The 57,008-nt window shown below is 57.3% G+C and carries 52 protein-coding genes, 1 tRNA gene and 2 pseudogenes (2 of these 55 only partly in view); 29 read left to right on the top strand and 26 right to left on the bottom strand.

The window, feature by feature from the left end:
- Both ACSMXM_RS03535 and trkA read right to left on the bottom strand, forming a co-directional pair.
- Positions 1-144, bottom strand: partial view of a TrkH family potassium uptake protein gene (locus tag ACSMXM_RS03535; protein ID WP_460314003.1) — the 5' portion only. Its footprint begins 1,251 nt before the window's first position; the window shows 144 of its 1,395 coding nt (coding positions 1-144); its start codon is at positions 142-144; its stop codon lies beyond the left edge, outside the window.
- Between the two features lie 101 nt (positions 145-245).
- Entirely contained in the window at positions 246-1,628 is a 1,383-nt protein-coding gene (trkA, locus tag ACSMXM_RS03540) for a Trk system potassium transporter TrkA (RefSeq protein ID WP_460314004.1), read from the bottom strand.
- Between the two features lie 276 nt (positions 1,629-1,904).
- On the opposite strand from trkA, the gene ACSMXM_RS03545 reads away from it, so the two are divergent.
- Positions 1,905-2,912 carry a potassium channel family protein gene (locus ACSMXM_RS03545; protein ID WP_460314006.1) on the top strand — a complete coding sequence of 336 codons (1,008 nt, stop codon included), beginning with the start codon at positions 1,905-1,907 and terminating at the stop codon, positions 2,910-2,912.
- A gap of 22 nt (positions 2,913-2,934) precedes the next feature.
- Here the strand turns inward: ACSMXM_RS03545 and ACSMXM_RS03550 are convergent, their stop codons facing one another.
- Complete coding sequence (locus tag ACSMXM_RS03550) at positions 2,935-3,699, bottom strand: SDR family NAD(P)-dependent oxidoreductase (protein WP_460314008.1); 765 nt, start codon at positions 3,697-3,699, stop codon at positions 2,935-2,937.
- A 199-nt stretch (positions 3,700-3,898) separates the two neighbouring features.
- On the opposite strand from ACSMXM_RS03550, the gene ACSMXM_RS03555 reads away from it, so the two are divergent.
- Together ACSMXM_RS03555 and ACSMXM_RS03560 are read left to right on the top strand one after the other, a co-directional pair.
- Positions 3,899-3,975, top strand: a tRNA-Pro gene (locus tag ACSMXM_RS03555).
- A 140-nt stretch (positions 3,976-4,115) separates the two neighbouring features.
- Positions 4,116-5,270, top strand: a complete 1,155-nt coding sequence (locus ACSMXM_RS03560) for an aminotransferase (protein ID WP_460314010.1) — start codon at positions 4,116-4,118, stop codon at positions 5,268-5,270.
- Here the strand turns inward: ACSMXM_RS03560 and ACSMXM_RS03565 are convergent.
- The 3 genes from ACSMXM_RS03565 to ACSMXM_RS03575 all read right to left on the bottom strand — a co-directional run bounded on the left by ACSMXM_RS03565 (position 5,254) and on the right by ACSMXM_RS03575 (position 7,160).
- Complete coding sequence (locus ACSMXM_RS03565) at positions 5,254-6,111, bottom strand: Crp/Fnr family transcriptional regulator (protein WP_460314012.1); 858 nt, start codon at positions 6,109-6,111, stop codon at positions 5,254-5,256. The two genes, ACSMXM_RS03560 and ACSMXM_RS03565, sit on opposite strands and share 17 nt — an antisense overlap.
- A gap of 189 nt (positions 6,112-6,300) precedes the next feature.
- Entirely contained in the window at positions 6,301-6,555 is a 255-nt protein-coding gene (locus tag ACSMXM_RS03570) for a hypothetical protein (protein ID WP_460314014.1), read from the bottom strand.
- Positions 6,556-6,608: 53 nt separating this feature from the next.
- A complete protein-coding gene (locus ACSMXM_RS03575) occupies positions 6,609-7,160 on the bottom strand; it encodes a Crp/Fnr family transcriptional regulator (RefSeq protein WP_460316350.1) in 552 nt (183 codons plus the stop codon).
- Between ACSMXM_RS03575 and ACSMXM_RS03580 the strand changes: the two genes are divergently transcribed.
- From ACSMXM_RS03580 to ACSMXM_RS03590, 3 genes are all read left to right on the top strand, one after another.
- The gene (locus tag ACSMXM_RS03580) at positions 7,047-7,367 is read left to right on the top strand and encodes a hypothetical protein (protein WP_460316443.1); all 321 of its coding nucleotides are present in this window, start codon (positions 7,047-7,049) and stop codon (positions 7,365-7,367) included. The genes ACSMXM_RS03575 and ACSMXM_RS03580 overlap by 114 nt on opposite strands.
- Positions 7,368-7,817: 450 nt before the next feature.
- Positions 7,818-8,225 (top strand): Crp/Fnr family transcriptional regulator, encoded by a 408-nt coding sequence (locus ACSMXM_RS03585; RefSeq protein WP_460314016.1) that lies wholly within the window; start codon positions 7,818-7,820, stop codon positions 8,223-8,225.
- 199 nt (positions 8,226-8,424) lie between these two features.
- Positions 8,425-9,288 carry a winged helix DNA-binding protein gene (locus tag ACSMXM_RS03590; protein WP_460314018.1) on the top strand — a complete coding sequence of 288 codons (864 nt, stop codon included), beginning with the start codon at positions 8,425-8,427 and terminating at the stop codon, positions 9,286-9,288.
- On the opposite strand, the gene ACSMXM_RS03595 is transcribed toward ACSMXM_RS03590, so the two are convergent.
- Positions 9,285-9,917: a DUF1134 domain-containing protein gene (locus tag ACSMXM_RS03595; protein ID WP_460314019.1), complete on the bottom strand. Its 633-nt coding sequence runs from the start codon at positions 9,915-9,917 to the stop codon at positions 9,285-9,287. The genes ACSMXM_RS03590 and ACSMXM_RS03595 overlap by 4 nt on opposite strands.
- A gap of 167 nt (positions 9,918-10,084) precedes the next feature.
- Here ACSMXM_RS03595 and ACSMXM_RS03600 point away from each other — a divergent pair, with 167 nt between their 5' ends.
- The 5 genes and pseudogenes from ACSMXM_RS03600 (at position 10,085) to hflX (ending at position 16,299) form a co-directional block, all read left to right on the top strand.
- Positions 10,085-10,861: a LuxR C-terminal-related transcriptional regulator gene (locus ACSMXM_RS03600; RefSeq protein ID WP_460314020.1), complete on the top strand. Its 777-nt coding sequence runs from the start codon at positions 10,085-10,087 to the stop codon at positions 10,859-10,861.
- Positions 10,862-10,999: 138 nt separating this feature from the next.
- Complete coding sequence (locus ACSMXM_RS03605; RefSeq protein WP_460314022.1) at positions 11,000-13,240, top strand: sensor histidine kinase NtrY-like; 2,241 nt, start codon at positions 11,000-11,002, stop codon at positions 13,238-13,240.
- 6 nt (positions 13,241-13,246) lie between these two features.
- Positions 13,247-14,638 carry a nitrogen assimilation response regulator NtrX gene (gene ntrX, locus ACSMXM_RS03610; protein ID WP_460314024.1) on the top strand — a complete coding sequence of 464 codons (1,392 nt, stop codon included), beginning with the start codon at positions 13,247-13,249 and terminating at the stop codon, positions 14,636-14,638.
- Positions 14,639-14,725: 87 nt separating this feature from the next.
- Positions 14,726-14,947 (top strand): annotated as a pseudogene (gene hfq / locus ACSMXM_RS03615) (RNA chaperone Hfq); the annotation flags it as partial.
- Between the two features lie 134 nt (positions 14,948-15,081).
- Positions 15,082-16,299 carry a GTPase HflX gene (gene hflX, locus ACSMXM_RS03620; protein WP_460314026.1) on the top strand — a complete coding sequence of 406 codons (1,218 nt, stop codon included), beginning with the start codon at positions 15,082-15,084 and terminating at the stop codon, positions 16,297-16,299.
- A 25-nt stretch (positions 16,300-16,324) separates the two neighbouring features.
- Here the strand turns inward: hflX and mazG are convergent, their stop codons facing one another.
- Positions 16,325-17,113, bottom strand: coding sequence for a nucleoside triphosphate pyrophosphohydrolase (gene mazG / locus ACSMXM_RS03625; RefSeq protein WP_460314028.1), 789 nt, complete (start codon positions 17,111-17,113; stop codon positions 16,325-16,327).
- 136 nt (positions 17,114-17,249) lie between these two features.
- On the opposite strand from mazG, the gene acs reads away from it, so the two are divergent.
- Positions 17,250-19,187: an acetate--CoA ligase gene (acs, locus tag ACSMXM_RS03630; protein WP_460314030.1), complete on the top strand. Its 1,938-nt coding sequence runs from the start codon at positions 17,250-17,252 to the stop codon at positions 19,185-19,187.
- Between the two features lie 34 nt (positions 19,188-19,221).
- Here the strand turns inward: acs and ACSMXM_RS03635 are convergent, their stop codons facing one another.
- Complete coding sequence (locus ACSMXM_RS03635) at positions 19,222-19,704, bottom strand: histidine kinase (protein ID WP_460314031.1); 483 nt, start codon at positions 19,702-19,704, stop codon at positions 19,222-19,224.
- A gap of 14 nt (positions 19,705-19,718) precedes the next feature.
- A complete protein-coding gene (locus ACSMXM_RS03640) occupies positions 19,719-20,237 on the bottom strand; it encodes a squalene/phytoene synthase family protein (protein WP_460314033.1) in 519 nt (172 codons plus the stop codon).
- 118 nt (positions 20,238-20,355) lie between these two features.
- On the opposite strand from ACSMXM_RS03640, the gene ACSMXM_RS03645 reads away from it, so the two are divergent.
- The 3 genes from ACSMXM_RS03645 to ACSMXM_RS03655 are packed head-to-tail and all read left to right on the top strand — an operon-like array spanning position 20,356 to position 23,671.
- A complete protein-coding gene (locus ACSMXM_RS03645) occupies positions 20,356-22,206 on the top strand; it encodes a pilus assembly protein TadG-related protein (RefSeq protein WP_460314035.1) in 1,851 nt (616 codons plus the stop codon).
- Complete coding sequence (locus tag ACSMXM_RS03650; RefSeq protein WP_460314036.1) at positions 22,203-22,874, top strand: TadE/TadG family type IV pilus assembly protein; 672 nt, start codon at positions 22,203-22,205, stop codon at positions 22,872-22,874. The genes ACSMXM_RS03645 and ACSMXM_RS03650 overlap by 4 nt, the downstream gene beginning before the upstream one ends.
- Positions 22,856-23,671 (top strand): TadE/TadG family type IV pilus assembly protein, encoded by an 816-nt coding sequence (locus tag ACSMXM_RS03655; RefSeq protein ID WP_460314038.1) that lies wholly within the window; start codon positions 22,856-22,858, stop codon positions 23,669-23,671. Before ACSMXM_RS03650 ends, ACSMXM_RS03655 begins: the two co-directional genes overlap by 19 nt.
- An 18-nt stretch (positions 23,672-23,689) precedes the next feature.
- Here the strand turns inward: ACSMXM_RS03655 and ettA are convergent, their stop codons facing one another.
- A complete protein-coding gene (gene ettA, locus ACSMXM_RS03660) occupies positions 23,690-25,372 on the bottom strand; it encodes an energy-dependent translational throttle protein EttA (RefSeq protein WP_460314040.1) in 1,683 nt (560 codons plus the stop codon).
- Positions 25,373-25,714: 342 nt separating this feature from the next.
- Between ettA and ACSMXM_RS03665 the strand changes: the two genes are divergently transcribed.
- Positions 25,715-26,029 (top strand): hypothetical protein, encoded by a 315-nt coding sequence (locus tag ACSMXM_RS03665; RefSeq protein WP_460314042.1) that lies wholly within the window; start codon positions 25,715-25,717, stop codon positions 26,027-26,029.
- A gap of 162 nt (positions 26,030-26,191) precedes the next feature.
- Here the strand turns inward: ACSMXM_RS03665 and ACSMXM_RS03670 are convergent, their stop codons facing one another.
- The 3 genes from ACSMXM_RS03670 to gspK all read right to left on the bottom strand — a co-directional run bounded on the left by ACSMXM_RS03670 (position 26,192) and on the right by gspK (position 29,584).
- On the bottom strand, positions 26,192-26,794 hold the full coding sequence (locus tag ACSMXM_RS03670; protein ID WP_460314044.1) for a PEP-CTERM sorting domain-containing protein: 603 nt from the start codon (positions 26,792-26,794) through the stop codon (positions 26,192-26,194).
- A gap of 97 nt (positions 26,795-26,891) precedes the next feature.
- Positions 26,892-28,415: a PhoX family protein gene (locus tag ACSMXM_RS03675; protein ID WP_460314046.1), complete on the bottom strand. Its 1,524-nt coding sequence runs from the start codon at positions 28,413-28,415 to the stop codon at positions 26,892-26,894.
- Between the two features lie 155 nt (positions 28,416-28,570).
- Positions 28,571-29,584, bottom strand: coding sequence for a type II secretion system minor pseudopilin GspK (gene gspK, locus ACSMXM_RS03680; RefSeq protein ID WP_460314047.1), 1,014 nt, complete (start codon positions 29,582-29,584; stop codon positions 28,571-28,573).
- Between the two features lie 150 nt (positions 29,585-29,734).
- Between gspK and ACSMXM_RS03685 the strand changes: the two genes are divergently transcribed.
- From ACSMXM_RS03685 to ACSMXM_RS03710, 6 genes are all read left to right on the top strand, one after another.
- The gene (locus tag ACSMXM_RS03685; RefSeq protein WP_460314049.1) at positions 29,735-30,499 is read left to right on the top strand and encodes a hypothetical protein; all 765 of its coding nucleotides are present in this window, start codon (positions 29,735-29,737) and stop codon (positions 30,497-30,499) included.
- Between the two features lie 138 nt (positions 30,500-30,637).
- Positions 30,638-32,290, top strand: coding sequence for a DUF6538 domain-containing protein (locus ACSMXM_RS03690; protein ID WP_460314051.1), 1,653 nt, complete (start codon positions 30,638-30,640; stop codon positions 32,288-32,290).
- A 575-nt stretch (positions 32,291-32,865) separates the two neighbouring features.
- Entirely contained in the window at positions 32,866-34,593 is a 1,728-nt protein-coding gene (locus tag ACSMXM_RS03695; protein WP_460314053.1) for a hypothetical protein, read from the top strand.
- Positions 34,590-36,299 carry a hypothetical protein gene (locus ACSMXM_RS03700; protein WP_460314055.1) on the top strand — a complete coding sequence of 570 codons (1,710 nt, stop codon included), beginning with the start codon at positions 34,590-34,592 and terminating at the stop codon, positions 36,297-36,299. The genes ACSMXM_RS03695 and ACSMXM_RS03700 overlap by 4 nt, the downstream gene beginning before the upstream one ends.
- A gap of 498 nt (positions 36,300-36,797) precedes the next feature.
- Positions 36,798-40,469 carry a YobI family P-loop NTPase gene (locus ACSMXM_RS03705; RefSeq protein ID WP_460314057.1) on the top strand — a complete coding sequence of 1,224 codons (3,672 nt, stop codon included), beginning with the start codon at positions 36,798-36,800 and terminating at the stop codon, positions 40,467-40,469.
- 1,488 nt (positions 40,470-41,957) lie between these two features.
- Positions 41,958-42,539 (top strand): hypothetical protein, encoded by a 582-nt coding sequence (locus ACSMXM_RS03710; RefSeq protein WP_460314059.1) that lies wholly within the window; start codon positions 41,958-41,960, stop codon positions 42,537-42,539.
- A 158-nt stretch (positions 42,540-42,697) separates the two neighbouring features.
- Here the strand turns inward: ACSMXM_RS03710 and ACSMXM_RS03715 are convergent, their stop codons facing one another.
- The 5 genes from ACSMXM_RS03715 to ACSMXM_RS03735 form a co-directional block, all read right to left on the bottom strand.
- Positions 42,698-42,925 carry a hypothetical protein gene (locus tag ACSMXM_RS03715; protein ID WP_460314061.1) on the bottom strand — a complete coding sequence of 76 codons (228 nt, stop codon included), beginning with the start codon at positions 42,923-42,925 and terminating at the stop codon, positions 42,698-42,700.
- A gap of 397 nt (positions 42,926-43,322) precedes the next feature.
- Positions 43,323-43,901 carry an SOS response-associated peptidase gene (locus tag ACSMXM_RS03720; protein ID WP_460314062.1) on the bottom strand — a complete coding sequence of 193 codons (579 nt, stop codon included), beginning with the start codon at positions 43,899-43,901 and terminating at the stop codon, positions 43,323-43,325.
- Between the two features lie 43 nt (positions 43,902-43,944).
- Positions 43,945-44,127 carry a hypothetical protein gene (locus tag ACSMXM_RS03725; protein ID WP_460314064.1) on the bottom strand — a complete coding sequence of 61 codons (183 nt, stop codon included), beginning with the start codon at positions 44,125-44,127 and terminating at the stop codon, positions 43,945-43,947.
- Positions 44,127-44,321: a DUF6961 family protein gene (locus tag ACSMXM_RS03730; RefSeq protein WP_460314066.1), complete on the bottom strand. Its 195-nt coding sequence runs from the start codon at positions 44,319-44,321 to the stop codon at positions 44,127-44,129. The genes ACSMXM_RS03725 and ACSMXM_RS03730 overlap by 1 nt, the downstream gene beginning before the upstream one ends.
- A gap of 227 nt (positions 44,322-44,548) precedes the next feature.
- Positions 44,549-45,769 carry a cytochrome P450 gene (locus ACSMXM_RS03735; protein ID WP_460314068.1) on the bottom strand — a complete coding sequence of 407 codons (1,221 nt, stop codon included), beginning with the start codon at positions 45,767-45,769 and terminating at the stop codon, positions 44,549-44,551.
- A gap of 67 nt (positions 45,770-45,836) precedes the next feature.
- Here ACSMXM_RS03735 and ACSMXM_RS03740 point away from each other — a divergent pair, with 67 nt between their 5' ends.
- Positions 45,837-46,130 carry a class II aldolase/adducin family protein gene (locus tag ACSMXM_RS03740; RefSeq protein ID WP_460314069.1) on the top strand — a complete coding sequence of 98 codons (294 nt, stop codon included), beginning with the start codon at positions 45,837-45,839 and terminating at the stop codon, positions 46,128-46,130.
- A 365-nt stretch (positions 46,131-46,495) separates the two neighbouring features.
- On the top strand, positions 46,496-46,918 hold the full coding sequence (locus ACSMXM_RS03745; RefSeq protein WP_460314071.1) for a cupin domain-containing protein: 423 nt from the start codon (positions 46,496-46,498) through the stop codon (positions 46,916-46,918).
- A 523-nt stretch (positions 46,919-47,441) separates the two neighbouring features.
- Here the strand turns inward: ACSMXM_RS03745 and ACSMXM_RS03750 are convergent.
- The 4 genes and pseudogenes from ACSMXM_RS03750 to ACSMXM_RS03765 all read right to left on the bottom strand — a co-directional run.
- The gene (locus ACSMXM_RS03750) at positions 47,442-47,873 is read right to left on the bottom strand and encodes a PaaI family thioesterase (protein WP_460314072.1); all 432 of its coding nucleotides are present in this window, start codon (positions 47,871-47,873) and stop codon (positions 47,442-47,444) included.
- Positions 47,874-48,312: 439 nt separating this feature from the next.
- Complete coding sequence (locus ACSMXM_RS03755; RefSeq protein ID WP_460314074.1) at positions 48,313-48,780, bottom strand: DUF411 domain-containing protein; 468 nt, start codon at positions 48,778-48,780, stop codon at positions 48,313-48,315.
- A 357-nt stretch (positions 48,781-49,137) separates the two neighbouring features.
- A complete protein-coding gene (locus ACSMXM_RS03760; RefSeq protein ID WP_460314076.1) occupies positions 49,138-49,320 on the bottom strand; it encodes a hypothetical protein in 183 nt (60 codons plus the stop codon).
- Positions 49,321-49,779: 459 nt separating this feature from the next.
- Positions 49,780-50,019: pseudogene (locus tag ACSMXM_RS03765) on the bottom strand (IS630 family transposase); the annotation flags it as partial.
- A gap of 511 nt (positions 50,020-50,530) precedes the next feature.
- Between ACSMXM_RS03765 and ACSMXM_RS03770 the strand changes: the two are divergent.
- Positions 50,531-51,274: a PEP-CTERM sorting domain-containing protein gene (locus ACSMXM_RS03770; RefSeq protein ID WP_460314077.1), complete on the top strand. Its 744-nt coding sequence runs from the start codon at positions 50,531-50,533 to the stop codon at positions 51,272-51,274.
- Between the two features lie 74 nt (positions 51,275-51,348).
- Here ACSMXM_RS03770 and dmeF read toward each other — a convergent pair whose 3' ends face one another.
- Entirely contained in the window at positions 51,349-52,314 is a 966-nt protein-coding gene (dmeF, locus tag ACSMXM_RS03775; protein WP_460314079.1) for a CDF family Co(II)/Ni(II) efflux transporter DmeF, read from the bottom strand.
- Between the two features lie 214 nt (positions 52,315-52,528).
- Here dmeF and ACSMXM_RS03780 point away from each other — a divergent pair, with 214 nt between their 5' ends.
- On the top strand, positions 52,529-53,227 hold the full coding sequence (locus ACSMXM_RS03780) for a PEP-CTERM sorting domain-containing protein (RefSeq protein ID WP_460314081.1): 699 nt from the start codon (positions 52,529-52,531) through the stop codon (positions 53,225-53,227).
- Between the two features lie 444 nt (positions 53,228-53,671).
- Here the strand turns inward: ACSMXM_RS03780 and ACSMXM_RS03785 are convergent, their stop codons facing one another.
- Together ACSMXM_RS03785 and ACSMXM_RS03790 are read right to left on the bottom strand one after the other, a co-directional pair.
- The gene (locus ACSMXM_RS03785; RefSeq protein WP_460314083.1) at positions 53,672-54,295 is read right to left on the bottom strand and encodes a cation diffusion facilitator family transporter; all 624 of its coding nucleotides are present in this window, start codon (positions 54,293-54,295) and stop codon (positions 53,672-53,674) included.
- A 362-nt stretch (positions 54,296-54,657) separates the two neighbouring features.
- A complete protein-coding gene (locus ACSMXM_RS03790) occupies positions 54,658-54,978 on the bottom strand; it encodes a TFIIB-type zinc ribbon-containing protein (protein WP_460314085.1) in 321 nt (106 codons plus the stop codon).
- Positions 54,979-55,597: 619 nt separating this feature from the next.
- On the opposite strand from ACSMXM_RS03790, the gene ACSMXM_RS03795 reads away from it, so the two are divergent.
- The 3 genes from ACSMXM_RS03795 to ACSMXM_RS03805 all read left to right on the top strand — a co-directional run.
- Complete coding sequence (locus ACSMXM_RS03795; RefSeq protein WP_460316351.1) at positions 55,598-55,870, top strand: 2OG-Fe(II) oxygenase; 273 nt, start codon at positions 55,598-55,600, stop codon at positions 55,868-55,870.
- A 103-nt stretch (positions 55,871-55,973) separates the two neighbouring features.
- Positions 55,974-56,753: an undecaprenyl-diphosphate phosphatase gene (locus ACSMXM_RS03800; RefSeq protein WP_460316353.1), complete on the top strand. Its 780-nt coding sequence runs from the start codon at positions 55,974-55,976 to the stop codon at positions 56,751-56,753.
- A 232-nt stretch (positions 56,754-56,985) separates the two neighbouring features.
- Positions 56,986-57,008, top strand: partial view of a CDP-alcohol phosphatidyltransferase family protein gene (locus ACSMXM_RS03805; protein ID WP_460314087.1) — the 5' end (the start) only. 682 nt of this gene lie beyond the right edge of the window; 23 of the gene's 705 nt are visible here — the first part of the coding sequence; the start codon lies at positions 56,986-56,988; the stop codon falls past the right edge of the window.

The following is a 57,008-nucleotide window of genomic DNA, read 5'->3' on the forward strand; positions in this document are numbered from 1 at the left end:
TCGGACACTCATGCCACGTGCAAGGTCCTCAGGGGATGCCCGGCGGAAAAGCAGACCGATGAAAATGCAAAGGGGGCTGCTGAGTGCAAATGCGACCCAATCATTGTTTCCGGCGAAGATATCCACAAGGAGTGGCAGCGTCATGAGGCTCCCCACCGCAATCATTAAGAGACCGATGAGGTGAAGGACCGGCGAAACGTCGAACGTCCTCCGTTCGCCGGAATCCAGCAATGAACTGAGCGCCGTCACCCAAGAAGCCCCTTGCGCCCGGCGAACAGGGTTTCCGCGCGCTTCAGTGCATAATATTCTACGACTGCCACGACACGATCACCGGCAGCCAGCTGCGTTTCCGGCCGGGGAATGATCAGTTCATCGTCCCGCAAAACGGGCCCTAGGAGTATGCCCGCTGGGATGTTGACGTCGCGCAGAATACGTTGGGCAAGGGGCGATTTCTCGCCGAGCGTCACTTCCACTACCTCGCCGAAGTCGCCGCGTAGTGTATGAAGCGCGTGTACCGCCTCCGACCTCACATGACGAAGGACCGTGGAAATCGTCGTCGCGCTGGGACTGACCACCGTGTAGAGGCCGAGCGCGGGCAGTAGCGGCTCGTAAGACCGCTTGTTCACCAGCGTTATTGCGCGCGGACACCCCAGTCTTCTTGCGAGCACCGAGACAAAAATGTTGGTTTCGTCATCATCGGTAACCGCGATGATGGTTTCCGCTGCACCAACCTGGGCGTCCTCAAGAACCTCGCTCTCCAGGGCGTCGCCATGCAGGACAATCGTGGCATCGCCAAGCTCTCGCGCGATATATTCTGCTCTTTCCTTTCCGAATTCGATCATGCGGACGGCCACTTCGGGGGCGTCACGTGCCAATTGCCGGGCGAGGTGCAGACCAACATTTCCGCCGCCCACGATGGTCAGTTTTCGGGCGGCATGCTCCCGATGGCCAAAGCAATGCAGCACTTCTTTCGTCCGATCGGAGGGAACAACGACGTAGACGTCATCATCGGCACGAACCGTCTCCTGCATTGTCGGGAACTGAGCGACCCCGTCGCGAAAGAGCACGAGGAAGGCCGCACCGTCAAAAGGCGATCTCTTGTAGAGCTCGAGATAACGCTCGCCGATGATCTCCGCACCCTCGTCGCAATGCACGCCGATCAGTTGCAACCGTCCGTCGCCCAGGGTCTGCATATCGAAGGAGCCAGGCGTTTTCAGCCGACGAAAGATGGATTCGGCGATCTCAAGCTCGGGCGCGATGATCACGTCAATGGGCAGATGCTCTGCCGCGTAAAGTCCCTCGCGAACGGGCGTGATATAGCCGGTATGCCGAAGGCGCGCGATCCGCCGCTTCACGTTGAACAGCGAATAGGCGACCTGGCAGGAAACCATGTTCACCTCGTCCGAGCGGGTGACGGCGATCAGCAGATCGGCATCGTCGGCGCCTGCCCGTTCCAGGATGCGGGGATGGGAAGCGTGGCCAAGGATGCCGCGAACCTCGTAGCTTTCGTCGACTCGCCTCACCTGATCCGGATCGGCGTCGATGACCGTCACATGCATTCCTTCGCGAGCGAGTTGACGCGCGATGGTCGAGCCTACCTGTCCGGCTCCACAGATGACCACCTTCATAATTTATCCCCCCGCCAGCAGACCCAGCCGCCGCATCTCGTTTTACGTGCGGGCAGTAAATTTGAAACGCCCGATGCATTCATCCCAATTTCGTTATCGCATATGGCCAGTCTGGTGAACCTTTGGCTGGAAAAGGCCGTGGCCGGACTGGACACTTCCCCCCCAGACTGCGCTATGTGATCAATCATGGCTGCCACCCGGAAAAAGACATCCACTCTGCGGGCCGAGCCTGCCTCGTCCATTACCCTGCGGCGCCGATCTCCGCGGCCAGCCTGGATGACGGTTGGCTGGCGCGCCCTTGCCTTGGTGGCCCTGCTGCTTTCGATCATTACCATTCATTGGATAGAAAGGGATAAGTTCGTCGACGAATTGGACGGTGACGTCAGCTTCGTCGATGTGATCTATTTCACCATGATTAGCGCGACGACGACGGGTTATGGCGACATCGTTCCCGTCACAGACAGCTCAAGGCTGTTCGACGCCCTGGTGGTAACACCGATCCGAATTTTTATCGTGCTGCTGTTTGTGGGAACAGCGTATACTTTTGTAATCAGACGGACTTGGGACAGGTGGATTATGGCGCGCCTTCAAAAGCGACTATGCGATCATATCGTCATTGCCGGCTATGGGACCAGCGGTGCCGACGCAGTCGCGGAGCTGATTGCGCGGGGCACCCCGCCTGAACGCATCGTGGTCGTGGATTCCAATGACGACGCCCTTGTTCGGGCAGAGGGGCTGGGGTGCATTGTCGCGCAGGGGGATGCGACGCGCGACGAGACGCTGCGAGAGGTCCACGTTGCCGATGCCAAGGTAATGATCGTTTCCGCAGGCCGGGACGACACATCCATCCTTATCTGTCTTACAGCGCGGCATCTGGCACCGAATGTGCGGATCAGCGTTTCGGTTCGGGCGCAGGACAACGAATTGCTGGCGCGGCAAGCGGGCGCAACCACCGTGATCAACCCGGTCAGTTTCGCCGGATTATTGCTGGCGGGTTCGGCCCATGGCGCCGACACGTCCGATTATATGGCTGATCTCGCGTCAACCCATGGTCGTGTACGGCTGGTGCAAAGAGACGTGGAGCCGAATGAAGTCGGCGCGTCCCTGCGCGACATCACGTCCGGCCTGGGCGTACGCATCTATCGAGATGGCAAGCCGCTTGGGTTTTGGGAAATGGAGGTTCAGGAACTGAGAGCCGACGACAAAATCATCGAAATCGTGCCCTGCGTTGCCACCGAAGCCGAATTCCGACCGCAGGCACCGGCAGTGCCGGCAAAGGGCTGATCGGCTTTACCCGGTCGACCACTTATATTGCTGGATAGCCACCATTCACGGCAAGAGTGGCGCCCGTGATCCAGCTGGCCTCCTGCGAAGCCAGAAATAGCGCGGCCGATGCCACGTCTTCGGGTGTGCCCAGCCGACCACAGGGGATCTGCCGCACGATTTCACTGGCATAGGGTTCGCCAATCGTATTCATGTGCCCCAGGCAGAGGGTATTGGCCGTCACCCCATATTCGGCGGTCTCCAGCGCGATGTGCCTCATGAAATGAGCTGCTCCCGCCTTAGCCGCGCCGTAGACCGAGACCCCCGGCACGGCCGCAATGCGTCCTGCATCAGAGGATATCGTAACAATCCTGCCCCAGCCCCGGTCGCGCATTCCCGGCAAGAGGGCATGCGTGCAGTTCAGGACGCCCCTCATATTGACTGAGAGAAAGGCATCCCAATCTTCAGGCCGCATGTCGGCGAAAGGGGTGGGCACAAACTGACTGCCTCCGGCATTTCCAGCATTGTTGACCAATATGTCGATGCCGCCATTATCCCGTGCCAGCTTTTCGCAACTGTCGCGTACCGCGGTAAGGGACGTTATGTCGAACGCAGCCGCGATTGCCTGGCCGTCTTCACGCAGGATGCTGGCAGCCGTCTCCTCAGCGCGCTCCGGTACGAGATCGTTGACGATAACCCGCGCGCCCTGCCGCGCCATCATCGATGCGATGCCTGCGCCCATGCCGGACCCCGCGCCGCTGATGAAGGCGACTTTGCCGTCTAGACGAAATATTGGTCCACCGCTCATCGAAACCCCCGTCCCATCTGAGGCCCGTCCCATCTGAGGAATGCCTCGCACCGCGCCCATAAGCGCTGAGCGTCGAAGGTCAATCAACCGAGCTGTAAGTGCGGCAAGGGCAGGGGAGCAGGGCGCACTGGCCACAAGGACCACGTATCTGCAAATGCACCTTGCTTGCGGCGCGGCACCTGCCTAGAGGCGCGGGTGTCGGGGAGTAGCGCAGCCTGGTAGCGCATCTGTTTTGGGAACAGAGGGTCGCAGGTTCGAATCCTGTCTCCCCGACCATTTTATTTTCGGCTCACGACGGAGATACTCCGTATTTCAGCGGGTCTCGCCAATCTGCTGCCGATTTCCTTTAGACTTTGCCTGCTGGGCAACTCGTTCTCTTCTGGCGTGTCGCCCCCACGATGTCGTAGGCTGGGCATATGAATTTACATCTGCCTGTCGAACAAACTACCATTTTTGAGGAAATGTCGCTTCTGGCGCGGCAGCATGATGCGATAAATTTGGGGCAGGGCTTTCCGGACAGGGATGGTCCGGCCGAAATTCGGCAGGCTGCGGCCGATGCGATCATGGCTGGTCCCAATCAGTATCCGCCCATGCGCGGCTTACCCCTGTTGAGGGAGGCGGTGGCGACGCATTACGCCCAACATCAGGGGCTTGGCATCACCGCTGAAAATGTTCTGATCACGTCGGGGGCTACGGAGGCGTTGGCGGCCTCGATATTGTCGCTGATCGAGCCTGGCGACAAGGTGGTCATGATCGAGCCGATGTACGACGCCTATTTGCCCTTGGTGCGGCAGGCGGGCGGTGTTCCGCATTTCATCACGCTGCGTCCACCCGAATGGCGTCTGGACGCCGAGACGCTGGATCGTGTCATCGACCCGACCACAAAGGCAATCGTCTTCAACAACCCGTTAAATCCCGCTGGGCGGGCGTTTACTCGTGAGGAGCTGTCGCTGCTGGCGGATGTCTGCATCCGTAACGATGTAATCGTTATTTCCGATGAGGTGTGGGAGCATATCGTCTTTGACGGACGCACCCACGTTCCGCTGCACGGCCTGCCGGGTATGGCGGAGCGCACGATCAAGATCGGATCGGCCGGCAAGATATTTTCCCTGACGGGATGGAAGGTGGGTTTCGCCATAGCGCCGCCGCCGCTTCTGGCCGCAATGACCAGGATGCACCAGTATCTGACGTTCAGCACGCCCCCGGCGCTGCAGATCGGCACGGCACATGGCCTGACCATGTCGCCGTCATATTTCACTGGAATGCGTGAAGGCTTTGCGCGGAGCCGCGATACCCTGGCGAAAAGCCTCGCGGCAGAGGGGCTGAGCGTTCTGCCAAGCGAGGGAACCTATTTCCTCTGCATCGATCTCAGCGCCTCCGGGATCGACATGGACGACAGATCCTTCTGTCTGAAGATGGTTCAGGAGGCTGGAGTGGCGATGATCCCCTTGTCGCCCTTCTATGCGTCTCAGAAAGAAGACCGTATTGTCAGGCTCTGCTTTGCCAAGGCCGATGAGCTGCTGATCGAGGCCGCTCTCCGCCTGGGCCAGAGCATTATGCGCCTAAGCTAGGGATCGCTGTTGTCGTAGAGCCGTCGCCATCCAGTGTTCGGATTTCATGCCGTTGCAGGTAAGATGGGTCGAACTCGGCAATATGACATAATTCGGGGAAGTCGCGGATAAGCAATGTTTTGTAGGAGGTTTCGATCAGACCTCTTTCACGCAATGCGGACACGGTTCGATTCGTATGGATCTGGGTGATTCCAATCGTATCCGCGATTTGAACCTGCGTCAGTGGCAGCTTAATTTCAACGACATCGTCGCCCTTTACTGCATTAAGGCGTATAGCGATTTCGCAGAATAGATGCGCTACGCGCTGCAGCGCTGGTTTCGCCCCCAAACACTTCAACCATTCAGATATGCGGGCATTTTCAACCAGCGAAAGCCAGAGGAATGTATTGGCGATGCCCGGCATCTGCATTTTCAACGCGCAAAGCCTGGCGCGGGGAAAGGAAATGATACTGCCATCGGTGATCATCTGAACGAAATCACCGGATTCCTGATCGATCAGTGCATCAAGGTTGATGACGTCGCCGGGAAGATAGAGGGTGGAAATTGGCTGCTTTCCGGACTCTGTTGTCGCCGCACGGCACGCCCAGCCTTTTACCAGCAGATGGACGTCGGATTCCTTGCTACGCGGAGTATGAAGCTCTGTGCCTGCTTCGACGGCTTTTTCGCCTTTTGCGATGTCGTTCAGCGCCTGCCATTCGGCCTCACTCACATAATTGGGATAAGCGATAAGGGAGTTTGATAGGGGGCTGAATTCCGGATGCGGCTCGCCATGCAATAACGACCTCACAGTACCGCTACCAAGCCGCTCAGGGTCCCCCTCTTGATTGTGCGGCAAGGGCATTCTGCTCTCCATCAATGCGGGCTTTAAGAAGGGCTGCAAGAAGGCTTATCAGCAAGCCAGCTAAGTTCTGACCTTGGTAAAAAACCGTACCATCGGTGAACTGCCGAGAAAAAACTAAACCAAAAGCATTCGATGTTCCGAAAGGGCACATTTCTCGCCGACGCGACAAAAAAAGTCACAGAATGGCGATCAATAGTCGCTTTCGCTGTCGAAACAGCCGGAGGCCCACGTCTTGACTTCGTCCAAGGACGTAAACAGCATCGGCCAATCAAATTCGACGCCGAATGTCTCCTCAACGTACCAAAGCCCCGTGAGATCCCCATGTGCTTCAGAATCCAGTCGTACGAGGACCGCCACGAGCCGGTTGTCGACGAAAACCAGTTGGCCAGTCTCGTCTTCGCTGCCGGTCGCGAGTAGAATCGGTTGATATGCGAGTCTAGCCATGAACCGCCTTAACGCGCTGTCCGTGTGCGGCGCGACGTAATAGGTTAGCTTTTTCAAGAATCGTGGGATTTCGCCTGATAATTGTCTGCGTAAAGATAGGCTGCATCAAAACCAGCCATGGTGCATAGCTGCTCCGCCTGAACAACTTGCAGCTTGCCATTCTGCAGAATGATGATGTTCTGCTGCCGTAACCGTTGAATGATGCGGTTGACGGTTACCGGCGTCAAACCGACCGTGTCTGCCAACTGTACCTGGCTGACAGGAAAAGACATCACGTCGCCATCAGCATTGCCGATTATCGCCATTCGCTTCCAAAGCTCGCAGAGCAAATGAGCCACCCGGCGTTCGGGCGAGCGGCGTCCCAGATTGGCGATCCATTCCTGCAGCGTTGCCCTTTCGACACACGCCGCCCACGCCAGCGCTATGGCAATCCTGGGGTGATCGCGTTCGGTTTCCAGCAGTGTTTGCTTGGATATTTGGCAGACCGTCGCATGTCCGATCGCTTCCATCTCGTGATCGAAGCCGCCAAACACATCCGTATCTCTTTCGGACATATCCCCGGGAAGCAAATATGCCAGGATCTGGCGGCCGCCATCGGGCAGGATTTTGTAACGCTGAGCCCACCCGTCGACCAACAGGTACACGTCGCCCGGTTTTCCAAGGTCGTTACCGAGGCCATCGCCGGACAGGCGCTGGACGCCATATTCCCCCAGCCGGGCGAGGGCGCGGCGCTCGGCAGTTGTGAAATCGCAAAAAGCCAGCAGCTTTCGCGTCAGGGGGTTGAGCATATTTCCGCTTTATACGCTCGATAAAAGCAGACGCCTTAAAGCGGTATAAGGCAGGCCTCATGGATCGGTCATAGCAATAGTCGTGGCTCCCCCGTCAATATAGTGGGGCTTCAGGAGCGGGCCGTACCGCCTCCTCGCTCTAAAACAGGGAATAAAATGACCAACCCATCGCAAGATTCGGTGCGGAATTATCTTCTGCGGCTGATGAGCCCCGATGATTTCTCGCTGATCTGCAGTAACCTCGTGCCGTTTAAAGCTGATCAAGGCACAATATTGTACAAAAATGACGGCCCCATCGAACAGGCTTACTTTTTCGAAGCGGGGGCGGGTTCCCTTATCACTATGTCCAGGGAAGGTTAGGCCGCAGAAAGCGGGCTATTCGGTCGCGATGGTTTTTGCCCGACCGCCCTCATCATGGGTTCCGACCGGTCCGCTTGTGACTGCGTCGTGCAGGTACCTGCCGAGGGACACCGGATGCCGGTTGATTTTCTTGTAGCTGCGGTGGAAAGCCGTGCGAGTTTACGCAATCTTCTGCTGCGCTATGTGCAGGCGCAGAACGTTCAGACGGCCCACACCGCATTGTCGAATGCCGTGCACCATGTGGACCAACGGCTGGCACGCTGGCTGCTTATGATTCACGACCGCATCGATGGACATGAACTGCAGGTCACACATGAATTTCTATCGCTGATGCTGGCGGTCAGAAGGCCCAGCGTTATGACGGCATTGCACACGCTTGAGGGAGAACTGCTCATCCGGTCAGAGCGCGGTTGCATCATTGTGCGCGACCGCCCGGCGCTGGAGGCTTACGCCCGCGGCGCTTATGGATCGCCCGAAGCCGAATATGAACGGCTGCTGATGCCGGTAAGGCGGCAAGACTAGGGGCATTTGTCTCTTGTCGCAGCCGTGCTGACCAGGCTGCTTTCGATCCGATTCTGATTCGGCCTGCGTCGGCAGGGAAAATACGCTTCACCCCCTTTCATCCGCTCGGCGCGCCGCGACCGCCTGCGCGCCCTAATGCTGGTTCCGATACATAACGGCTCTATAGAGGTATGATTTTCGTCCATATCGGATAAAGAATTTGACCAGCTATCAACAGCATCGGCCCCGTGTTCAACTGGCCTTATCGCAGCGGCTTACAGCGCAGATCGCAGCGCATTTGCAAGAATGGGAGGTGGTGTTCACCTCTAGTGACCCTGCATCCATCCTGAACGCCGATGGCCCGACGCGATTGATGGGAGCCAGCGCGCTGTTGGTGGAAATCAACGCCGCGAGTATTGCGGACAATTACACCCAGCTGCAGGATATTCTTGAAAAGCTGGCAGTTCGTCGCCGGGTTGTCGCCGTTATGGACCCAGCTTCATTGGACGAAATTGGCCCCCTTATGGATGTTCCGAACCTCGAATTCCTTGTCTGGCCGGGGAAGAAGGAAGAATTAATGGGGGTCCTGCAACCGATTGATCTGTCCAAGCGGGTGGCGGAGCATGTGAAGCGAGAAGGCCAGATCGATCTGGATAGTCTGCGCGGGGAAATCGAGCGGATTGCCCAGGCGCTAGGCGCCCTCGTCAGTGCAAGCGGCCAGCCGCGCGAAACTGCCTCAGCGAATGAGAGGACGCCGATCGAAAGTGCGCGGCTGATCCGTGGCATTATCGACAGCCGGCGTGCCCGAACGGATTTTTTCCCCCCCGATTTGTTTGCAGACCCCGCCTGGGACATACTTCTGGATCTGGCGGCAGCAAGGCACGAGGGGGTGCCGGTTTCCATCTCCAGCCTTTGTATTGCCGCCAATGTTCCAACCACCACCGGGTTGCGATGGATCAAGGGCCTGACCGATTCCGGTCTGCTGGTTCGGGAGGCTGACCCAGAGGATGGCCGGCGCAGCTTTGTGACCCTGTCCGATGACACGGCAGCCCTAATGGAACGCTATCTGGACGTGATCGCCTAGAACGGCAGGATTTGCCGCTCTTCCGAAAACTTCAGATAGCCTACATTCGCGCCGACCCGCCATCCCACGCCCAGCTTCACGGGGACGACGGCAATATTGTCGCGTTGCAGATAATTAGCCGTGAAACCGCCGACGACGTAAACCTTACCCTCGACTGCGGGATATCGCCGGTAGAGGTCTTCCGTATCATATAGGTCGTAGATCAGCGTAAAGACACGGTTGGCATCTCCGCCGACGTCGAAACCTATGGATGGCCCGGTCCAGTAGACGTCGCGTTTACCTTCCACCCGGTGGTAAAGCGTTCCCGCACCATAGCGGAGGCCTACGCCGATGGCGCCAGACCCCTCTCTTCCCACGATATAGGCATTTGGCCGGCCACGATCATTGACCACATCCTCAATCAGCTTGGCCAATCCCTCCGCGCCCTTGCCAAAGACGCCCTCTGCCGCAGCAACGAGTTCCGCCTCATCAAAGCCTTCTTCTGACGTGGGATTTTCGCTGGGTGCAGTTTCGACGGTGTCGGCGGTGGCGCCCGTTGGCGGCGGAACATCTCCGCCAGACGTCGCGCAGCCGCCGAGCATCAGGAGAGAGCTGATCGCCCCCAGGAATTTAAGCCTGCACTCCGACATATCATACATCCTCGCATACGCCGCCCGTTCCCTGCCGCCTAACGACACTTGGCAGAACGGATCAACCTTCATGAGCTTGTCGCTTGCTTTCGAGGCAGGTTCGTGATCAAACCTATGAAAAGAGCTATAAGCTTATGTAATTAAGTATATTGGGAGGATGGGCCAGCGTGCGTAGTCTGGACGAGATGATTCAGCGGGTCTCTATACGAAGTGCCGCCGACATTCTTCCTGCGGCGCAGGCACTGCATAAAGAGTGTAGTCGATGGCTGCCCGGCTGGTGGTTCGTTCCGACGCCGAACATCGCGTCAAAGGCGCCAATGGTGGATGGCGACGGGAATATTCTGGTTCTGAGCGTCTTCGGTTTCTCGGAGGAAACGGAGCAATCCTGGGAGGAAAGCCGCATCGCGCTTCATTCTCCGCTGCATCGTGCCTGCCGGTACGAAAGCGAGCCTTTCTGGGCGAACGAACAGGGCTTTCACACGGCGCAGCACAACCCGTATCTGGATGACATTGACACCAGCAACTTTGAGAAGCGGGCGCAGTGTCCAGCGGCCGTGGCAATTCCGATTCACCTGCCGTTCGGCGTTATCGGTGCGCTTTTCTTTGGACCGAAAGACCCGGAGAAACTCGACCTCTCTGCTGAGTTCGCCGAACATTCCGACGAATTATCGGTTTATGCCCACAGGCTGATCGCGGGTTATCAAAAGGTCATGCGGAAGCGCCAATGGTTGCCGGCCAATTGCCAGCTGACGAAGCGTGAGGTCGAATGCCTAAGGTGGGCTTCGATCGGCAAAACGGACAAGGAGATCAGCATTATCCTGTCCCGCAGCCACGCCACCGTACGTTTTCATATCCAGAATGCGGGTGAGAAGCTGGATGCCGTCAATCGCAGCCAAACCATCTTCAAGGCGGGGCAGCTTGGGTATCTGGGCTTAGCGGCCTGACGATACGAGCCACGAACACGACGGAGGAACGCCGCTTCATTTGCTTCCTGCGCAGATATCGTTAGATTCTGTCGCTGAATGGCAACACAGCTACATTTGAGCAACACGCGCAGGCACCCGGGCAATAGGCTGTCGCGCATGGCCCGCGTCCGCAAGCGGCTGAGCCGCATGTCCGGCCGCGTAGAATTTTATCCCCGCTTTGAAATTACGCTGGGTCTGTTGGCGCTCATTGCGGGTTTTGTCGGCTATCTGTCGTTGACCGGCGAAATCGAGACCGCTTCCCTTGGGCCGACCGGGCGTACGCTCCTGCTCGTCGGCGTCATGGTACCGCTGATGGGATTGTTCATATTGATCGCCCGCCGTCTGGCGCTGCTTTGGTTGGAGCGTCGCCGAGGTTTGCTCGGCGCGCGTATGCATGTGCGTCTTGTCGGCTTGTTTGCGGGCCTCGCTGCCGTGCCCACCATCCTAGTGGTCGTCTTTGCCTCAATCCTCTTTCAATCGGGAACGGCGTTCTGGTTCTCCGACAGGGCGCAAACGGTGTTGCGCAATGCGGAGGAGGTGGCGCAGGCCTATGTCGAAGAAAACCAGCAGCGGATCATTGGCGATATCGTCGCCATGGGAGGGGATCTGGACGGCTATGCCCGCGATTATGGCATAGCCGACGAGACCTTTGCCGATGGTGTCGCCTGGCAGATTGCGGCGCGCGGGCTCAGCGAAGCGATCGTTTTCCGGCCCCGCGCCGGGGGCGGCTTCACTGTATATGCGTCTCAGGGCGAGACCGATGCTCTCGGCGAACGCCAGGTGCTGGAACAACGCATTCTTCCCGGTGACCTTATTCGGGCAACGGGAGGGGACACAGCGATCCTGGGCGGACGCAACGATCGCGTCGAGGCGATCGTGCGGATAAATCCTGGCGATCAAACCTATCTATACGCCAGCCGCACAGTGGACCCCGGTGCTGTGCAGGCAGCTGACCGGGCGGCTGGTGCTCGATCGGAATATTCTGATCTGCTCGCGAACAGCGCTGGCCTGCAATGGCGTTTCAACCTGATGCTGGGCGGCGTGGCGCTGCTTATCCTGGCAGCGGCAATTCTGTCGGGCCTATGGCTCGCCAACCGGCTGACCTCTCCGATTGCCCGGCTGGCCGAAGCGGCCGAACGATTGGGGGAGGGCGATCTGGCAGCGCGGGTTCCCGTGCGCGGCAGCCCGGATGAACTCGGTACGCTGGCACGAAGCTTCAATCGCATGGCAAGGCAGTTGGAAAGTCAGACTGGTGCCCTTGTGGGCGCCAATGCCGAGGCAGAAGAGCGCCGCCGATTCATAGAGGCTGTCATGCAAGGCGTCACTGCGGGCGTCATCTCTGTGGATGCCTCTGGCCGCATCGCCCTGGTGTCAACGGCCGCCGAAGAATTGCTGGCGACGACCAGAGCGGCTTTGCTGCAGCGGTCGCTGGCGGATGCGGTGCCGGAATTTTCCGAACTGCTGGCCCGGGCCCAAACCGGGAATATCGCGCAGGGCGAAGTGCGCATTGCACGCGACGGGGATACGCAGATCCTGCTCGTGCGGGCAGGGGCCGTTCCAGGAGGTACGCTTGGCCACGTCCTGACGTTCGACGACATAACACAACAACTTGCGGATCAGCGACGTGCAGCATGGGCGGACGTGGCGCGCAGGATCGCGCACGAGATTAAGAATCCGCTGACGCCGATCCAATTGTCGGCGGAGCGGCTGCAGCGGCGCTATGGTAACAAGCTCACCGCCGACGCCGACATTTTTGAGGCGTTGACCAGTACGATCGTCCGGCAGGTCGGCGATTTGCGCCGCATGGTGGACGAATTTTCTTCCTTTGCGCGCATGCCCAAGCCGGTGTTCGAGCGAGAATCTCTGGCAGAAATCGCGCGCCAGGCATTGTTTCTGCAGGAGGTGGGTAATCCTGGCATATCCTACAGCCTGGAGGTCGAGGAAGGACTGCCCGATCTGGTCTGCGACCGGCGACAAATCGCTCAGGCGTTGACGAACTTGATGAAGAACGCGGCGGAGGCCTTGCAAGGAGATGAGCGGACCGTGCCGTCCAAGATCGAGACGCTTCTTTCGACGCACGACGAACAGATCAGGATCGACGTTTGCGACAATGGTCCGGGCTTGCCAGACGCTTTGCGCGAACGAGTTACCGAGCCGTACGTCACGACGCGCGAAAAGGGAACAGGACTGGGGCTCGCGATCGTCAGCAAGATCGTCGAGGAGCATGCGGGAACGCTTTTGTTTCTCGACCGGGATTCCGGGGGAATGTGTGTCAGGATGACATTCGACATCAATCTGCTGGCGCGCCACTTGGGCGAGGGCGACGACCAACCATCTCAAATTGTTGTGGAGGGCTAAGGAAACATGCCGCTCGATATTCTTGTGATCGACGATGAGAAGGACATTCGTGAACTCGTCTCCGGCGTACTGGAAGACGAGGGGTATGAGGCCCGAAGCGCCGCTAATAGCGATGCGGCCCTCGCCGCCATCACCGAGCGCAAACCCTCTTTGATCGTCCTCGATGTCTGGCTGCAGGGGTCGAAACTGGACGGCATCGAATTGCTGGACGAAATCAAACAGCGGGACGCAACTATCCCCGTTGTCGTGATTTCCGGGCACGGCAATATCGAAACCGCGGTCGCAGCGATAAAGCGCGGCGCCTATGACTTCATAGAAAAGCCGTTTCAGGCCGATCATCTGTTATTGACGGTTGCCCGAGCGACGGAAGCGGAGCGCCTGCGCCGTGAGAATCAGGAACTTCGGGAGCGGGCAGGGGTCGACAATGAATTGACGGGCAACAGTCCGGCGATTGCCAATGTCCGTGCCACACTGAAGCGCGTGGCGCCAACAGGCAGTCGCGTCTTGATCGACGGGCCACCGGGGTCCGGTAAGGAGGTGGTGGCACGCCTTTTGCACGCGGGGTCGAGCCGCGCCAGGGGAGCCTTCGTAACCGTATCTTCCGCGCGGCTGCATCCCGATAGGGTAGAAGAGGCATTGTTCGGCGTGGAAGATGCCGCCGCCGCTACGCGCGTAGGCCTGTTCGAGCAGGCGCACGGGGGGACATTGTTCCTGGACGAGGTGGCTGATATGCCATTGCCAACGCAAGGAAAAATCCTGAGGGTATTAACCGATCAGGTGTTCACGCGTGTGAAGGGAACATCACCTGTGGCGGTGGACGTGCGCGTGATTGCGTCAACGTCGCGCACCCTGAGTACCGAGATTGCCGAAGGTCGCTTTCGCGAGGATCTCTATTACCGCATCGCAGTGGTGCCGCTCAGTCTGCCCTCTCTCGAGGAACGGCGGGAAGATATCGTTCCGCTCGCCGAGCACTTCCTGGCCCGCTATGCGGCGGAGCGAAATGTCCCCACGCCAAAACTGGGCGAGGACGCTGCCGCATCGCTGCAAGGTTATGACTGGCCGGGCAATGTGCGTCAGCTGCGAAACGTGATCGAGCGGGTGATGATCCTGACGCCGCCCGAACAATTGAAAACGATCGGCGTTGCGAGCTTGCCGTCGGAGATTGTCAGCGGGCCTGCTGAAATCGTACCTGGCGAGTCAAACCGCGCCATTATGGGGGCGCCTCTCCGGGAGGCTCGTGAAGCTTTTGAACGGGAGTATCTGCGCGTGCAGGTCAGGCGTTTTTCAGGCAATATCAGTCGCACGGCTACGTTTGTGGGAATGGAGCGGTCGGCGCTCCATCGGAAATTAAAGGCTCTGGACCTGAGCGAGGCTGCAAGCGAAGAAAGAAAAGAATAAACTGTTTCGAGCGATCTCCACGCTTCCAATGCTGCGGTGCAGCGCTAGGGTAGGGGGTTCAAATTCATGCCAAACAGGAGTGGCCGCATGGCAGAAAAGTCGAATAATCTTCAGGATACCTTCCTCAACGCCATCCGGAAGGCGAAGATGCCGGTCACGATGTTCCTGGTCAACGGCGTGAAGTTGCAAGGGAACGTTACCTGGTTCGACAATTTTTGCGTCCTGCTGCGGCGGGAAGGGCAATCTCAGCTTGTCTACAAACATGCCATTTCGACCGTTATGCCGTCGGGCCCTGTCCAATTATTCGAAGAAGAGGACGTTGATGGCGAGTGACCGCTGCCTACTTCTGGTGCTGTTGGTCGAACCAATGAACGGATTGGCCAATTAGCACCATCACGGAAGAGGTCGCGGGCCGCGCCTATGGCGCGCGTACGCTCGTCATTTTGCCCGACCTTAGCCGCGCCGCGAACCCGCGGGAGCCTCTTGCGCGACTGGAAGAGGCGGTAAATCTTTCATCCGCCATCGCACTTGAGGTGGTGGACAGCGACGTGGTGCGCGTACGCGCGCCGAAACCTGCCACATTGTTCGGCAGTGGTCAGGTAGAGGCGCTGAAGGAACGCGCAGCCAGCAAGGATGTCGAGCTGATCGTTGTGGACGGATCGCTCAGCCCGCTGCAGCAGCGTAATCTGGAGAGGGAGACCGGTATAAAGGTGATCGACCGCACCGGTCTTATTCTCGAGATTTTTGGTGAGCGGGCGGCGACGCATGAAGGCCGGCTGCAGGTGGAACTTGCGCATCTGGAGTACCAGGCAAGTCGGCTCGTTCGGTCCTGGACCCACCTGGAGCGGCAGCGCGGAGGCTTTGGCTTTCTGGGCGGCCCGGGCGAAACGCAGATCGAAACGGACCGCCGCCTGATCCGCGACCGCATGGCACGCATCCGCCGCGAATTGGAACAGGTTACACGAACCCGCACATTGCATCGGGAACGGCGGCAGAAGGCGCCCTTTCCGATCGTCGCGCTCGTGGGCTACACCAATGCAGGGAAATCGACCCTGTTCAATCGTTTAACGGGCGCGGACGTCATGGCGGAGGATCTGCTGTTCGCGACGCTGGATCCCACCATGCGAGCCGTCGAACTGCCCGGCATCGACAAGGTCATCATGTCGGACACGGTGGGCTTTATCTCGGATTTGCCGACCCAGCTCGTGGCTGCCTTTCGTGCCACGCTTGAGGAGGTGCTGGAGGCGGACGTGATTGTCCACGTACGCGACGCCTCGCACCCCGACTCCGCAGCGCAAGCTGAAGATGTGTACGCCGTACTGACCGAGCTCGGCATTGAAAGAAGCGGCGATGTTCCGATCATGGAGGTGCTTAACAAGATCGACCTGATCGACGATGAACTTGCCTTACCAGATGACGAGTTGCACGTTCCCTTGTCAGCGGTAACGGGTGAGGGCATTGAAGCATTTCGCGAGCGCCTGGCAGCCATTCTTCTCGCTGCGTCCAAGATATATGAAATTTCGGTCCCGGTTACCGATGGCGAGAGAATGGCGTGGCTGGAGGCGCATGGCCGCGTGCTTGATCGGACGCTGAAAGGTGAAACGATGCTGATGTCGGTACGTCTTGGCGAGCGCGAATATGCACGGTTTCATGCGCTTTAGGACCATTCGCCGCTGACCGACCATGCTAGCGCTCGCCGGTCCGGTGTTTTTCGGCTTGCTTTGCCTCGGCCCATAGGGCGTCCAGGTCGTCGAGCGACATCGCCTTCAGCGGTGTCGCAGCCTGTGTTTCGACATAGCGGAAACGTTTTTCAAAACGGTCATTCGCTTCCCGCAAGGCAACTTCCGGATCGATTTTCATATGCCTTATCAGGTTCACGGCGGAAAAAAGCAGGTCACCGGCTTCATGCCGACGTTCGGCATCGCTACCGGCATCTTCCAGTTCGGTCAGTTCCTCCAATATTTTCTCGCGCGGACCGCTAGTATCGGGCCAGTCGAAACCTTGTCGTGACGCACGTTTTTGAAGTTTTTCGGCCCGCATTAATGCGGGTAGGGCGCGCGTCACCCCCTCCAGGGCGCTGGCACTGCCACGTTCTGCGGCCTTCATATCTTCCCATGCCTGGGTTTGCGACGCTGCATCTTTGACCTCAGCACCGAAGACGTGTGGATGACGCGCGACCATCTTATCCGCGATGCCCGTGACGACCTCCGCCAGATCGAAGGCGCCTTCTTCTTCCGCCATTCGGGAATGATAGATTACCTGGAGCAAAAGGTCGCCGAGTTCGCCGCGCAACTCGTCACGATCCCCAGTGTCGATTGCGTCGGCGACCTCGTACGCTTCCTCGATCGTATAGGGTGCGATGGTTTTGAAATTCTGCTCAAGATCCCAGGGGCATCCTGTATCCGGATCGCGCAAAGCAGCCATGATTTCGCGCAGGCGCACGATCTCCGTTTGTAATTTTTGTTCACGTGTCATCTTTCACCCTCGACGATAGCCATAGGCCACCAATTCATGTCACAAGGGGCAGGTGCAGGCCAGCGGTTCGGATGCCCAGGCACAACCGTATCTTTGGTCGATAATATATATTATGTTAAATTATGGGAGAGATTGAATGGATGATGAAGCGCTCGTGCCGGTACCTGCCGCTGCCCGTTCGGCGACGAATTGCACCGACACAGACTATAAGAGCCTTCATAAGCAATCGTTGAGCGATCCTGAGGCCTTTTGGCTGGAACAGGCACGCCGCTTGGATTGGATGAAGTCCCCGACGGTTGCCGGCAATTGGCGCTTTGCACCCAAGGTCGACATCAAATGGTTCGAGGACGGCGAACTGAACGCGTGCTGGAATGCGGTCGATCGACACGCGCTTGCCACACCCGACAAGACTGCCATCATCTTCGAACCCGACGATCCCGCAGCCGACGTTCGCCGGATCAGCTATGCTGAGATGAAGTCAGAGGTGGCGAAGTTCGCCAATATTCTCTTGTCCATGGGCGTCACGCGCGGTGATCGCATCACCATATATATGCCCATGGTGCCAGAGGCTGTTATGGCGATGCTGGCATGCGCTCGTATCGGAGCCGTCCACAGTGTTGTATTTGGCGGGTTTTCACCTGAGGCTTTGCGGGGTCGCATAGAGGATTGCGACAGTCGCTTTGTGATCACCGCCGATGCCGGCAAACGCGGTGGAAAATCTATTCCGCTCAAGGCAAATGTCGATGCCGCACTCGCGGGCGGCCGCCGTGTCGACGGTGTACTGGTCGTCCGGGTCACCGGCGATGATGTCGATATGGCTGCGGACCGGGATCAGTGGTTTCACGAGATGCTGGCGACCGTTGATGACGATTGCCCCTGCGCCCCGATGAATGCTGAGGATCCTCTGTTCATTCTTTACACATCGGGTTCGACAGGTCGGCCCAAGGGCGTTGTGCATACCACCGGCGGCTACATGGTGTGGACCGCGATGACCTTTGCGGTCGCATTCGATCAGCGTGAGGAGGATTTGTTCTTCTGCACGGCAGACGTGGGATGGATCACGGGACACAGCTATGTCGCCTATGGTCCGATGGCGAATGGCGCAACGCAGCTGATTTTCGAAGGCGTTCCGAATTGGCCCGATGAGAGCCGGTTCTGGCAAATCGTCGAGAAGCATAAAGTGTCGATTCTCTATACTGCCCCGACCGCAATTCGCGCGTTGATGCGAGAGGGTGATGGACCGGTGACGAAATATGACCGTTCGTCGCTGCGCGTTCTTGGCACCGTAGGAGAGCCAATCAATCCAGAGGCCTGGCGGTGGTATCATCGCGTGGTGGGTGAAGAACGCATTCCGGTCGTCGACACCTGGTGGCAGACGGAAACTGGCGGCATCATGCTGACCACCCTGCCCGGCGCCCACGATATGAAGCCCGGATGGGCGGGCCTGCCCATGTTCGGCGTGCAGCCGCTGCTGGTCGATAATGATGGTGCAGAACTGGCAGGCGAAGCGGAGGGGAATTTATGCATCGCCACAAGCTGGCCCGGCCAGGCGCGAAGCGTTTATGGCGACCATGCGCGCTTTCACCAGACCTATTTCTCTACATATGAGGGTCTTTATTTCACGGGCGACGGCGCGAAGCGGGACGCAAATGGATATTACCGCATCACCGGCCGTGTCGACGACGTGATCAATGTCAGCGGGCACCGTATGGGCACCGCGGAGGTTGAAAGTGCACTTGTCCTGCACTCCGATGTCGCAGAGGCAGCCGTCGTGGGCTATCCCCATGATATAAAGGGACAAGGTATCTATTGTTACGTTACACCCAATTCCGGGGTCGATATGTCGCCAGAGCTGGAGGCTGAACTGCGTCAGCATGTTCGAAAGGAGATTGGGCCTGTTGCCACCCCCGACCATATTCATCTGACGCCGGCGCTGCCAAAAACCCGCTCTGGAAAGATCATGCGGCGGATCCTGCGAAAGATTGCCGAGGGTGATACGTCGAGCCTTGGCGATACCTCGACCCTGGCCGACCCGGCTGTGGTGGATACATTGATCGAGGGTCGCCGCGGTTAGGGACCGATGCCGCTGACGTCGAAACGGATGCCCCTTAACAATCCGGTTCGGGGGCGTCCTTCCGCGTGGCGGTCGAGGCGAATTCGGCGGGCGTCAAGGTGCGACTGGAATCACAGTCCGAATTGTCGAAGCGCTCCCTCTGCTTCACGGAATATTCCGTAAAATCAATGTGTCCGTCACCATTCTCGTCCATTTTGTCAAAGCTTCGCTGGCGGGAATGGAGATACTCCTCTTTCGCCACGACGCCGTCCTTGTCTCGATCATTGCGATTGAACCGGCGTTGTTCGCGCAATGCCGGGTCCGCCTTTGGCGCGGGCGGAGGCGAAACCATGGGCTCGCAAGCCGGTGTGGGGGGGCATGAGTCCTGCGTCACCGCCGCCACCTGACCCGGGACATCCGTCATGGGGGGCGGCGGTGGAACACCGACCGGATCGGGTTGCCGCAGCCAAGCGATGACGGCGGTCGCCACCAATATTGCGATCAGCAGCAGCAGTGCCGCGCGTTTCCACCCCTTCATGTGAAGCGCCCCAATTAATTATGGCCGGTGATGATGTGCCATGTCATGGCCAGTTGACGCCGCAAGAGCGAACGCTCCTTCATTCTGTCTGCTATGCGAAGAGCGGTCATGGATCTCAACAGGCGGCCGTGCCCCAGGGTCGCGGCCGCCGCCCGTTCGCGCGCCGCAACCACTGCATCCGCGTCGCCATGTTCCACGCGATCCATATGAGCGTCCGCAAGGGCCGCCCAGTCTTGAAGCGCATCCGCGGGTATGCGGTCCTGGATCGCGCCCAGTAGCGGTTCCCCCCGCACAGCTTGGTGCCCAAGACCAGCGATCGCGTCGCGCCACCATGCCAATTTGATCAACGCGGGATGGACTTCGCCTCCGGCTGCTTGGACCGAGAGCAGGCGCAGGTCATACATATGCAAGACCGCAATCTGGCTGCGCAGCGGCGCGGGCAGGAACAAGGTCGCGAAATAACGCGCCGGCGCCTCGGCGCGCAATTGGTCCAGCATTGCGTCACCAGAAGATGCCGTTTTGTCGTTAACCAATTGCCTTAACCCTGTTCATGAAGCGCTCCTTAGCCTTGTTCGCGTAACGCTGCGGCGAAATGGGTGCAATTGCCGTCTTTATGGGTCCGGGCGGCACACCGGGGCAACAGGACGAAACATGAACCGAAAGACGGCGAGGCCTGCGGGATCAACGGGGATATTGCGCCGTCTGGCCCGCGATGAGGCCGGCAATGCACTCGTCATCGTCACGGCGGCGGTTTTTCCGCTGCTGGGGGCCATCGGTGGCGGCATAGACCTGACCCGGGGTTATATGGCGGAGGCCAGGCTCGCGCAAACCTGCGATGCTGCCGCACTTGCCGGACGAAAAGTCATGGAGGGCGACGACGTTCCCGTCATGGGAGGCGATGATGACGGCTCCCGCGAGATCGATAATTTCGTTGATTTCAACTTTCAGGACGGCCTTTTCAACTCTGAAACTGTAAATTGGGAAGCCTCGCTCGACGACACGTCTGGCGAGCTATCCCTGACGTTGCGTACCTCTATCCCGACAACCATGATGAGAGTCGTGGGCGTCGAAAATCTGCCGATTTCTCTAAGCTGTTCGTCTGTGCGCTCAGGAGGCAATGTAGATGTCGTCCTCGTGCTGGATACTACAGGTTCCATGCAATGGGATCTCGACCGCTCATACGGTTCTAATAATGAACGCATTAACGAGCTGAAGCGGGCAGCGAAGCGATTTGTTTCCATTATGGGAACACTGAGGGATCAATTAAACAAAGCAGGATTACGCGTAAGAGTTGGCATTGTGCCATACAGTCAAACAGTTAATATTGGTCACCAACTAATGGATGAAAATGTTGAATATGTCGAGCAGACAAATTCTCATTACTACTCCTTAGAATACACCCCAAGAAAATGCGATTATTGGAATTATTACTGCTCGAGCGGAAATCGAAATTATGATCAGCAGTGGCGCCGCGTCAATCCCCGTTTTGGCAAACAGACGTTCGATCTGACAAATTTTATTGCGCGGGGACGGGACGGTTCGATCGGACCTTACGATTGGAAGGGATGCGTCGAAATGCGGACGACGATCCAAAGTATCGATGCTGGGGACCCCTACGGCTCTATTCCCGCCGGTGCTTGGGACATTATCGACGAGGCTCCCGGCAATGGAGTGCCGAAATGGCAACCTTATCTTGTCACGCCAAATTCTATTTCTTCTCAGGCGACGTACACATGGCCAAATTCTGGTGATCCGCTGAGAAACGATCCGGTCTTCGGCGTATATACCGACGACACGAATTTGGATCGCCGAATTGTTTATACGGTGCGAGATAATCGCACAGGACCCCAACCCGGTGTCCTTAACGAAGGCTATTATAACGCGTCTTACTATCCGGCTGCCTCTACGGATCCGAAAAGACCGGGACCCAATAGCGGTTGTCCCTCGCCCGTCGAATTGCTGGACGAGCATCCTCAGTCCCATTTGGAAGCTGCGATTGATACGCTGGTGCCGGCAGGCGGCACCTATCACAATATCGGCATGTATTGGGGCATAGCGCTTCTTTCGAACGAAGCGCCGTTCACAAATACTGATACCTGGCCTGTGGGCGGCGCCGGGGGTCGACCGGGCCGACCCGTTGCCAAATACCTCATATTCATGACCGATGGTACGATGGACACCTCAGGCCATTCTTACTCAGCTTACGGCATCGAATTCGCATCAGATTATCGAAATCATGTTCGGCCAGACACCGGCTCCAGCACCGGGAACCAACATCGCGCCCGTTTTCGTATGCTTTGCGAATATGCGAAGCAGCAGGGGATCCAGGTGCATACTGTAGCCTTTACTAGAGACGTGGGAGACACGGACGAAGAAGCATTGCGCAAGTGCGCCAGCAGCACCGACGATTATTATCAGGCAGACAGCGGGCGGGCTGGTGAACTGGAAGAGGTTTTTGAGAAGATCGGCCGCAACATCGGCTATTTGCGGGTGTCTCAGTGAAGCCGCTTCTGCGCCGCGCCCGTGGCGATCAGAATGGCAGTTATCTGATCGAATTCGCAATTCTTGTCCTGCCCATGATGACGTTCATACTGGGCGCCATCGAAATCGGGTATTTTTCTTATGCAAAAGCCCGTGTGGAGGGGACTTTGCGAGAGGTTTCGCGATTGTCGGCAACAGGTTATTTTATCACCGACGAAGTCACAAGCGATAGTGACGACGATATGGAAGGCGGTCAGGAAAATGATGAGGCACCGCCCGCCTCCCTGAAGTTAATCTCTGACTATATCGCTGCGGAGTTGCAGGGGATTCCGGGGGCGGATTTCGACGTGGATGTACGATCTTACCAAGACTTTCAGGATATCGAAAATCCCGAGCCCATCACGCGGGACGCCGAGCCGCTGGGCGGGGAACCAGGCGACGGCGACTGTTTTGTCGATGTTGACGGCGACGGCGAATGGACACGTGATATCCAGGGAATCGAGGGTGTCGGCGGTGCCGAGGACATCGTCTATTTTGGACTGCAGGTGAAATATCCGCCCCTGTTCAGCCTCTCACGGACATTCACGGGCGACTATCTGGTCATCGACCTGAATGCCGGCGTGAAGAACGAGCCGTTCGCCAACGCCGCCCAATATGCAAGGTCAGAGATATGCATTTCAGACCATTGACGCTCCGGTCCAGGCGAAAGATCCGGAAGGCCGCTGCCGATGATGGCGGCGTTGCATTCATGGAGTTCGCGCTCGCCCTGCCCTTTCTGTGCGTGACCTTCCTTGGTGGCTTGGAACTTGTGAATTTGGCGATTGCGCATCAACAAATTTCCCGGGTCGCGACATCCACTGCGGATCTTGCTGCCCGCTTCCGCTCCTCTATCGATGAAACCGATGTGGAGACGCTGTTTCTGGGTTCGCGTTTGGCGCTAAGGCTGGCGGATTTTGATACCAGAGGACGAATTATCCTCTCATCGGTCACCGCGAACCAACCGATTCCAAGCGGTACGGGCGGTGACCCCGTGCCTAACGGCCACGTCATTCGTTGGCAGCGTTGCGAAGGCAATTACAACAGCACCAGCAGCATCGGCGGCGAAGGCGATGGCCTCTATACGGACGGAACGCCCTGGAACGAGATCCCCACCGTCGATGGGATGGAGGTGCTATGGCCGAATACGGTCATGTTTGCGGAAGTGACCTATCAGTATGAGCCTATTTTCGGAACGGGCGGTTCGCTGATGCAATCCATTTCCTCTTTATTCGAAACGCGCGAAATCAAATATCGCGCCGCCTTCATCGCGCGCGAACTGTCGCTGCAAACGATTACGAACACCACGGAAATTCCCGATGGCGAGTTGTCGCGCTGCCCCTGGACCGGTGATGAGGATTCGCCGCCGGGCGACGGCGGGGGTCCCAATGCCGGGACACCAGACGGTGAACAGGTCGAGGTGCCGGGCGGCGGCGGCCCGGGGGCCTAGGCTGCCGCCCTGCCCCCTCTATCTGGTCAGCTTGCGATAGGTCATTGCGCTTGGCCGGTCTGCGGCCTCTCCCAGACGGCGGCGCTTGTCCTCCTCATAGGCCTCGAAGTTTCCTTCGAACCATTCGACATGGCTGTCGCCTTCAAAGGCGAGAATATGCGTTGCAAGCCGGTCGAGGAAAAAACGATCATGCGAGATCACCACCGCGCAACCGGCGAAGTTTTCCAGCGCCGTTTCAAGCGCGCGCAGGGTTTCGACGTCAAGATCGTTGGTCGGCTCGTCAAGCAGCAGAACGTTGCCGCCCTTTTTCAGCATTTTGGCGATGTGAACACGGTTGCGCTCACCGCCCGATAATTGCCCTACGACCTTTTGCTGGTCGGAGCCCTTGAAATTGAAGGCGCCGACATAAGCCCGGGTTGAAATGCTCTGCTTACCGAATTCGAAATGGTCCATCCCGTCGGAGACTTCTTCCCACACGTTCTTCGACGCATCGAGATGATCCCGGCTCTGGTCGACATAGCCCAGATGAACGGTGTCGCCGATCTCGATCTTACCCGAATCGGGCTCTTCCTGACCGGTGATCAGTTTGAACAGGGTCGATTTACCGGCACCATTGGGGCCAATAACGCCGACGATGCCGCCGCGGGGCAGAATGAAGTTCAGATCCTCGAACAGCAGCTTGTCGCCATAGGCTTTGGTGAGACCCTTGGCTTCGATCACCTTGCCGCCCAGTCGTTCGGGATTCTGGATCAGAATTTCCGCGGATCCGACCTTGCGGTCCTCCTGCGTGGCTACGAGATCATCGAATCGCTGGATGCGGGCCTTTGATTTTGATTGCCTGCCCTTGGCGGATTTCTTGATCCACTCCAGCTCGTCGCGGATGGCCTTTTGCTTGCCCTCGTCCTCGCGGCTTTCCTGCTCCAGGCGCTTCGCCTTCTTTTCCAGATAGCCGGAATAGTTCGCTTCGTAGGTGTAATAACGGCCGCGATCCAGCTCCAGCACCCAACCGACGACATTATCTAGGAAATAGCGATCATGGGTGACGAGGATGACATTGCCCTGATAGTCGACGAGATGCTTTTCGAGCCACGCGACGCTTTCGGCGTCCAAATGGTTGGTCGGCTCATCAAGCAACAGAATGTCGGGCTTCTGCAGAAGCAGCCGACACAGCGCCACGCGCCGCTTTTCACCGCCGGACAGATTGACGACGCTGCTGTCCGCGGGTGGACAGCGCAACGCCTCCATCGCGATATTCAGCGTTGTATCGAGGTTCCAGCCATCTGCGGCATCGATTTCTTCCTGCAGCTGGCCCATTTCCGCCATCAGTGCGTCGAAATCGGCATCTGGCGGCGGGTCGCCCATCAAGGTGGTGATTTCATTGAAACGAGCGATTTTATCGGCAACGCCGCCAATGCCGTCCATGACGTTCTCTTTGACGGTCTTCGATTCGTCCAGTTGCGGTTCCTGTTCCAGATAGCCGACCGAGACGTTCTCGCCTGCCCAGGCCTCTCCTTGGAAATCCTTGTCCCGACCCGCCATGATCTTCATCAGGGTGGACTTACCCGTACCGTTGGGGCCAACGATCGCGATCTTCGTCCCCGGATAGAATTGTAGCGTCAGGTTGGAAAACACTGGCTTTGGCTGACCTGGATAGGTTTTGGTCAGCTCTTTCATGACAAAGGAATATTGGCCTGCGCTCACGGGGCTCAGCTCCAGAAATCTAGGTGAAATTATTGGACCGCAGATAGGGGACGCTGCCGCCCCGCACAAGGCATCCGAATCTTTCCTTATATCGCCCTGCGTAATGAATCTTGCATGAACGGACAGCAATGGTAATGGGGGAATTGCGGTAGGGGCGGCGAACGCGCCAATCCATCCGAGTTGCTCTGCCGAGGGAGGCGATTTGAAGGCGTTTTTACCCACCGTTTCCAAATGGTCCTGGCGCCCCAATCCATTACCCTTCCGCAACGAACCCGACCGGAAGCCGGAACATCACACCATATCTATCCGTTCGGCTACCGAATAACCCAAAGGAGAGTACCCATGAAGAAGTTTGCAATCGCATTTGCTGGTGTCAGCGCTCTTACGCTCGCAGCTTGCGGCCCCCAGGACGCCGCTGAGGACCTTCAGGAGCAGCAGCTGGAATCGCAGGAAGATATCCTGGAAGAAGAAGCTGATCTTGCTGACGAACTCGGCAACGAAGCTGAGGCCGACCAGCTCGACGCTGAAGCCGATGCAATGGGCGAAATGGCTGACGAAGTCGACGGCAACCTGGTCGACGACAGCGGCATGACCGAAGGTGCCACGGGCGACACGCTCGACGATGGCATGGTCGACGATACCGCCGAAGAGATGTAATCTCTCGGATTATCGTATTGAGAAAGGGCGTCCCGGCAACGGGGCGCCCTTTTTTTTGACATTCGTCTGTTGCTGCTCGGAACACGAGTAGGTCCCGAAAAAAAAGAGGTCGGACACGACCGTCGAGCGACGACCGTGTCCGACCCCACGGTAAGAGTTACCTTATTTGCTGAGGCGGCGATGCTGCCGTGCGCCCAGGATCAGGGCACCGAGGCCTAGAAGCGAGAGGACGCCCGGCTCCGGAACTTCGCCGATAAGGCCGATTGAAAAACTGTCGCCGGCAACGAAATTCGAAATATCGATGCCAAAGTTCATGCCGCCAAATCCGACGTCGCCGAGTTCGACGCCGGCCGGCTCGCCACCTTCGCCGAACATAATGTCGATTCGCTCGTCGCCAGCAGCGCCCAGCACGGTTTCACCAAGTGAGAAGAAAGGGATAACTGATCCTACAGCGCTGAACGTCGTGCCGTCCAGGATCAGGGTGAATGACTTGAGGTTCTCGAAAAAATTCCCATTCGTCATGACGCCATTGAAGTCGAGGCTGGATCCGAGATCCTCGGCTTCGAGCGTGACATCGAGAATGACCGATGCCGCGCGTCCGGCAAACGCCGAGAAATCCACGTCGGCAGCAAGAACGCCGGGGCCGCTGAATGACGTGTCGACCGAATTTCCGTTGGTCGTCGCGTTGATGATGAGTGCGTTTGCCGGGCTGGCAAGGGTCGTCAGCGCAGCCATGGAGGCCGCAGCGAGGAGGAGGTTTTTCATTTCATGATCCTTGTTGATGCTGATGAATGTGAAAAGATCGCGGCGTAGCGTGTTGGCGCCACGCCGCGACAGGGACGGGCACGTGATGCCAAACCCGTTACAGCGTACCGCGCTGCCAAGGGCCGGAGATCGCAAAGGTAATGCCCGGGGTTTGCGTGTTGGCGAAGAGGATGCGGCCCGTCGGATCGAAGCAAGCGCCCGCCCATTCTATGTTACGGTAATCGCCCTCGCTGATCAGCGAGGTGGACTTGCCGGCCTTCGCGATATCGCTGTTCGACAGCTGGATATTGTTCTTTGCGAAGGGATAGGCCTGCCCGTTGGGAAGAAGGCCGAGCAGACGCTCGCCGAAGCCGAATTCGTCTTCGACGCCGCCGCCATCTTCGCACAGCAGGACGCCGCCGCGCGGGCTGACGGTGATGTTGTCAGGGTTGTTGCCTGCTACCTTTGCCTGCGATGCATAGATGCATTCCAGGCGTTCCGAGCGTGGATCGTAAACCCATACTGCACCTTCGCCCTGACCGGGGCGCCCGCTGCCGTTCAGACCCGCGCTTGTGTCGACAAAGTACATAAGGCCGTCCGGACCGGTCCATGCACCCTCACCGCGGCTCATGACGAGGCCGCCCTTTTCATAGCCCTGTGCAAAAGGACCGGATGCGCCGCCGGAATAGCTGATGCTACCCTCGCTAACGCTGACATTCGCGGGATCCGCGTCCGGCTCGTCGATCTCGACCCACTCCAGTTCGTATGAGTCGCCCAGGTTTGGAGCAATCAGCAGCTTGCCGTTTTCGCCGACTACCTTCGCCATGAAGAGCTTGCCGCCCTGCTCAAGGCTGCCGATCCGGCCCGACGTGTTCGTAGGCTCGAATTTATACAGGCCAGCAAAGTTACGATTGTCCTCGGTTTCATAGACGAAGCCGGTAATCGGATCGACTGCGACCGCTTCATGCGACAAGCGGCCCATTTCGATGATCGGGTTGCCGCTGGTCTGGTTGGGGTCCGCCGCAACTTCGAAAACATAGCCATGCTTGATGCCGCCATTTGAATTGACGTCGAGCGTCTCTTCACAGCTGAGCCAGCTGCCCCAGGGGGTCAAACCGCCTGCACAGTTGCGGATCGTGCCGCCGAGCGATGGCTGCGTTTCGATGTACCGGCCAGTTGCTGATACAACGACGTTCGAGTTGCCACCAGAGTTCGGAACTGAGGAGCCGCCTCTCACATTCGTATCGTACGTGCCCGGAGCATCAAGCAACCCAAATTCCCGGACGGCGCCCAACTCGTGGTTGCGAATCAGAATCAGCCGTTGATTGCGACCCCTGCCGATGGCGACGCAGCCCATGCCGTCATGCCCCGGGAAGACCGGCTGGCCATTGGTCATCATGTCACCGCGCCAGCTCATCGTGCGATAAGTGAAGTCACGCGGCAGCTTGAGAAGGGGGAGGCCCGTTTCCAGGTCCAGCGTCGGAAATAGTGGGCCGTAAGGGCTGGCACCAAGTGTGCCGGCGGCCGACGCATTCTGCGCGAACAACATGCTGAGCGGTGCGGCAAGCATTGCCGTTGCGGCAAGGCCGCCCGTGCCCTTCAGCAGGCCACGCCGTCCGATTGAAAACGATTCTGTTGTCATAACCCGGTCCCTTTGCTTGGTTAATTTCCAAGAAGGGATATGCTCGCGAACCGTGACTCTACCGGGTTAGAATTCTTAATTTTTCGTAAATTACATTGGTGGGTTTTGCGACAGCGAGTCTTGTCAGTGTCATAAATGGCGTACGGCCAAATCGACTAGGACGCGGTCCCCCATGTGCGGTTTACGACACGCACCCTGCCCTTCGTCACCTCAAACAGTATGTTCGCTTCGCTGACAAATCCTGCATCGTCGATCATCATGTTGATGGAGAACAGGTCGCTTTTCACGTCCACGCTTTCGCTCGCCCCGCGTGGAAGGGCCAGCGCCGAAAGCGTGGGTTCATCCCAGAACGCATCCGTACTTTCCCATCCCGCTTCCGGTCGCGCGCTAATCGCGCGACGTGCCTGCTGCAGGGTCAACTGTCCGGGAGCCAGCATCGCCAGCAAAGGCGCCTCCTCTTCTTGCAGAGTATTGACGTTGATGCGAACCATGTCGTTCGAAGGCAAAGCGCAAAGGTGGGGTCGCAGACGCGACAGCCTTTCGACCGTCATTCCTTTAACCGCTGCCAATTCGCCCGGGTCGGCTAGCAGCGTGTTGGCCGTTCGATGGCTGTCCTCACCATCCTTGTATATTTCATCCTCGCCACCGCCTGCCTGGGGCACCATGTCACTGTCGATGAAATCGGTGATAGAAAAAGCCAGATCGCGCGCATTCTGTTCGTCAATACCGACCGCACGGGCCAGCCCGATAAAATGCTCAAGACCAAGGGGATCGATGATGCGGCGGCCGCCCTGCTCCGGCCCCACGAGTGCATTTATATTGAAGCAATGAGAGCCATCGGAAAGCTGCAGGACGACATTCCCGTCCTCTGTCGGCACGGGAATCGGCGTATCCGCCCATCCTCCCGCAAGGGTAAGGCGGTCCGGATATTGTTCCCGCAGCGCCATCAGGCGCCGACCGGCAACATGTTCCATCGCGCGAACATGATGGCGGGCCTGCATCGCACTGCGACCATTATTGGCCATCGCGACAGACCGGTTCATGATTTCCAGTGAGGCGGCCGTCACCGTTCCCATCACCGCGACGAGCAGAAGAACCGTGATCAGCGCCATACCACGTTCGCGGTGAGAGCGCTCGGTCACCCTTGCTTCCACGGTGCGCGGTCGCATGAAAATGTCTCCGTTGGAACGATAGGTGCTGCAGGAAGCATTGCGCCACTTAGGCGTGCTCCATGTCACTTTCTTGACGTTTTTCTGGCAGTTTCCCCTCTGCATCAATTGGCGCTGGCGCCGGCGAACGCGTTCGTTAAGTTTCCAATCATGCCCATGCACTTCCTGTCCCGCCTGTCGCAACGCGAACGGCGAATGCTGATCTTCGGCATGCCGCTCATGCTGCTGATCCTGGCTATGATGCTATTTTCGGGCGCTGAGGATGAAGGGTCGCCCAGCGACGCCGCACCAGCGCTTCAGGCGTCGGCTCCGCAACCCTCGCCGCCCGCCCCCGCCCCCGTCGCGGCCTCTACCCAGGCGCCTTCGGCACCACAAAGCTCGCAGGCGTGGCCCAGCGATATCGTTCTGAAGGGAATTTCAGCACGGCCGGGCGGAGGCGCGATATTCGTCTCCATCGCCGATGACAGGCAACGTCGCATAAGGATCGGACGCCAGATCGTACCCGGTTGGACGTTGACCGAGGTTGCACGGCGCTCCGCGACCATCACCGGCACGTCAGGCGAAACCCGTGAACTGAGCCTTCAAAAGCCGAACGAGTCCACTCCCGTCCGCCGAACCGCGCCCGACACAACCGAAACTGCTGAGATTGAGGGACGAGAATCCGTACTGACTGCGATGAACGTGAATATGGAAGAAGACGAGGAGAACGGTATGCGTGGCTATCGCCTGAAAAGCGTGCCAGCCATTCTACAGCCTTTTGGACTGCGCGCGGGGGATCTCGTGGTGAAATTCCAGGATGAGCCATTTGACGGTCCCGGACGGTTACAGGACCTTGCTGGCGATATTGCGGCTGGGCAACGCGGAACGCTTGTTTATCTGCGTGACGGAAAACAGCAGACGCTCACGATCCCCTAAGGACTCGCGTCTGGCTGGGGCGGCAGGAATCGTAGCCATGGACGAAACTTATATATTATTATCATATTCATAGAAATTACTGACTCTTAGTGAAACGTGTGCTACAAATTGTGCTACAAGGTTTGCTACAGAGGCTTCATGCTAGACAGATATCTTACTAAACGAGCTAAATCCCCTTTTTGGCAATTGCGCGTGCCGGTTCCGTCTGATGTTCAGGAGCGGTTCGGCAGGAAAGAGGTAACAAAATCCCTGCGCGAAAAAGACAAAGACAAAGCTGCTCGCAAGGCGTTTGCCATTTTAACCGGGTTAACTGACGAGTGGGCGCGTTTACGATTTGAGGCCCATGATCAAACGCAAACACCAGCGCTAGTGCTAAGAAGGCAACCTTCTGAACATGCTCGACAGGCTGCAATTGGCGAGGCTTTTGAGAAAATCAACCGATCGATTAGACGCAAAAGGATTGAAGATCCTAGTCAAAAAGGCTCCGGCGTTGCGAATGGAAAAAGACTGCAGCGTAAGTTGGTCCGAGCAATTGATTCCGGCGACCTAAAACCATTCGAGGATAGCGCAGAGAAATACTTAAAAAATAAAGGTTACGACGTCGACCGGAATAGTGGATGGTTTCCCGAATTTTCTAGCGACTTAGCTGAGGTGGTAATTGAAGCTCTTTCAATGAATGATCGACGTGATGAAGGCGATTTAAATGATGAACCGCGCAGCCGTGTGGTACGAGAGGCGACGCGGGTTGCTAAATTTAAGAACATTTCTTTTGATGATTTAGCACATATTTATATGACCCAGTGGAAAGCCGATAGCAGCTCGACGAAAAAAACCAATACGGAGCAACAGAAGAAAGCGACTTTTAATTTATTTAGTGGTTTCTGGAGAAATCAACCAATCCGCGAAGTTAGAATGGAAGACGCAGCTGCCTTTCGCGATATCTTAAAGAGACTCGACCCGCACTGGGCACGTTCGGCAGCATCAAAAAAAATGGATTGGGAAAGCCTGTGCCAATGTTACGGAGATCATGAAACTGGCCTTTCAGATGCCACTATGAATCGGCACTTAGCTACCCTCCAATCACTATGGGCGTGGGCACAAAGAAGAGGACACTGCGAAGGAAACAATCGGTTCGAAGGTTTTCACAAGAAACTGCGTCCCGGCGTGAATGTTCAGCCGTACCTAGCTTGGGAAAGCCACGAGCTGCACCAGCTTCTTAACCCGCCCCCGCGCCGGACGGACCTTTATGAGCTAATCCTTGTGGGAATGTTTTCCGGCATGAGGATCGATGAGATAGCGTCGCTGAAATGGCACCAACTTCGTATCTCCGAAACTCGGAACGGCGCAATTTTGTACTTCCAAATTGAGGATGCAAAATCACCTGCGGGTGTGCGTCAAGTGCCGATTCATAGTTCCCTGTCTTGGTTGACTGAAAGGAAGCGCGGTCCGGACACGCAGCGAATTTGGAATAAATTCAATGAGGAGGGGCCTGGAAAAAAGCCAGGTGCTGACGCTGGGCGAGAGTTTTCGAGATTTAAGGCTAGCCGTGGGTTCTCTTCTCGCGCAAAATGTTTTCATTCCTTTCGGAAGAACGTTACGCGGATCATTGAGCAGTCTGGCGTGCCTGAAAATGAGTGGACTCAGGTCTTAGGCCATGAGCGGGGGTTTACATACTCTGTATATAACCCAGATGGAATTACGCTTCACCGGAAGAAGGAGTTAATCGAGCTAATTTCTTATCCTGATGTGACAATTGCGGAACCGTATGCCGGTTCAGCGCGCGACGATTAGTGCGAGAGGAAGGGACAAAGATATCTTCTCGGCGAACTATGTCGAATTCTGAGTTCGCAGCAAGGCGAATGAGGATGTGCGCTGATGGTGGTAGCGTTGATACGACCGTCACGGTGATGAGCGCGAGTTATCGCGTGCAGACCCCATTTAAGCTACATATTTGGACATCTAAGCTACTACCTGCAAATATCTGGGAACATGCCGCGCCGGCCCAAAGTGGGCATCAAATTTCTGAACCTATAAGCGCCGCAATGTTGGACGATTTAGTCCCCTTTGGAGATCGAAAAGGCTAAAAGCTGCTGTTTACGACGATGGGCGCCAGCGTCAGCAACGCACCCCAATGTCGGTCATTGGGCCGCACGCTTTGTCGGCCCGATAGCGGACTTCAGTTTGCTTGACCCGGATGGCCTCGCTTAAGCTCAGCGACTACCGACATGGGAGGTGGCCCCAGCAATCAAATCGTCGCCCAAACAGGCATGCGCTTCGGTGGTTAGCGGACGTCAGGTTGGTCTGGAATTCTATGCAGCCCGTCCCATGTATAGCCAGTTATTTGCCAATTGGTACGAAGGTGATGGGTGAGCGAAGACAGAGACTATGTTTCTGATACTCATGCGGCCTTGGCCACCGATGAGCTACTGTCTCATTTGGCAGAAGTCCCTTATGGTGAAGTCGAAAATGTCGCATCCGCTCTTGTAAGCCTTGTCCAAGATGGTGAGTTGGGCTTCACGACCGAGTTCGCGAGCACTCTTTCTGGGCTGACCCGAGCAACGTCCCGTCGGATTGAACAGATTTTGGCAGTCGTGTTGCCGCAGATTGATTGTGAGCCCTCCGTGGTATTGGACATAAGTCATGCGTTGATAGATCTGTGCGAACAGCCGGGATCAGAGCACACAGCCATTTCGATGTTCGAGAAATGGTTAAGGGCTCATGATGCCAAAAGCGCAGAAGTCCTCGGCGCTTTGGAATCCGACTCGCGTGATAGCCCACTCCTGCTAGGCACTTTGCTGGCGTTCGCCAAAGTGGACGCTGATAAAGCGGTGAGCCGAGCTGTTGCAATCTGCGATGACCCGCGTCCTGTCATGCGCCGCCACGCAGCAATGGCGCTGGGCTATATGGAGCTGACCGGCGAACATCTGCAATCGGCCAATGACTTTCTTGTGAAGCGTTCTGGCCCTGCATCTCTGGGAATCGATCGTGTGAATGCGATCAGCGCTATCCATCGGCGTTTGCAGAGCATCGAAGACCCCAAGGATGAACCCCAGCAATTGTTTGAGGCTTTACAAGCAGCGTGCGACAACCCGCCGCCTGCGGTCCTGAACGAGCTTGTCCATGGGTTGATACTCGACAAGATCAAGCACCCCACCTCTCTCAAAGAGAGCATCTTTGCCCTCATGCCCAATGTCTTGGCGGATCAGCCGCAAACTATCGATCTGATCGATATGGTACTCTACGGGCTTGATCTTGATACTGAGCGTGACTTGGTGTTGCGCGTCATCAAGGGGATGCTGACCGGTGGCCCCCGGGCCATCGGAATTGATGCACTTGACTCGACGAAGCACAAGTTGGCAGCGGAACCTTCGACTATTCTTGGCTGGTATATCGTCGAGCTTTTGCTTGATGGGCGCCAAACTTTAGGCGAAGCGGCTTCGAGAGTTTTCCCCCCGCTCGATGTAAATCTATATCCCTTAGATCTAGATCCGCATGACCTTTCAGAGGATGAGGTCTTCTATCTCGTTCGGAAAGTCTTTGCGTATTTGATGCTTGATCGCGGTCCAGCGGTCTCCTTGCTCGCGGCGTGCCTAAAACTTCTTTCAGGAGGGGCGCTCAAGGCAATGGAGGATGAGATCGCATCATTCTGGCTTGGGAATTACCCCGGCGACATCGCCTTGTTCGAGAGTGTGCTCGACACGTCACCGGAATTGAAGCCGTCAGTGAAGCGGCTCAAGGAGGCGAGAGATACGTACCTGAAAGGCCTGTCTGAGGGTCGAGGCAATGATGCCTTCAAACCGTCACCACCTGAGCGTCAAGCCCAATGGGATCGTAAGCGCAAAGAGCAGCATCAGATCGCAAAGCAAGCCCACAAATCGTCGATCTTCCTTTCTTTGATCCAGACCAAGACGATGCTCTATGGGCGGGGTGCAGTTTCCTATGTCTATGGGCCTGGGGCGGATGAACCGACCAGGCATGAAATGCTCTATCAATCACACGAGACGTCGACTCCCATTCCCCGGATGGAGGTACATTGTCCTGAGAGATTGGCCTTTCTGCGATATCGATTCAGATTGGAGGAAAGGCCTCAATGAAGGCCCTTCTCAAGCAATACCTAACGTCGCTCAAGGAACGCGCTGAGCTGGATGTCATTCTGCCCGACATCCTGAGCGAAGTCGGATTCAACGTGATCTCTCGTCCCAAGAGAGGGACGAAGCAATATGGCGTCGATGTTGCCGCTATCGGCACTTGGCCAAAGACCGGTGGCAAGGCGCTTTTCCTGCTTTCAATTAAATCGGGTGATCTGAAGCGCACAGATTGGGATGTCGGCCAGCAGGCACTGCGCCCGTCTCTCAACGAAATACTTGATTACTACATCCCGAAACACATTCCGAAACGCTACCAGGACCTCCCGGTCGTTATCGCCATGTGTTTTGGCGGCGATATCCATGAGGATATTCGTCCTACGGTCGATAGCTTTGTCGACAAGCACACCGTTGCCCAGCAGATCGAATTCGAGGAGTGGAACGGAGATTACCTTGCGGACCTGATCGCAACGGGGCTCTTGCGTGAGAAGATTTTCCCGGACGAAGTTCAGTCGAATTTTCGCAAGGCAGTCGCATTTGTGGATGAACCCCAAGTTTGCCTCACACATTTCTATGGCGTCATTGCCGAGCTAGCTTATCAGGATTTCAAGACAAAGGCCGCCCGCCTATCTGCGGTTCGCCAAATTTACCTCGCAGCGTGGACTATCTTTGTTTGGTGCCGCGATGTGAAGAACTTGGAAGCAGCCTACCTTTGCAGTGAGCTCGCGGTGCTTTGGACATGGCATTTGACTCGCGATCAGTTTCGGAAGCGGTCTAAGGTCGCAACGGAGTTAGAGAGCGCGGTCAACAAGATCATTCAGCTCCAGCGGAGTATTGGCGCGGCTTACCTCGAAGAGCACGTTTATCCTCTAACTGAGGCCAGAGATGCTCTTGCATCCTCAGTGCCATCCTCGTCGCCGCTGGATGTTAATCTGAAGCTCTTCGATGCAATGGGAAGAGTGGCGCTGCACGGATTCTGGATATTGCTGACGCGAAATCGACTTCCAGAAGATACCGCTGATGAGGTCCTTCAACAGTTCAATGCGGAGATAGAGCGAGTTGAGCGAACGCTCATCAATATGGTTGAGAACAACCCTGTCTATTTCACGCCGATCAAAGATGACCACGCGATCGAAATCATGCTGGCATGCCTGTTTCTTGCTCAACAGGGTCGCCACGATTTCATCCATAAGTGGGTCGAACAGATCACTTACGCGACGATCATGGCATACCGGCGTGGCGGGTATTATCCATGCACTTTGCAGGAATACGCCGACTTTGCGGAGCACCCGCAGCCATCCGAAGAGTACCGAAGAGAAGTGACCGCCGGTTCAATCCTCTATCCTACCCTTGCAATCTGGTTGGCGATTGTGCGCCACGAGCAAGCCCTCAGCGACCTTGCTGATTTCAGTGCTAAAAACATGGAGCATTGTACATTTCAGCTTTGGCTTCCTGACGCCGCGACCGAAGAACACCTATACCGGAACTCCGCGCGGCATGGCGTTGGCCTGGATGGCTTCGATCTCGAAAATGGGTCTGAGAAGGTGATCGAGCTGATGGAGAAAGAAATCCAAGCGAGTCAGGCATTTTACGAGCTGTCAGCATCGCGAACCAACCTTTGGCCGGTCATCATGATGGCATGCCGGCAGTACCGTCTTCCATTGCCCCCGCACTTTTGGACTCTGGGTCCGGCTCAGTTGGATCAAGGCGATTAGGCCTAGGATCTGCTAACTGAGGCGCATCTGATGGTGTCGGTCTTTCGATAGACTGTGCGTGCCGGGGCGGAGCGACGATCAGGGTGGTGAGCCGAACGGCAGCTATCGCCACTGAACCCCCGAAAGCCGGACAGTCTCCTTCCGGCCCATGAGCTGCTGGTCGGGTTTCAGGAAGAGCTGCCAGGCGGCAATGCGCCCCAATCCCGGCCATTCACGCTTCTCCGTCGCGTTCCTAAAAGCGGACATCAATTTAGCCCGCGCGTCCTGCGGAGGAGCCAACATACCGCTCACTGCCCAAAATCTGCCGATCAGCGGCTTAGAGACACTAAATTTCGATGTCGGCACTACATGCGCCATTCTAGCACAGCGTCGTTCCTCATGGCTGACCGGCATTCCGTTCTCAGGGAAGGAGGATCGAGCAGCCCAGAGTGTCTCCAATAGTGCATTCACTTCTTGTCGGACTTGGAGATAGAGATGTCAGCCGGTAGTTCGGCTCCGATGACCACCAAGCGCACCACACCTGATTCCCGGAGAGTTCCGGAATATTTACGCTGGTTCGCAGCGCAATTCGAAAGAGCGGCAGCGTTTCTAAACGAACGCGCAGCATTGACCACGCCCGCTTCCCAGTTCGTCGATCTCGCACCGACCGACGAGGCGGACCCGAACGGCGTCTACGCGGAAGCGTTGCAGACCGCGATGGACAACCCGGATGTCTCCAACATCGCACTCACCGGGCCTTACGGCTCTGGGAAGAGTAGCATCATTCGGACCTTCCTCAAACGTCACCCTCGACCGACCTTGCATATATCCCTGGCCGCTTTCCTGCCCGAGGCGGGCGACGCGGAGCCTGCTGATCGCTTGCACGCGTCGGGGCAAGGAGTGAGTGCGGTTTCCAAGCAGGAGATCGAGCGCAGCATCCTGCAGCAACTCCTTTATGGCGCAGATGCCGACAAACTGCCGTTGTCGCGGTTCAAGCGCATTAATTCGCCTGATTTCTGGTCGAAACTGCGGTCGCTCTACATCCTCCTCGGACTCATGGCGCTATGGTATGTGTTCGCCGAGCGGGCGGCCATACTGTCCGGAGCTTATTTCAAGCCATTCGCCCTAACGAACTCGTTCGACTACGCGATGTTCGGCTTTGCTACCGTCTTCGTCTACACGGTCGTCCACTACATCTATGTCGCCAGTCTGGGTGTGTCGCTGAAGAGCATATCACTGAAGAACGTCGAGCTGGGGCCCGCCGCGACCGACCAGTCGTCGATACTGAACCGTCATCTCGACGAGATCGTCTACTTCTTCCAGTCGACCGACTACGAGCTCGTCGTCGTAGAAGATCTCGACCGGTTCGACGACTCCGACATCTTCGTGACGCTCCGTGAGATCAACAGCCTGGTGAACGGCTACGTCGGCGTGAAGCGTCGCGTCCAGTTCCTCTACGCGTTGCGGGACGATATGTTCGCGAACACCGATCGAACGAAGTTCTTCGAGTTCCTCATTCCGGTGATCCCGATAATCAACAGTTCGAACGCGATCGACATGGTCCTCCGCCAAGGTGAGCGGCTCGCCCTCCAGGACCGGCTAGATCCGGATTTCCTGCGCGAAGTCTCGCGGTATCTCAACGATCTGCGCCTCATCCAGAACATTTTCAACGAGTATGCCATCTACGTCGCGAACCTCGAAACGGACGATGAGAACTCCCTCGATCCCAACAAGCTGCTCGCCGTGCTCATCTACAAGAATACCTATCCACGCGACTTCGAGCGGCTGCATCGAGGCGAAGGTCACCTGGCCACCATCTTCGACCAGAGGGATCAGCTCATCGCGGATGCCGAGCGCGCATATCGATTGGAGATTGATGAGTTGCAGCAAGGCATCGAGGCCGCGGAGCGACAGATCCCGCGAGATATCCAGGAACTACGTCGCAGCTATGCAATGGCTCTTGTCCAGAAGCTGCCCGCTGATCTCCGCAGCGTCGGCACCAGCAGGCAGGCTATGGTCGCGGTCAACCAATTGGTCGACGACGACAGATTCGACGAGATCGTCGGGATGGATCGGGTGCATGTCCAAGCTGGCTATCACGGCGGTATAAGTCAGCACGACATTCGTGATCTCCAGTCCGATGTCGATCCGAATATGGGCTACGCCGCCAGGGTCGGACTGATCGAGAAGAAGTCACGCGAGAGCAAGGATGAGGCGCATGGTCGGATCGCTGAACTGCGCGCAAGGATCAAGACGGTCCGCACGAGCAAGTTCAACGTACTGCTGAGGAAGGACAGTGCAAAACTGAGCGAGGCCTTCGCGAAACTTGGCGATGGAGGCGAACTAGCTCGCTTCCTTCTCCTGGAAGGCTATCTGGACGACAGTTACTACCAATACACCTCACTCTTCCATTCAGGCCGCCTTTCGCCGAATGACAACAAGTTCCTCCGTCATATCCGAGGGTTCGTGACTCCGGAGCCTGACTTTCCGATCGACAACGCCGAAGAGGTGATCGAGAATATGCGGGCCGAGGACTTTGGCCAATCCTTCGTCCTGAACGTAAAGCTCGTGGATGTCCTGCTCGGTGAGCCTGGTCAGCTCGAGCGTAGATCGAGGCTCTTCACGTTCCTCGCAAACGAGTTTTCCAACCACCAAGATTTCTTTCGGGCATACTATTCGAACGGCGTGCGCGTGGACGAGCTGCTGACTGGCCTGTCGGCAGCTTGGCCCGTGCTCGTCCCGGCGATGCTGGAAAGTTCGATGCGCGACGATCACCTAGCGCGTTTGATCGAGCAGGTGCCGTCCGAGCTTCTCGGCAAGCTTGCTAGCGAGCACCCGAAACTCTGCGAGTATCTCTCCAAGGCGCTTCCCGACGTCCTCGCTCTCACCGAAGGTCTCGAACCTTCCAGGCTCGAGCCTCTGAGTCTCGCCGTCGATGACCTATCCACGCTCGAGGATCGGCCCCAGATCGTCCGTTCGCTATTTGAGGCGGGGCATTACCGCCTCACGATCGGAAATCTCGATTTCATCCTTTCGTCTGTCCTCGACCGAGCCGACGTCGATGCACTACATCGTCGGCACCTCTCGACCTTGCGCGAGGCTGCTAGTCGACCGCTGCTCGAACGTGTCGAGGACGGTTTCGAGGAATATTTCGAGAATGTCCTCATGCGGCTGGACGAGAACGAGCAGGAAGACGTCTCGGCCATGCTGCACGTTCTCTCGCATGACACGCTCGAAGCCGAGAAAGTCGAGACCTTCATCTCCAGACAGCGTGAGGTCTTCCCCTCTCTCGAAGGCGTCCCGGATCATTGGTGTCCAGCTTTGTTCCGTCTCGCAAAGATCGAACCGACCTGGGCGAACTGCGTCGCATTCCTGTCCGACGAGACCTTCGAGGCGGCCGCTCTGGTCGAGTTCCTGTCCGAAGACAGCGTGAGGGCGTCCCTCCTCGAGGCCGAGGTTCCGGCGGGAGACGAGGCTCTGGCACTACGGAACTTCCTCCGCGACACCAGCGACCTGCCGGACGACGTCTATAGGGAATTCGTTGTCGCCTTGCCATGGAAGGCGAAACGCTTCCCGAGTGCAATCGATGACGCGAAACGCCGAATCCTCGTTGAGGAGAACGCGGTGACCTTCGGCGATGAGAACTTCGCTGCGCTCGCCGACGATGCGGATATTCAGGTTCTCTTTGTGGCCAGGAATATCAGCGCCTATCTCGAAGACCCGGCTACCATTCCGGTCGACGACGCATTCCGGGAAAAGCTTCTCCGCTCCGACATCGCGGACGACGTCAAGCGAGCGGTGATCGGTCTTATGAATCTCGGCCAGATAGCGGAGATACCCGAAAGGGCTGCCTTGGTTGCGCCAATTTTGGCAAGGACTGATGTGAGCCTAAGAGGCATGACCTTCGAGGTGGCCAGAGCGTTGATTCTCGCTGCTGAGCAAACACCTCTACGGATCGAGTTGCTCAACGGACTGCATCAAACCATGGATTTGTCGCAAGTCCGTGAAATTCTCGGTCTGCTATCAAGGCCCTACAGCGGCATCACGGTGGGATACGCTCGGCCGAGACTTGCGAATACCGAGGAGAATCGCACCTTGGTGAGCTGGCTGGACGACAGGGATGTGATCTCATCCTACGGCGAGGCGGTCTGGAGCGACGACATCGTGGTCTACCTTTATCACAGGCGGTAACGAGAATTTTCCGGTCGCCGTGCTGTGTCCATCATGTCTGAATGGATCGTTGATCATCAGCTTGGAATTGCATCCGGAGAGCGTCCGCTAACCCGTCAAAGTGGGACCCAATTTTGCGAGGCGCAACGGCCGCTTTCGCGGATCCGGGCAGTGAGAGCAGTCAGTCCGCAACCGGCCCAGAAAGAGTCATAACTTGCCGCGCGAACGAACGGCCTCTTTCGAGGGCCAACGGAAACACCGCGAATGTCAGCAATTCGGGCGGCTTCAGACACCCGCGGTGGTTCAGTGATTTCGCCTCCCACTACTTGGTGTGAAACGGGAGGGTCAGGGACGAGCTAAAGAGCCAAGAAAGCCCCGGCTCTCAAACCACGTCAAAAGTGGATGGGTTGGCGTGTTTATTTCACGGCTGATTGGCTCGACCCGGATCAGACCGTCGGACGGCCCTTAGGACATCGCTTCGAGCAGCATGGCCAACCTCCCCTCCGTCAAAAGCAACCTAAATCGATTGGTCGGCGACACGGTAGTTCGGTACACAAGTAGTCGCAAAGAGCACGTTAAGCTTCCAGGGATTTTCAAACGCACGCAGCCGATCACTCACAGACGGCGGATCCGGGCCAACTGCAACCGGGACGTACCGAAGCTGGTAGAACGCCCTTCTTTGCGCGGCAAAGGGTGCCCGTGGGGTATTGTTTGCGCACTTAGTTCGTTAGTCATTGCGATGGTTGCGTAGCGGAAAAGATCGCTCCTAAACGGGTTCGCCAGACACCACGGCAAACATGTCGGCCGGCCTTCTCGGTGGGGTAAACGCTGTCCGCTGCGAGGCTTTGAATGATCCTGCTCTCCCTTCTCCTAAGTTCAGTTCCAATAATCCCCGAAGGTACTAGCTTCACCTGCACTCCGGCGCGCGTCTGGGATGGGGACGGTCCGGTGTGGTGTGAGGAAGGCCCCCGCCTGCGCCTTAATGGCATTGCTGCGCGCGAGACGGACGGATCCTGCAGAAAAGGCCATCCCTGCCCCACCGCTACTTCGGAAGAGGCCACGGCCGCCCTCGTGCAGGTCCTCCAGCCTGTCCAGGCGCATCTGCTCTCGAGCGGCCATATGGCGCTTGCCGGCGCCCCTTCCCTATCCTGCGTGTCGGGTGGCAGCGCCGGTGGAACGCGGACCGCAGCGAGATGTTGGCGGCCGGACAAAGTTGAGGTCAGCTGCGCGATGGTTGCGACCGGGACAGTGCTCGAGTGGGAGCGGTTCAGTGAAGGAGCTTATCGTAACTGCTATGTATCGCCGGGACACTGGGGCGACCGATAGCCAAAAGCCCCCACGGATGTCCGCTTATTCACAAGATTGTTTAAGGTAGGCCGACTGAGCCAACCGGTCGATGCCCGCTCATGCCGCCTCTTAGCCATGCTTGCCCGTAGATCTTTCACATAGGGACACTGCCGAAACGACTTGGTATGCAAGTTCCGCGAATCGTCGCGAAAAGGGGGAAACATGAAACGTCTAATATGGGCAGCATTCATCATGGCGCCGTACCCGGCCCTTGCACAAGACTCAGCAGATCACGCGCGGCATGACGAAACAGCCGCGACAGTTTCTTTGAAAACAGAACGGCCAGATACTCGTCCCATTCTCTGGGAGAAGGTTCGGGCCGACATGACCATCGATGAGGTTCACGCCCTGTACCCGCAAGATGGGAAGAAGGTTAAATGGCACGGCGAAACGCAAACCGAGGTGGAAGATGTAACGGTCATCGATGGCTGTAATGCCGAAGTCGAAATCCAGCATGAGACCGGCAAGGTGGAGGCCGTAAAGGTCAAAGGACGCGGCTCGATAGCGGGGCGCTGCTCTGACAACGTATTCTCTGCTCTTGCTGGGAAGTATGGCCAGCCGTCGGGCACAACCCAGTCCCGCGGTTCCTTATTCAAGCGCGGCGGAAGCACTGCAGTCTGGAGCCGTGACAACGTAACGATGCGTTACAAGTGGTTCGATGACAATGGAATTGGCGGGGGCGGTCTTGGGCAAGCCTCGTGGGAACTTACCTACACCGGCACAACCGGCGATATAGCGCTCTAATTTGAAGGGGACACTGCCAAGGCGTCCCCTTCACCCATATGATTACCGACCTACCCTGCCCCAAATGCAACCGCGACATGAGCGAGTGCGAATGTGAACCAGCGGGCGGCGACGGTTGGATATGGGCAACCGCCGCGGTGCTCGCAATCGCGGCGGTGTCACTGATCTTCTAAGGGCATTCCGCCTGGTCCGTGCTTCGGCCCCCGCTGGCGCTCAAGGTCGGCCCAATGTGAACAGCACGCCCCGCATTGCTGATCGATGGCCAGTTCGAGGTTGCTGCCGGCGGCATAGTTCATTGCGAAGATCGTGATCGGTCGAGCGTATTGCTCAAGCCCCACAGCTATTCGGAAGCCGCCCATCGACTGCGGAATGATCTTGATGTTCACCGCCCCACCTTCGGTTCTGGCGCGGCGAATCAAGGCGTGCAGACTCATGCCGCACAAGAGAACGAAAATGGAACATCGGTCAACCAAATCTAGGTGAATGTCGGTAGCCGAAGGGACGGTAGACATCTGGGGCGACTCGGTAACGGTTCCCACCTGTTCCCGTGACAGCTAGGGCTTGTTCCCCGACTCTCCTGAACAGGCCCTAGCTCGCAGCGATCATTTGTGCCTGAGTGTTGCAGCACGGGAGCGAAATAGAAAACTGGGTGCAATTTGCATCCAGATTAAGGTTGCGAAAATCTCTGGCAGGCGCTTTCTGGCGTAACTCGTCGGCAGGAACTTTTCTGCTTACGGGGCGGCTAGGGTTAACTGTCCCCCAACGGACCCTAGTCGCATTTATCTACTCTGCCGCCATCCTCATCCGCTCGTCGGGAACTGGAGCCACAAGCCTCTGCGCCTCGCTCCAATCAGCCTCCAGCCAAACGGAAGCAATCTCAGCGGTAAGCAGCACCGGCATGGCCTTAGGATGCACGGCACCGACGATTTCGTTCGGATCCGTGGTCAGGAAGGCATAGCGTGGCCTCTCGCCTTCCACTGGTCGCCAGATGCCCGCGAAGGCGAACAGCGGTTCGTCGGTCAGTTCGAACCACACCTTGCGTTTGGCTCCCTTCTCGCCAGTCCATTCGCAGAATGACGTGACCGGCACGAGGCATCGGCGATCCGGGCGCTTCAAGGCAGACAGCCAGAAGCTGCTGCCGAGATTTCGCACATTCGTGATGGGCCGCTTCACAGCGCCTGGCGGCGGAAAGCCCCAGATGAACGTTTCGATGACTGGGCCGTCACCAGTACTGCGAACAACGGGAGCGTCCTGATCCGGGTAGATCTCCGGCAGTTCGGGAATGTTGCCCGCGGCATTCTTCGCGCCGAACAAGGTAGCGATCTCACTCGCGTTCGACCGCATGCGGTAGAGGTTACACATCCGACCTTAGTGACGCTGCCCGTATCCCAAGTCCAGACGGGCTTTAGCGTCCGGCGACCTCTTCCAACCTCCCGAGAACTGCTTCCCAGACAGCTACACGGTCGAGCTCCCCCTCTTCCTCAAGGGCCGCGATCGCGCGCCGGACGGCTTCCGCAGCTCCAGCACCATGCACTTCCACAGCACGGCCGTGCATCATGGTGACCAAAGCATCATCTTCAGCGTCCATCAGTTCAGCATTCCTAGAGGCTCCGCCTGTAATTCCTTGATCCTGTCCAAAACACAGATCCAGGTGCGCTGGCCATCAAGATCATTTCGTTCGAACATCTCATCTACACGAAGGGCAGCTTCGATGGCCGCATCTGGTCCGTGATCAACCATCAGGCGATTGGCGATTGCCCAGAGTTCCCAGTCAGACAGCATACCTTAACCTTTAACGAATCAGGCCTTTGAAGGAAGGCGCTGCTCAGGAAGGCTCCCCCCCTGATGACATGTGCGCATCTAACATGTCCGCTTCGCGCGCTCATGCTGTGGCAGAAGCATGTCGCTGCTGGAAAGCCTCGGTGTTGCACTGCCAATTTTCTAGGCGACAACGGCAGGCATGCCATTGGCAACAGTCCGCCGGCCGTCCTGCCATAGAATTTTGAGGGTCAGGCCGCCGTCACTCGCCTATCGAATGCTATGTGGAGTTCCTTGAACCCATCCATGAATATCGAACGGGCGTGCCGCGGTTCCCCGATCACGCGCGGGTTGTCGATGCGGCGGGCGATCTCTTCCAGCATGACTGTGAGGTTCATCCGTGCCTGATGGATGCCCAGACAGTGATGCGGGCCGGAACCAAAAGTGCGCGTGTTGCGCCGCGAATTTGTCAGCGATCGCCGGATGTCGAACCGGTCCGCCTCAGTGAAAAACGAAGGGTCCCGATTTGGGGAGCCAAGCACGCAAACCACTTTGTCTCCCTTTGCTATCAGCTGTCCTGCCAGATCAAGGTCGCAAGTTGCGGTACGTCGCAGGTAGACCACAGGGTTGTGAAAGCGCAGCACTTCCTCAAGCGCATTTGGCACCAATGATAAATCTTGTTGAAGGGCTGTATATTGGTCGGGATGGCGCGCGAATTCATACATTGCCCAAGCCAGCGTGTTACGGGTGGTTTCGATCCCGCCAACGATCAAATTGTTGAAGAACCGCCCAAATGCCCGGTCGCTTAAGGTTTCACCATCAAGTTCGGCATTCAGCACCTCCATCGTCATGCTATCACGCGGGTGAACACGGTGATCGGCTGCGAGCGCTGTGCCAAAGTCGATTAGCTCTATGGATGCGGCAAAACCGGCCTGACGGTTCTCTGCAAAGTCGGGGTCATCAGCCAGTGCAAGCGTATTGGTCAGATCAACGACGTAATCATGATCCTCTGGTTGCACACCGAGCACATGAAACATCACGCGCATCGGCAACTGGATCGCAACTTCGTTTACGAACTCGCAAGTACCGCGATCGATCACCCCGTCTATAATCTGCCGGGCCAGTGTTCGCATAACCGGCTCGCGCGCCTTCAACGCCTTTGGACGAAACGCCCCGTCGACCAGTGAGCGGTACTTCCGGTGCTGCGGCGGATCCATGAATGTCATGCTCTGTTGTTGATCCGCGAGCACGTCCGCCGGGAAGTCCTCGAGCAAAGGGCCTTCGCTATTGCTGAACAGCTCGGGCGTCTGAAGGACATGATCAATGTCTTTCTGGTGGAACACGAGCCAATGACCCCCGGGTGCGAATGCGTCGGGCTCCCAAAGAATACGGCTGCGGTCACGCAACTCGTTCAACTGTGCGCGCGGCGTGCCGTTGGCAAAGTTATCCAAGTCCAGAAACGGGCATTGCATCGTAGAAGACTCCAGTCATCCAAACATTGGCGATGTAGAGTCTATGCCGCGTTTTCGCTGAGAGGCAATGCTGAAGGCTGGCAAAAGGGCGCTGCTGAAGAAGCATGGTGTATTCATTGTCGCCAGCAATATCTGGCAAGCCTATTCGCGCGCGATCAAGCTGGAACATCGCTGCCGGATCGCATGGCATTTTGAGGTGCTTGCCAAGGGCCCGCCTATCACCACTCCTGAGAGCCCGCGCGTCGTGCCGAAGGCAGATCAATTGGTGTCCCTTTCCATTGGCAAGCTTTGGCCCGCCGCGAGATCCATCTTGATCGATAGCTGCTTGGCCAACAGCATCAGGCCGCGTCAGGTGTGCTAGACGTTTCCATTCCTGAGATGACGGAGCCCACTATAAGTAATTGCATTAGAAAGTTTTTATTAAAGCGCGCGCCCGGTCCGTAGGATCATTTTGACTGCCTGCGCGACTAGCTATTGCGGCGTCACGGAACTAGTCATCCCGTGCAACACCACCTTTCTAGATCAAAGGAATAATCGTCGCTGGTACGAATTGTCTTGTGCCCGCCCATCTCTTATCCATCTCCAAAATGGAGGAGAGTTCAGATGGATCGGCCAAAAACCTGCAAGCCGCACAGGCGCCTCGAGATCTTTCGCCATAAGGATGCGACCCATCTCGATGATGCTACCATGCATTATGCGCCAATGGACGAAGAGACTCTGGCCGGCATGCAGAAGGTCGCCGCCGTGGGCGCGCAGGAAGGTCTGGCAGAGAAGACCTTGGTTCTATTCAAGGAACCGCGACCCGACGGGATGAGCATAATGTATGCCTGGTTCAAGAGCAATTATGTCCTGCCGCGCCATAACCATGATGCTGACTGCGCATATTACATCCTCGCGGGCAGCCTGAAAATGGGTAGCCAAACCCTCGGCAAGGGTGACGGCATGTTCGTTCCTGCCGGTGCGGGCTATACCTATGAAGTCGGGCCGGACGGACTCGAATTGCTTGAAGTGCGCAACGCCGCGCATTTCAACATCGACTTCAAGGGCAATAACGAAGGCCATTGGGACCGCATTGCGGAAGTGTATCGAACCAAGAGGTCCGACTGGCAGAGCGAAACGCCGCCGTCGAAAAATGTCGAGCCCGCCTGAGCCGGGACCGGCTGCTGACCGCCCCCCCACCCAGGGTCCAGCTTGAGCGCTAGGGCACCTGTCACCTCAAGCGCTTGGCGTTGGCGCTCAAGTCCAGCGTTGGTTTGCGGCTTTTGACCCCTGATCGGGGGCCGGCAAAATTCTGATCCGGCGAGATCTTCCGCCGGGGTCAGATTGCCAAGAGTCATATGAGCTCGACTATTGTTATCGCCCCTACTCCAACGGCAGTCGTCAAGGTCGCACCACTTGACGTCTATGCGCCGAATTGGCGCGAAGCTTCCGTCTGGGAGCAACTGAACGAACGGCGGCTCCCGCCGACGTCATTCCCGGTACTGCTCGGTTTATTAAGAGCTGTCTTTCTTTGACGAAGCGGCAGCCGTCGCCCAACGCTCGACTGACAAATCGTGACCTGCCTCGCTTCGATGTTGGGAAAAGGGGAGCTTGGCTGGCCCGCGGCCCTTACGGATCGCTACAACGCAATGGTACACTAAGGAACCTTAGAGCCGAGCGCCCTCTTCGCGCGTCAGAGCGGGTAAATGATCATCTGCGTGCAGCGAAACAAAGCAATTTTCTTGCTGGTTGCCTCGTTGATCGCCTCTGCGTCCCACACTTGCGTGCTTTTGCCGCCATGGACGAGGCGAGCTTCACAGGTGACTATTTCGCCTAGCTTCGCCGTTCCAAGGTAATTTGCTTTAAGTTCGATGGTGGTGAAGCTTGATGCCCGATCTGGGAGTGATGCCAAGCATCCGTAGCCGCAGGCGGAATCGGTGAGCGCAATGATCGAGGCTGCGTGCAGATAGCCGTTCGGTGCGAGATGCCGCCGCGCTACGGTAAAGCATCCACTGACGCGTCCCTCGCCGACTTCCTTCCACTCAAGGAAAAGTTCACCGGGCAACATCCCTTTTTGTCGTTCTGTCATCTCTGCGGTAAGACTTTTCGCCATCGTCATTTTCATCCGTCCGTTTCCCCGCGGCTCTACATATGATGCCTGACGGAAGCAGAAAGGTTAAGAGAACTTGCGATGTCGTCTTTAACGGCGATGCCGGTCAGGCCGGTTGTCCGAGCAGTGCGCGAGAAGTTGTCATTGCCCTCTTTTGCCTTTCGGGCAGCCGCCGCGAACCAAGGCAACATTCACAAAGCCTCTTGGCCGTTAAGACCGGCCGTTCATTCACGTGACCAATTATTGCGTCTTCTGGACCGGTAGCTGCCGGTCTGCAACTACGAGGAGACGGGTGTAAAGCTGACGTGAACTGGAACTCAAATCTCGAACCTCCGCTATTCGCTCGTTTGATCGTGACTAATCGCCAGTAACTTGCACTCTCGTGCAGCCGAGGCGATCACGAGGAAACGGACAAAAACGGATTTTCTCGTGGCGTAGCTCTTGCAGCGCCGGGTCAGTTATACGTTGCAAAGACGCTGCGGCCCTCAGGGCCGAAAGCGATCACCTCGTAGGGCTGGCGGTGGTCACCATGCTCCATCCCCGGCGAACCCATCGGCATGCCAGCGACCGCCAAGCCGGTGACGTTCTCAGGCCGTTCACTCAGCAGGCGTGAGATATCCGCTTCCGGCACATGGCCTTCGATTACATAGCCGTCGGCGATCATAGTGTGGCATGATCGCAGGTCAGCCGGGACCCCGCGCTCTGTCTTCACTTGCGCCATGTCCGGGTGATTGATTGCGGTCACCTTGTTCGTGCCACCTTGTTCGACATGCTCAGCCCAGTCGAGGCAGCATCCGCAGTTCGGATCACGGTACATGGTGTAGGTGGCAGCCTGCGCAGCGCAGGCGCTCAGCGCAGAACAAAGTACCAGTGACCCGGCTAAAGTTCGGCGAAAAACGACAAGTCGAATGGCTGCGATCATAAGAAGTTCCTTTGGTTTAGTGCGCACGCGGTCTTTGCAGACGAGCCGGCTCGTTTAGTCTATCGAACCTGCTGCTCGGCTGCAGTCCCGCTCGTGATAGCTCCGGCAACGCAGCGGAGCGCTATCGATTTTTTGTAAACGGCAGAGTTCGTGACTTGGTCAACCACGATCGCGATTTCGTGCAATTATTATGCTTCCCGTTCGCCTGCAAGAAGAGGTCGGAGGGTCTGCACAGTCGGTCAGTGCCCTCCCAACCGTAGCGAAAGCCTTCGTTCAGGATGAACCCTTCCAGCGGGCCAGGCATCCACGCTCCATCGCACGCTGGCGCCGAGGCAGCAATAAAGGACCTTAATTCGTCTAGCGGAAATCGAGCAGGTTCTCCGCATCTGCAAACAAGCTGATTTTCTCTAGCGTCACTTCGTCTAGAATATAGACATGGATTTTTAGGGGTAAGCGAGTGCGGTAGGGGTTCTCTTCCAGCGCCGGCTCGCCGCTGTAGTAGGTCCCTATTCCGGTGCGTCCCTTGCCATGCTTTCCCACATACCGACTTGCCGTGGCGTCAGGGGGAGCTCGCGTCGACCAAGGTCTAAAAGATCGGGTTCGTCTGCATCAACGAAGACACAGCTATCGTCATCGTGAAACGTTCCTGCCGGATTTGCAGTAACAATTCTGTCCCCCGCACACGCGTGATGCCGTCGCCGAACGATCCCCGCACCCTCCAATTGCTTGGTCGGAAGAGCGCAAAAAGGAGCGACTGAACTACGTGCCGAACGCGCTGTGGAAATCCACGTGGACGCTCGCCGCCAAAGTCAGGACGAGAGAGGCTTCGTACTCGACCTGGGTGAAGACCCCGGGGACTCTGTAGGTGTAGTCGAAGGCGGTAAAGGTATCGGACCGTAAGCCATCGGACTGGAACGCCAAGCCGCGGAGCTACGCCATAGCGCCGCGCGACCCCGAAAGGGGAGTCTCGCCGAACAAATTAGTGTGCCAGTCGTCCTCCATGCGCAGACCTGCAAACAGCGTGGCGGTCTCTTGGTGCCCGTGCGGGAAGCCCACTCTTAGCCGCTCGCCTTTCGGACAGCGGGCATGACTACAGGTCATCTTGGGGGCGGTTCAGGTTTCAGCGGTGAACACGAGACGTTCGGGTTCCAGATCGATCTGGCCGTCGAACCATGCGTGGCGCTGCGGCAGGAGGTCGGGGCGGCCCTGCTCGGTCGCGTGCCCGGTCTTTTTTGCGCGTAAGCCCGAGGGCGCGCTCTTGCCAGCGGATCGCGCTCGGCACTGACCCCAAAATGTGCAGCAGCCGCGTGGCAACCCCTGATGTCCTCAATCGCCGCAACAACCCTTTCCCGCAGGTCCTCTGAAAGCGTTCGTGCTATCCATGCTGGCTTCCCGCCACCAGCAGGAAGTCTGAATCACAACACAGCCACAAAGTGCTCCGACCAGCCAATTCTGTAGAAACTGCTCCAATAGCGCATGCGCCTCTTAAGGTTGGGCGTCCGGGCGGGAGATGAATGCGTAGCTATTAACATGAGAGCTTCCAGCCTGCGCGTCATATACGTCGGGGAGGCATCGCCGCGCGCAGTCAAAATATACGTAAGTGTCGGTAATATTTACGTATTCCTCGGATATCCATTCCGGTCGTTCCCTAAGCTGCTGAACGTAGGCACAAAACCTTTTCTGGCACGCTACATGCTTTGGTCAGGCTGCCGTTAATTTCTTTTTTTTTCGACGGCGGAAAGGCTTACTTATGAGAACCTCCCTCTCTCTCGCCCTGATCGCTGGCACGGCCCTCGGCATGGCCTCGGCAGCGACGGCTAATCACGTCGACTTCATTCAGGATGACAGCGATCCATCCAACGGCATAATGAATGCGAATTTTTCGCTGACCAGCAATGGCGCCACCGTCACTGACACGCAAACAGGCGAACCAGCCGATATCCTTGGCGGCACGCGCACGGCAACACTCACCCGGCGTGGCTTCGGCGGCAGCGCCAGCGCCGAAAATGCGGCGGGTTCGGACGTTATTGAAGTTCGCAATGGCAACGTTGCCAACAGCCTTCTTCAGCTCGACTATTTCGGTTTTGAAAATTCGAACTTTGCTGCGGCGTATGACAGCGTAGCGGTCAACATCGATCGGCTCTTCATGTCTTCCGGAATCGGCGACGCGGAAGTCGAGATTGGCGTTACGTTCTATAGCGGCGTGACGATGGAAACCGTTACCGCGACGCGGCTGGAGGCAAGCCTCAACGGCGGCCCGCAAAGCGTCTTCTTCAACTTCTCCGACTATAGCAGCATCGATTTTACAGACATTGATGGATTAAGTGTCATATTCGACTCGAAGATCATCGGGACAGATTTCGACATCGCATCAATAACTCGGGAACTGGTCAATGCACCGCCTCCGGCTGACGTGCCGGCACCTGCGGCAGTGGTACTGTTCGGGCTGGGCCTGGCCGGCGTGGGCGCATTCCGCCGCCGGCGGACTGGCTAACACTTTGGGCTGATAAAGATGCGGCGGCGGATGTATTTTCGCCGCCGTATGACCACACACTGTCGTTGCTGCGATCAAGCCGCGCGAAGCAGAGAATGCCTCCCTGTGCAGCGATGGACCTCGACGGTAACGTGCGCATATTCCTCATGAACAGCTAGGCGTTCTGCATACTGTCTCGGGGACAGCGGGTTCGCCGCCACTAAAGAGACGATCACGCTGTAATGACCCGGACCAACCCGCCAGATGTGAAGGTCTGTGAGGGACGCGTCGCCATCTTCAATAGCCTCACGGACTTCGTCGTAACGATCAAAGCGTACGTCTGCATCGACCAGCACCGCAGCGGTGTCGCGCATCAAGGACCAGGACCAGCGGGCAATGACGATCGCGCCGACAAACCCCATTGCAGAATCCATCCACCCCCAGCCGAGGTAACGACCTGCCAGAAGCGCCGCGATCGCGAGAACCGAGGTCAACGCGTCCGCCAGAACGTGTAGATAGGCTGAACGCAAATTGTTGTCGGCATGAGTGTGGCCCGACGCATGATCGTGATGGTGGGAATGGTCACCCCCGTGACCATGATGATGATCCCCGCCTAGCAGCCATGCGCTGGCGAGGTTCACTGCGAGGCCGAGAAACGCAATCCAGATCGCTTCAGTATACGCTATGCTCGTGGGGGTCAGCAGGCGCTGAAAAGATTCGACCGCGATCCCGATCGCAAACATTGCGAGCACCAGGGCGCTGGCGAAACCGGCAAGATCGCCAATCTTGCCGGTACCAAAAGTAAAGCGCGGATTTCCGGCATGTCGTTTGGCAAACCAATAGGCGAAGGCCGCAACGCCGAGCGCGCCCGCATGCGTTGCCATGTGAATGCCGTCCGCCAACAGCGCCATTGAGCCGGTCCATAAGCCCGCTGCGATCTCAACAACCATCATCGCCGCAGTGAGCGCGACGACCCAGCGCGTGCGCCTGGCGTGGGCGTCGTGCGAGGCTCCCAGGAAATTGTGGGAATGAACCGAAGGGTGTTTGATGTCGTGATGCATGGTCAGCTTTTCTCGGTTTGGCCAGACACAGTCAAATCATGTCGAATAGAAATAGCCTGAAAACGTCGGATCCGTTCACAGTTCTTTGAGTGCCCATTTGCGAAATAGACCGGTTTTCATAGCGTTAACAGCATGGCATGATTATTGCTTATAACAAAGTTGTCGGGATGGTGGGTGGCCCGAGCGTTCCCTCTTTGATTTGTGGACACACTTCATGATGACCAAGGCAATCATTCTGACTGCTCTCCTTTCGACGGCAGTCGTTACCGGTGCCAATGCGACGGTGGTTTCTTACACTCTCGACCAAACAGTGGAGGGTGATGCCCCTAGCGGCGCGCCCACCCTTCTGTTCGATGATGGTGATACGCCCGGATCGGTCCAGCTAACCGTCGATGCGATGGGGCTTTCTGGCGGCGAGTTTATCACCGGCCTCTTCTTCAACTTCGCCGCAGCCGGCACGAACCTGACGTTCACCTATGTGAGCGGCAGCGCCCCAATGCCCGCGACCATATACCAGAGCGCGGATGGGCGTAACTCGCCGGGTAATCAGGGTCTCTTCGATATCGAGTTTGAATTTTCGACCTCTAACAAAAATAGTGGCGCGCTCCGCTTCAACGCCGATGAAATCCTGGTGCTGAATATTACCGGGGCGAACCTGGTGGCAACCGACTTCTTGCTGGACAGCGCTCCCGAAGGGCCCAACGCGGGCAGCAATTATGCCCTGGCGCGCATTCAAGGCATCTCTGGCGGCCTCTCTGCCTCCGTGGCTCCGGAGGATCCGACCGACATTCCGCCGCCGTTGGAGCAGGTCCCCGAGCCGGCGGCACTGGGCCTGTTTGGACTTGGCCTTCTGGGGCTCGGACTTGGCGCGAGTCGCCGTCGCCGGAGCAAACGGACCGCATCGCATCGCTAGCAGGTGACCAGAATATAGAGGAACTCGGCTCTTGGAGCTGATGCGAAACTAAAGCCCGGCCTATGGGGACAATGCCGGGCTTTAGTTTTTCACGGAGGCAGGGAATTCTACCGCCGCGTCGCCGTATCGAAATATCATTCTCCCCACGATAATCCACCCTCCAAATACTGACTATGCGCTGCAGTGCTCGTGCGTCAGCAGCGCCTGATTGCACGGTTTGTTGCGTTGCAGGAGAAGCCGAACGCGTCTGACTAAAGCGGGCGAGAGTCAGCAGACGCTCCGCCGCCGTGCTCGACGAGGAACATGGCAGCGTTTAAGATCAAAGCAGCCACCCCCATCCTCACGCGCACCCTCTAAAAGCTGCCGTTGGTTCAGCCCGTCCTGGCGACCGTTAATAGGCTGACGCGCTCGAACTAGATGACAAGAGTGTTATGGGAAGGGAACCTAGGCCCCGCGCATCTGAGGTGCAGCTTCTCGCATCACGCGCAGTGCCGAGCGCAGGAAAATCAGCGCCATGAGGGAACCGATAAAAATGTCGGGCCAAGGCGAGGCAAACCACCACACCAGCACCGCGGCAAATAGCACGCCGCAATTATTGATCACGTCGTTGCGGGAGCATTCAAAGGTGCTCGCCATATTGACGTCCTGGTGGCGGAAGCGGGTCAGAAGGCGCAGGCAGATGAAGTTGGCGCCGAGTGCCAGTCCGCCAAACGCAAGCATCAGGGTGGAAGACGGCGGTACCCCACTCTGAATCTTGAATACCACGTTGACTGCGATCCCGATGCCGAGGGTGAGGATCACCACCCCTTTGAGCATCGCAGCCCCCGCCTTCCACTGATCGGAGCGCGTGAGTGCATAAAGGCTGACCGCATAGACTACGGCGTCGCCGAGCATGTCCGACGCATCGGCCATCAGCGCAGTGGACCCCGCAACGACCCCCGCGCCGAATTCGAGCACAAACATAACGGCGTTGATCGCCAATACGATAACCAGCACGCGCCGCTGGTCACGCTGGCGGGCGAGCTTTTCAAGTTCGGTAGACTTGGCGGAACAGCAGTCGGCGGACATATGTCCTATGTGGCGGTGAAAGTGGATATCCGCAATTGAGTCGTGCTTCAGAGGGCCGCTGCAGTTGCAGAACTGCCTAATGTGGCCATTCCTGCGCGCCTTAGAACTCCGACTCATGCCGCCAACAAAGTCGTAAGTCCTGCTTCAGTTTGCCTGTCGACAGCTGCCAAACATTCAGGCACCCGCCGCCAATGGCAATGGGCCCTTAATGGACAATCCGCTACAACGGGCGAGCGCGACAAAGCCGCCGTTTTGAAGGCAACATATGGGCGGAGACATAGCCAAATTTACCTGTGTCGCGCTATGGAAATCGAAAACGCCTCATCCGACGCGCTAGACCTCTGGCGTTCTGGAATGGGGTATCAGTCGAAGATATCGAAAATCGAGCTGCGTTTCTTGCGATAGCCCCCATGCCCGTGACCATATTCTCCTCGTTCGCCACGCTCACCCCGCTCTCCTCGTTCGCCATACCCTGCGCTCGAGGGCTGCTGAGGTGATGGGGCGTGCTGGATATCAGCTTGTCTCGGCGCCGCGGCGTTCTCAGCGCCAACGGACATCAGCTTTTCGAGTTCGCCCCGATCCAGCCAGACGCCGCGGCAGGTCGGGCACATGTCGAATTGAACGCCGTCACGGTCAACCGTTCGCATAGAACTGTTATCATTCGGACAAAGGAGAAGAGGCATTGGGGCTTCCTTTCAAAACGTGCCACTGCCCGCGAGCGCGAGCTGTTCAAAAACGACCGGCAGCAGCGCAGGCGAAGCCGGCTGAAGGCACCGATCTGTGAGCTTTAACGTGTGGGAGAGATAGGCGGGATGCTAAGGTGCCACAAGGACAGTCGGAAAGTGCTAGTGTCCCTTCCCCGCAAAGAATTTCTCACTGCCGAAGAAATTCGGCAGCAATGAACGGAAGCCCCCCGTGATTGTCATACTGGAATTACTGAGTTTGCAGGAAGTGCTTTCGATCCGCGAGGACCTGGCGATCGCTCCTTTTAGCGACGGATCAGCCACTGCGGGCAATGCTGCTGGTCAGGTCAAGAACAATGAGCAAGCGCGAGGTGATGATCCTGAGGTGATCGCCCTCTGCAACCGACTACAGCTAATCCTCGAGAGCCATCCCCTCGTAAGTTCCTGGGCCAGACCTCTTCGCTGGTCGCGCCTTATCCTCTCCCGTTACGGGCAGGGCCAGAGCTATGGTTTACACACTGACAACGCGGTCATGCGCGACCGATACGGGGGGCCTCTCAGAACGGATATAAGCTTTACGGTATTTCTCTCAGACCCTGCTGCATATTAGGGCGGCTCGCTGCTCATCAAGAACGCAGGTGGGTGCCACGAGTTCAAACCGAGCGCCGGCTCTGCGGTATTTTATAGAACCGGTGATCTTCATGAGGTTTGTCCCATCACGCGAGGTGTTCGTCTCGCTTGCGTGGGCTGGATTCAAAGCTTTATCCGTCGGGGCGATCAACGCGAGCTTCTCTATGATCTCGAGCGGCTTCGCACAGGCGTGCCGAATGGAGAGAACGGGATTTTATTCGACAAAACCATCGGTAACCTCATTCGCATGTGGGGAGAATAAGGAGACATTTGATCAGGCCTGCTTTTCGCCTAGACGCCGTACTAACCGTTCAGTGGCCCATTATTCCTCCCTCTCCATATCGGAAGCCGCCTTGCCAATCCTGATGCTTGCTCTCCTGGGAGTCCTCGAAGGCCTCACTGAGTTTTTGCCGGTCTCATCGACCGGGCATTTGATTCTTGCGGGGGCACTGATTGGATTCGAAGGAGAAGCCGCCAAATCTTTCAAGATTGCAATTCAGCTTGGCGCAATCCTGGCGGTGATCGTCGTTTATCATCGACGCTTTGCAGACGTGGCATTGGGAATGTGCAGAGGCGATGACAATGCATGGAAGTTCGCCAGAAACGTTTTGATAGCTGTCCTTCCGGCCTTAGCAATCGGCGCAGTCGCTTACCCGCTGATCCGCGCCCTCTTGGGGAGCCCAAGCGTCGTATGCGTTGCACTTATCGCAGGCGGGGTTGCAATCCTGCTCCTTGAAAGAACGGTGAAGACAGTGCGCTTCCGTTCTGTCGAAGCGATCAGTGCCCGCACGGCGCTTCTGATTGGCGCCGTTCAGTGCCTTGCGATGATCCCTGGCGTGAGCCGCTCCGGCGCCAGCATCATGGGCGCACTCGGTGCAGGGGTCGAGCGCAAAACTGCTGCTGAGTTCAGCTTCTTTCTCGCAGTACCGACGATGATTGCGGCGACGGCCTATGATCTGTTTCAGAATCGGGCAGCTCTCGATGCAGATGCCCTCGCGAGCATTGCCGTCGGGTTTACCGCAGCCTTCTTCACAGCGCTCTTGGTGGTGAAGGCGTTTGTCGCAATTGTCTCCCGCTATGGTTTCAGTCCTTTCGCGTGGTATCGCATTGTGATCGGTTTGGCGGGTCTCATATGGCTATGGTAATAAGCGCATGGCGAAGAACTCGGGCCAATTGCGGCCGACGAGGAATATAGCTCGACGACAAGCATCGAATTGCGCACCTCCCCAATCAGGCATCCCCTCTTTTTGAAGACCCGCTTACGGTAGGTGAACGCGTATTCTGGCCCCTTCTCAGGCTTCCCGATGCACCGTCCTTGCCGCTTCGGTGGACAGGGCGTGCTACAATTGCAATAGTTTACCCTTTTTCGGGCAGAGAATGGCGGAATCACTCCAGAAAGT

The organism is Pacificimonas sp. ICDLI1SI03 (assembly GCF_054740865.1).

What these genes read in the sequence shown, in the direction of transcription:
- trkA (WP_460314004.1), bottom strand. Translation starts at nt 1,628, where the DNA reads ATGAAGGTGGTCATCTGTGGAGCCGGACAGGTAGGCTCGACCATCGCG.
- ACSMXM_RS03545 (WP_460314006.1), top strand. Translation starts at nt 1,905, where the DNA reads ATGACGGTTGGCTGGCGCGCCCTTGCCTTGGTGGCCCTGCTGCTTTCG.
- ACSMXM_RS03550 (WP_460314008.1), bottom strand. Translation starts at nt 3,699, where the DNA reads ATGAGCGGTGGACCAATATTTCGTCTAGACGGCAAAGTCGCCTTCATC.
- ACSMXM_RS03560 (WP_460314010.1), top strand. Translation starts at nt 4,116, where the DNA reads ATGAATTTACATCTGCCTGTCGAACAAACTACCATTTTTGAGGAAATG.
- ACSMXM_RS03565 (WP_460314012.1), bottom strand. Translation starts at nt 6,111, where the DNA reads ATGCCCTTGCCGCACAATCAAGAGGGGGACCCTGAGCGGCTTGGTAGC.
- ACSMXM_RS03570 (WP_460314014.1), bottom strand. Translation starts at nt 6,555, where the DNA reads ATGGCTAGACTCGCATATCAACCGATTCTACTCGCGACCGGCAGCGAA.
- ACSMXM_RS03580 (WP_460316443.1), top strand. Translation starts at nt 7,047, where the DNA reads ATGTCCGATCGCTTCCATCTCGTGATCGAAGCCGCCAAACACATCCGT.
- ACSMXM_RS03585 (WP_460314016.1), top strand. Translation starts at nt 7,818, where the DNA reads ATGCCGGTTGATTTTCTTGTAGCTGCGGTGGAAAGCCGTGCGAGTTTA.
- ACSMXM_RS03595 (WP_460314019.1), bottom strand. Translation starts at nt 9,917, where the DNA reads ATGTCGGAGTGCAGGCTTAAATTCCTGGGGGCGATCAGCTCTCTCCTG.
- ACSMXM_RS03605 (WP_460314022.1), top strand. Translation starts at nt 11,000, where the DNA reads ATGGCCCGCGTCCGCAAGCGGCTGAGCCGCATGTCCGGCCGCGTAGAA.
- ntrX (WP_460314024.1), top strand. Translation starts at nt 13,247, where the DNA reads ATGCCGCTCGATATTCTTGTGATCGACGATGAGAAGGACATTCGTGAA.
- mazG (WP_460314028.1), bottom strand. Translation starts at nt 17,113, where the DNA reads ATGACACGTGAACAAAAATTACAAACGGAGATCGTGCGCCTGCGCGAA.
- acs (WP_460314030.1), top strand. Translation starts at nt 17,250, where the DNA reads ATGGATGATGAAGCGCTCGTGCCGGTACCTGCCGCTGCCCGTTCGGCG.
- ACSMXM_RS03635 (WP_460314031.1), bottom strand. Translation starts at nt 19,704, where the DNA reads ATGAAGGGGTGGAAACGCGCGGCACTGCTGCTGCTGATCGCAATATTG.
- ACSMXM_RS03645 (WP_460314035.1), top strand. Translation starts at nt 20,356, where the DNA reads ATGAACCGAAAGACGGCGAGGCCTGCGGGATCAACGGGGATATTGCGC.
- ACSMXM_RS03655 (WP_460314038.1), top strand. Translation starts at nt 22,856, where the DNA reads ATGCATTTCAGACCATTGACGCTCCGGTCCAGGCGAAAGATCCGGAAG.
- ACSMXM_RS03665 (WP_460314042.1), top strand. Translation starts at nt 25,715, where the DNA reads ATGAAGAAGTTTGCAATCGCATTTGCTGGTGTCAGCGCTCTTACGCTC.
- ACSMXM_RS03670 (WP_460314044.1), bottom strand. Translation starts at nt 26,794, where the DNA reads ATGAAAAACCTCCTCCTCGCTGCGGCCTCCATGGCTGCGCTGACGACC.
- ACSMXM_RS03675 (WP_460314046.1), bottom strand. Translation starts at nt 28,415, where the DNA reads ATGACAACAGAATCGTTTTCAATCGGACGGCGTGGCCTGCTGAAGGGC.
- gspK (WP_460314047.1), bottom strand. Translation starts at nt 29,584, where the DNA reads ATGCGACCGCGCACCGTGGAAGCAAGGGTGACCGAGCGCTCTCACCGC.
- ACSMXM_RS03685 (WP_460314049.1), top strand. Translation starts at nt 29,735, where the DNA reads ATGCCCATGCACTTCCTGTCCCGCCTGTCGCAACGCGAACGGCGAATG.
- ACSMXM_RS03690 (WP_460314051.1), top strand. Translation starts at nt 30,638, where the DNA reads ATGCTAGACAGATATCTTACTAAACGAGCTAAATCCCCTTTTTGGCAA.
- ACSMXM_RS03700 (WP_460314055.1), top strand. Translation starts at nt 34,590, where the DNA reads ATGAAGGCCCTTCTCAAGCAATACCTAACGTCGCTCAAGGAACGCGCT.
- ACSMXM_RS03705 (WP_460314057.1), top strand. Translation starts at nt 36,798, where the DNA reads ATGACCACCAAGCGCACCACACCTGATTCCCGGAGAGTTCCGGAATAT.
- ACSMXM_RS03710 (WP_460314059.1), top strand. Translation starts at nt 41,958, where the DNA reads ATGAAACGTCTAATATGGGCAGCATTCATCATGGCGCCGTACCCGGCC.
- ACSMXM_RS03720 (WP_460314062.1), bottom strand. Translation starts at nt 43,901, where the DNA reads ATGTGTAACCTCTACCGCATGCGGTCGAACGCGAGTGAGATCGCTACC.
- ACSMXM_RS03725 (WP_460314064.1), bottom strand. Translation starts at nt 44,127, where the DNA reads ATGGACGCTGAAGATGATGCTTTGGTCACCATGATGCACGGCCGTGCT.
- ACSMXM_RS03730 (WP_460314066.1), bottom strand. Translation starts at nt 44,321, where the DNA reads ATGCTGTCTGACTGGGAACTCTGGGCAATCGCCAATCGCCTGATGGTT.
- ACSMXM_RS03735 (WP_460314068.1), bottom strand. Translation starts at nt 45,769, where the DNA reads ATGCAATGCCCGTTTCTGGACTTGGATAACTTTGCCAACGGCACGCCG.
- ACSMXM_RS03740 (WP_460314069.1), top strand. Translation starts at nt 45,837, where the DNA reads ATGCTGAAGGCTGGCAAAAGGGCGCTGCTGAAGAAGCATGGTGTATTC.
- ACSMXM_RS03745 (WP_460314071.1), top strand. Translation starts at nt 46,496, where the DNA reads ATGCAGAAGGTCGCCGCCGTGGGCGCGCAGGAAGGTCTGGCAGAGAAG.
- ACSMXM_RS03750 (WP_460314072.1), bottom strand. Translation starts at nt 47,873, where the DNA reads ATGAAAATGACGATGGCGAAAAGTCTTACCGCAGAGATGACAGAACGA.
- ACSMXM_RS03755 (WP_460314074.1), bottom strand. Translation starts at nt 48,780, where the DNA reads ATGATCGCAGCCATTCGACTTGTCGTTTTTCGCCGAACTTTAGCCGGG.
- ACSMXM_RS03770 (WP_460314077.1), top strand. Translation starts at nt 50,531, where the DNA reads ATGAGAACCTCCCTCTCTCTCGCCCTGATCGCTGGCACGGCCCTCGGC.
- dmeF (WP_460314079.1), bottom strand. Translation starts at nt 52,314, where the DNA reads ATGCATCACGACATCAAACACCCTTCGGTTCATTCCCACAATTTCCTG.
- ACSMXM_RS03780 (WP_460314081.1), top strand. Translation starts at nt 52,529, where the DNA reads ATGATGACCAAGGCAATCATTCTGACTGCTCTCCTTTCGACGGCAGTC.
- ACSMXM_RS03785 (WP_460314083.1), bottom strand. Translation starts at nt 54,295, where the DNA reads ATGTCCGCCGACTGCTGTTCCGCCAAGTCTACCGAACTTGAAAAGCTC.
- ACSMXM_RS03790 (WP_460314085.1), bottom strand. Translation starts at nt 54,978, where the DNA reads ATGCCTCTTCTCCTTTGTCCGAATGATAACAGTTCTATGCGAACGGTT.
- ACSMXM_RS03800 (WP_460316353.1), top strand. Translation starts at nt 55,974, where the DNA reads ATGCTTGCTCTCCTGGGAGTCCTCGAAGGCCTCACTGAGTTTTTGCCG.